At 40.0% G+C, this 57671-nt stretch carries 48 protein-coding genes and 2 pseudogenes (2 of these 50 running past the window's edge); 26 read left to right on the top strand and 24 right to left on the bottom strand.

The annotated features are described in order from the left end of the window. The 4 genes from leuA to P255_RS15430 form a co-directional block, all read right to left on the bottom strand. Positions 1-222 carry the 5' portion of a 2-isopropylmalate synthase gene (gene leuA / locus P255_RS02400; protein ID WP_004903259.1) on the bottom strand. 1476 nt of this gene lie to the left of the window's left edge, so 222 of the gene's 1698 nt are visible here — the first part of the coding sequence; its start codon is at positions 220-222; its stop codon lies beyond the left edge, outside the window. Positions 223-593: 371 nt separating this feature from the next. Next, on the bottom strand, positions 594-1277 hold the full coding sequence (locus tag P255_RS02405; protein ID WP_004903260.1) for a Fe2+-dependent dioxygenase: 684 nt from the start codon (positions 1275-1277) through the stop codon (positions 594-596). Positions 1278-1357: 80 nt separating this feature from the next. Next, entirely contained in the window at positions 1358-3580 is a 2223-nt protein-coding gene (locus tag P255_RS02410) for a TonB-dependent receptor (protein WP_004903262.1), read from the bottom strand. A 490-nt stretch (positions 3581-4070) separates the two neighbouring features. Then, positions 4071-4241: a hypothetical protein gene (locus P255_RS15430; protein WP_004903263.1), complete on the bottom strand. Its 171-nt coding sequence runs from the start codon at positions 4239-4241 to the stop codon at positions 4071-4073. A gap of 319 nt (positions 4242-4560) precedes the next feature. Here P255_RS15430 and tig point away from each other — a divergent pair, with 319 nt between their 5' ends. The 3 genes from tig (at position 4561) to clpX (ending at position 8030) form a co-directional block, all read left to right on the top strand. Further along, the gene (gene tig, locus P255_RS02415) at positions 4561-5895 is read left to right on the top strand and encodes a trigger factor (RefSeq protein ID WP_004903265.1); all 1335 of its coding nucleotides are present in this window, start codon (positions 4561-4563) and stop codon (positions 5893-5895) included. A gap of 194 nt (positions 5896-6089) precedes the next feature. Beyond that, on the top strand, positions 6090-6695 hold the full coding sequence (gene clpP / locus P255_RS02420; protein ID WP_004753838.1) for an ATP-dependent Clp endopeptidase proteolytic subunit ClpP: 606 nt from the start codon (positions 6090-6092) through the stop codon (positions 6693-6695). Between the two features lie 27 nt (positions 6696-6722). After that, entirely contained in the window at positions 6723-8030 is a 1308-nt protein-coding gene (clpX, locus tag P255_RS02425; protein WP_004903267.1) for an ATP-dependent protease ATP-binding subunit ClpX, read from the top strand. A 47-nt stretch (positions 8031-8077) separates the two neighbouring features. On the opposite strand, the gene P255_RS02430 is transcribed toward clpX, so the two are convergent. The 3 genes from P255_RS02430 to P255_RS02440 form a co-directional block, all read right to left on the bottom strand. Next, positions 8078-8632, bottom strand: a complete 555-nt coding sequence (locus tag P255_RS02430; protein WP_004903268.1) for a DUF2059 domain-containing protein — start codon at positions 8630-8632, stop codon at positions 8078-8080. Between the two features lie 149 nt (positions 8633-8781). Next, positions 8782-9198: a DUF2059 domain-containing protein gene (locus tag P255_RS02435; protein ID WP_004903270.1), complete on the bottom strand. Its 417-nt coding sequence runs from the start codon at positions 9196-9198 to the stop codon at positions 8782-8784. Positions 9199-9323: 125 nt separating this feature from the next. After that, positions 9324-10850: a fumarate hydratase gene (locus P255_RS02440; RefSeq protein ID WP_004903272.1), complete on the bottom strand. Its 1527-nt coding sequence runs from the start codon at positions 10848-10850 to the stop codon at positions 9324-9326. Between the two features lie 255 nt (positions 10851-11105). On the opposite strand from P255_RS02440, the pseudogene P255_RS02445 reads away from it, so the two are divergent. Beyond that, positions 11106-11264: pseudogene (locus tag P255_RS02445) on the top strand (SAM-dependent methyltransferase); the annotation flags it as partial. A gap of 48 nt (positions 11265-11312) precedes the next feature. On the opposite strand, the gene pta reads toward P255_RS02445, so the two are convergent. The 4 genes from pta to nagZ form a co-directional block, all read right to left on the bottom strand. Continuing rightward, positions 11313-13472 (bottom strand): phosphate acetyltransferase, encoded by a 2160-nt coding sequence (gene pta, locus P255_RS02450; protein WP_004903275.1) that lies wholly within the window; start codon positions 13470-13472, stop codon positions 11313-11315. Between the two features lie 27 nt (positions 13473-13499). Then, positions 13500-14702, bottom strand: a complete 1203-nt coding sequence (locus P255_RS02455; RefSeq protein WP_034426352.1) for an acetate/propionate family kinase — start codon at positions 14700-14702, stop codon at positions 13500-13502. Between the two features lie 310 nt (positions 14703-15012). Beyond that, positions 15013-16278 (bottom strand): glutamate-5-semialdehyde dehydrogenase, encoded by a 1266-nt coding sequence (locus P255_RS02460; RefSeq protein ID WP_004903278.1) that lies wholly within the window; start codon positions 16276-16278, stop codon positions 15013-15015. Between the two features lie 90 nt (positions 16279-16368). Continuing rightward, on the bottom strand, positions 16369-17397 hold the full coding sequence (nagZ, locus tag P255_RS02465; RefSeq protein ID WP_004903279.1) for a beta-N-acetylhexosaminidase: 1029 nt from the start codon (positions 17395-17397) through the stop codon (positions 16369-16371). Positions 17398-17592: 195 nt separating this feature from the next. Between nagZ and P255_RS02470 the strand changes: the two genes are divergently transcribed. Both P255_RS02470 and P255_RS02475 read left to right on the top strand, forming a co-directional pair. Beyond that, positions 17593-19785 (top strand): carboxy terminal-processing peptidase, encoded by a 2193-nt coding sequence (locus P255_RS02470; protein ID WP_004903282.1) that lies wholly within the window; start codon positions 17593-17595, stop codon positions 19783-19785. A gap of 631 nt (positions 19786-20416) precedes the next feature. Further along, positions 20417-22480 carry a bifunctional diguanylate cyclase/phosphodiesterase gene (locus tag P255_RS02475; RefSeq protein WP_004903284.1) on the top strand — a complete coding sequence of 688 codons (2064 nt, stop codon included), beginning with the start codon at positions 20417-20419 and terminating at the stop codon, positions 22478-22480. Positions 22481-22686: 206 nt separating this feature from the next. Here the strand turns inward: P255_RS02475 and P255_RS02480 are convergent, their stop codons facing one another. The 5 genes from P255_RS02480 to P255_RS02500 form a co-directional block, all read right to left on the bottom strand. Beyond that, positions 22687-23817 carry a DegT/DnrJ/EryC1/StrS family aminotransferase gene (locus tag P255_RS02480; protein ID WP_228130661.1) on the bottom strand — a complete coding sequence of 377 codons (1131 nt, stop codon included), beginning with the start codon at positions 23815-23817 and terminating at the stop codon, positions 22687-22689. Positions 23818-23897: 80 nt separating this feature from the next. Then, on the bottom strand, positions 23898-24302 hold the full coding sequence (locus tag P255_RS02485) for a DMT family transporter (protein ID WP_004903287.1): 405 nt from the start codon (positions 24300-24302) through the stop codon (positions 23898-23900). Beyond that, positions 24299-24658 (bottom strand): EamA family transporter, encoded by a 360-nt coding sequence (locus tag P255_RS02490; RefSeq protein WP_004903290.1) that lies wholly within the window; start codon positions 24656-24658, stop codon positions 24299-24301. The genes P255_RS02485 and P255_RS02490 overlap by 4 nt, the downstream gene beginning before the upstream one ends. After that, complete coding sequence (locus P255_RS02495; protein ID WP_004903292.1) at positions 24655-25536, bottom strand: alpha/beta hydrolase; 882 nt, start codon at positions 25534-25536, stop codon at positions 24655-24657. The genes P255_RS02490 and P255_RS02495 overlap by 4 nt, the downstream gene beginning before the upstream one ends. Beyond that, a complete protein-coding gene (locus P255_RS02500) occupies positions 25533-26246 on the bottom strand; it encodes an MtnX-like HAD-IB family phosphatase (protein ID WP_004903293.1) in 714 nt (237 codons plus the stop codon). Before P255_RS02500 ends, P255_RS02495 begins: the two co-directional genes overlap by 4 nt. Before the next feature lie 319 nt (positions 26247-26565). Here P255_RS02500 and P255_RS02505 point away from each other — a divergent pair, with 319 nt between their 5' ends. From P255_RS02505 to P255_RS02555, 11 genes are all read left to right on the top strand, one after another. Next, positions 26566-27324: a MipA/OmpV family protein gene (locus P255_RS02505; protein ID WP_004903295.1), complete on the top strand. Its 759-nt coding sequence runs from the start codon at positions 26566-26568 to the stop codon at positions 27322-27324. Between the two features lie 142 nt (positions 27325-27466). Further along, positions 27467-28846: an aspartate aminotransferase family protein gene (locus P255_RS02510; RefSeq protein WP_004903297.1), complete on the top strand. Its 1380-nt coding sequence runs from the start codon at positions 27467-27469 to the stop codon at positions 28844-28846. Between the two features lie 250 nt (positions 28847-29096). After that, the gene (locus P255_RS02515) at positions 29097-30173 is read left to right on the top strand and encodes a GNAT family N-acetyltransferase (RefSeq protein WP_004903299.1); all 1077 of its coding nucleotides are present in this window, start codon (positions 29097-29099) and stop codon (positions 30171-30173) included. Next, positions 30170-31069: a hypothetical protein gene (locus P255_RS02520; protein WP_004903301.1), complete on the top strand. Its 900-nt coding sequence runs from the start codon at positions 30170-30172 to the stop codon at positions 31067-31069. The genes P255_RS02515 and P255_RS02520 overlap by 4 nt, the downstream gene beginning before the upstream one ends. Before the next feature lie 193 nt (positions 31070-31262). Next, complete coding sequence (locus P255_RS02525) at positions 31263-33113, top strand: potassium transporter Kup (protein WP_004903303.1); 1851 nt, start codon at positions 31263-31265, stop codon at positions 33111-33113. Positions 33114-33748: 635 nt separating this feature from the next. Next, positions 33749-35338, top strand: a complete 1590-nt coding sequence (locus tag P255_RS02530) for a peptide chain release factor 3 (protein WP_004903305.1) — start codon at positions 33749-33751, stop codon at positions 35336-35338. A gap of 70 nt (positions 35339-35408) precedes the next feature. Then, positions 35409-36221: a hypothetical protein gene (locus tag P255_RS02535; RefSeq protein WP_004903307.1), complete on the top strand. Its 813-nt coding sequence runs from the start codon at positions 35409-35411 to the stop codon at positions 36219-36221. A 69-nt stretch (positions 36222-36290) separates the two neighbouring features. Then, a complete protein-coding gene (locus P255_RS02540) occupies positions 36291-37220 on the top strand; it encodes a DUF3298 and DUF4163 domain-containing protein (protein WP_004903308.1) in 930 nt (309 codons plus the stop codon). 2 nt (positions 37221-37222) lie between these two features. Next, positions 37223-38050 (top strand): TatD family hydrolase, encoded by an 828-nt coding sequence (locus P255_RS02545; RefSeq protein ID WP_228127534.1) that lies wholly within the window; start codon positions 37223-37225, stop codon positions 38048-38050. 89 nt (positions 38051-38139) lie between these two features. Further along, complete coding sequence (gene acnA, locus P255_RS02550; RefSeq protein WP_004903311.1) at positions 38140-40905, top strand: aconitate hydratase AcnA; 2766 nt, start codon at positions 38140-38142, stop codon at positions 40903-40905. A gap of 161 nt (positions 40906-41066) precedes the next feature. Next, positions 41067-41837 (top strand): tRNA threonylcarbamoyladenosine dehydratase, encoded by a 771-nt coding sequence (locus tag P255_RS02555; RefSeq protein ID WP_004903314.1) that lies wholly within the window; start codon positions 41067-41069, stop codon positions 41835-41837. A 154-nt stretch (positions 41838-41991) separates the two neighbouring features. On the opposite strand, the gene dusA is transcribed toward P255_RS02555, so the two are convergent. After that, positions 41992-43008: a tRNA dihydrouridine(20/20a) synthase DusA gene (gene dusA, locus P255_RS02560; protein WP_004903315.1), complete on the bottom strand. Its 1017-nt coding sequence runs from the start codon at positions 43006-43008 to the stop codon at positions 41992-41994. Positions 43009-43141: 133 nt separating this feature from the next. Between dusA and P255_RS02565 the strand changes: the two genes are divergently transcribed. Beyond that, entirely contained in the window at positions 43142-44290 is a 1149-nt protein-coding gene (locus tag P255_RS02565; protein ID WP_004903318.1) for a site-specific integrase, read from the top strand. Here the strand turns inward: P255_RS02565 and P255_RS02570 are convergent. Beyond that, complete coding sequence (locus P255_RS02570; RefSeq protein WP_004903321.1) at positions 44274-44546, bottom strand: pyocin activator PrtN family protein; 273 nt, start codon at positions 44544-44546, stop codon at positions 44274-44276. The genes P255_RS02565 and P255_RS02570 overlap by 17 nt on opposite strands. Before the next feature lie 75 nt (positions 44547-44621). Beyond that, complete coding sequence (locus P255_RS02575) at positions 44622-44909, bottom strand: pyocin activator PrtN family protein (RefSeq protein WP_004903323.1); 288 nt, start codon at positions 44907-44909, stop codon at positions 44622-44624. A 164-nt stretch (positions 44910-45073) separates the two neighbouring features. On the opposite strand from P255_RS02575, the gene P255_RS02580 reads away from it, so the two are divergent. Continuing rightward, the gene (locus P255_RS02580) at positions 45074-46288 is read left to right on the top strand and encodes a hypothetical protein (protein ID WP_004903324.1); all 1215 of its coding nucleotides are present in this window, start codon (positions 45074-45076) and stop codon (positions 46286-46288) included. Positions 46289-46367: 79 nt separating this feature from the next. On the opposite strand, the gene P255_RS02585 is transcribed toward P255_RS02580, so the two are convergent. Further along, positions 46368-47294: a hypothetical protein gene (locus P255_RS02585; protein WP_004903325.1), complete on the bottom strand. Its 927-nt coding sequence runs from the start codon at positions 47292-47294 to the stop codon at positions 46368-46370. A 555-nt stretch (positions 47295-47849) separates the two neighbouring features. Here P255_RS02585 and P255_RS02590 point away from each other — a divergent pair. Next, positions 47850-48764 (top strand): YagK/YfjJ domain-containing protein, encoded by a 915-nt coding sequence (locus P255_RS02590; RefSeq protein WP_004903326.1) that lies wholly within the window; start codon positions 47850-47852, stop codon positions 48762-48764. Positions 48765-49107: 343 nt separating this feature from the next. On the opposite strand, the gene P255_RS15050 is transcribed toward P255_RS02590, so the two are convergent. From P255_RS15050 to P255_RS02605, 3 genes are read right to left on the bottom strand one after another with little or no spacing between them, the layout of a single operon-like run. Next, the gene (locus tag P255_RS15050; protein WP_004903327.1) at positions 49108-49599 is read right to left on the bottom strand and encodes a hypothetical protein; all 492 of its coding nucleotides are present in this window, start codon (positions 49597-49599) and stop codon (positions 49108-49110) included. A gap of 27 nt (positions 49600-49626) precedes the next feature. Further along, positions 49627-50373 carry a hypothetical protein gene (locus P255_RS02600; RefSeq protein ID WP_004903328.1) on the bottom strand — a complete coding sequence of 249 codons (747 nt, stop codon included), beginning with the start codon at positions 50371-50373 and terminating at the stop codon, positions 49627-49629. Between the two features lie 30 nt (positions 50374-50403). Further along, positions 50404-51033 carry a DUF805 domain-containing protein gene (locus P255_RS02605; RefSeq protein ID WP_004903330.1) on the bottom strand — a complete coding sequence of 210 codons (630 nt, stop codon included), beginning with the start codon at positions 51031-51033 and terminating at the stop codon, positions 50404-50406. 725 nt (positions 51034-51758) lie between these two features. Between P255_RS02605 and P255_RS02610 the strand changes: the two genes are divergently transcribed. The 6 genes and pseudogenes from P255_RS02610 to P255_RS02640 all read left to right on the top strand — a co-directional run bounded on the left by P255_RS02610 (position 51759) and on the right by P255_RS02640 (position 56966). Next, positions 51759-52043, top strand: a complete 285-nt coding sequence (locus P255_RS02610; protein WP_004903332.1) for a hypothetical protein — start codon at positions 51759-51761, stop codon at positions 52041-52043. 20 nt (positions 52044-52063) lie between these two features. Continuing rightward, the gene (locus tag P255_RS02615; protein WP_004903333.1) at positions 52064-53116 is read left to right on the top strand and encodes a DUF932 domain-containing protein; all 1053 of its coding nucleotides are present in this window, start codon (positions 52064-52066) and stop codon (positions 53114-53116) included. A 120-nt stretch (positions 53117-53236) separates the two neighbouring features. Continuing rightward, a complete protein-coding gene (locus P255_RS02620; protein ID WP_004903335.1) occupies positions 53237-54283 on the top strand; it encodes a YqaJ viral recombinase family nuclease in 1047 nt (348 codons plus the stop codon). 111 nt (positions 54284-54394) lie between these two features. Then, positions 54395-55303 (top strand): recombination directionality factor, encoded by a 909-nt coding sequence (locus P255_RS02625; protein WP_004903337.1) that lies wholly within the window; start codon positions 54395-54397, stop codon positions 55301-55303. A 96-nt stretch (positions 55304-55399) separates the two neighbouring features. Further along, a pseudogene (locus P255_RS15605) lies at positions 55400-55630 on the top strand (helix-turn-helix transcriptional regulator). Between the two features lie 583 nt (positions 55631-56213). Beyond that, positions 56214-56966 (top strand): hypothetical protein, encoded by a 753-nt coding sequence (locus P255_RS02640; RefSeq protein ID WP_004903341.1) that lies wholly within the window; start codon positions 56214-56216, stop codon positions 56964-56966. A gap of 43 nt (positions 56967-57009) precedes the next feature. Here P255_RS02640 and P255_RS02645 read toward each other — a convergent pair whose 3' ends face one another. Continuing rightward, positions 57010-57671: the 3' portion of a response regulator gene (locus P255_RS02645; protein ID WP_004903344.1), read on the bottom strand. 448 nt of this gene lie beyond the right edge of the window; 662 of the gene's 1110 nt are visible here — the last part of the coding sequence; its start codon lies off the right edge, out of view; its stop codon occupies positions 57010-57012.

Consider the following 57671-nt stretch of genomic DNA (forward strand, 5'->3'; position numbering starts at 1 on the left):
GCCAATTTCAATATGCTTAAAACCAATTTTCACCAACATCTGGAACATTTTGAATTTCTGATCCATATTCATCGGTTCAAAAATGGCTTGGTTACCATCACGAAGGTCAGTACTCATCCAGATAGGGGCTTGGGTAATTTCCTTGTTTGGCCATTGGCGATCGGGTAAATCGACGCGTTGGTACATACGACGGTATTTTTTGCTTGGGTCAGCCAACATCATGGGGGTAGCTCCTTGCATAGCAGCATATGCCGAGGGGTAATTGGGCAATCTACTATATTATTTTGTGTCTAAACGAAGTGAATTCAACTATATTTCAGTTTTTTACACTGAATGAGCAAATAAAATTATATGCGCGTGTAACGCAGTTCAAACCACAGGGCAGATGCTATCGCAAATAACATTGGCATAATACCTCGGGTACATTACTCAATATAATCATTATAAGTCTGCTGTATAAAAAATATTTTTCGTTTTTTGCACTTTTTACACAATGCCTGAAATTTTTTTCTATTTATTGGGTTAAAAATGCAAATAAAATCTAATTTCCCAAAGTGATCCGAAGATATTTTCGGGAAATTAGCGAGATTGCTTTAGAGTTCTGCCCACATGCGAATCAGGTTGTGATAAATATTGGTGAGTTTCATCACTTCAGCATGAGTATCGCCATGTGCAGCGCGCAGATTGCGGATACTTTCGTCCAAGTTGAACAATAAATGCCGTTTGCTGTCTTCACGAATCAGGCTTTGTACCCAAAAGAATGAGGCAAAACGTGTACCACGGTGAATGGTACTGACTTCGTGCAGACTGGTCGATGGGTATAACACCACATCACCTGCAGGTAGTTTGACTTCATGATAACCGTAAGTATCTTCAATCACCAGATCACCACCATCATATTCATCGGGTTCACTTAAAAACAGCGTACAGGACAAATCGGTGCGGATCTGGTGGCTGGTGCCGCGAATCAGGCGAATCGAGTTGTCGACATGAAAGCCAAAGGTTTCACTTTCATCGTAACGGTTAAATAAAGGCGGAATAATATGATGGGGGAGTGCAGCTGCTTGGAAAATCGGGTTTTTCCAAATGGCTTGGATCACTCGCTCACTTAAGGCATGAGTCAGTGGATCTTGTTCAGAGAGCTGCTGATTGCGTTTGACTGAGGCTGATAATGTGCCTGCGGTCACTTTGCCGCCGACCCAGTTGGCAGCTTCCATCAGACGACGAAATTCTGCGACTTCTTCTTTTGATAATACGTTTGGAATATGATGAATCATAATAACTCGATACGTTGTTCAAAAATAAAAAAGACCATTTCCAGTGTATACAAGAAATGGTCAGAGATTACAGTGCTAAATTAGTATTTGAAGTTGATTGCAAGTACAGCATTACGTCCATCACCTTCAATCGCATAGTGAGCTGCCTGAGCTGAAGTGAAGTAGCGTTTATTACTGATATTGTTGACATTCAACTGAATATTTACATTCTTGTTTACATCGTATTTTGCCATGGCGTTATAGATAGTATAAGCAGGTAAGTACTTGTTACTTGAAGTATTTGCATAAACCTGATCTTTATATTGAGCGCCAGCACCAATGGTCAGTTTTGGTAACACTTTATAGGTTGTCCAAAGTGTCGCGCTGTTTTTCGCAACAAATGGTAATGGCTTGCCTACTGTTGCCGCTGCATTATATGCAGCTTTTGTCAGCTCACTGTCCAAATAGCTATATCCGGCAGACATATCCCATTTATCGGTGATCTGACCTTTGAGGTCGATTTCAAAACCATTGACACGGCTGCTACCAACATTGGAATAGGTGTTTGCATCGGTCAAGACACGGGTATTTTGCTTTTCGGTACGGAACACGGCAGCCGTCAGGTTGGCACGGTTGTTAAATAAATCCCATTTGGTGCCCAGTTCAACCGTACGTGCTTCTTCTGGTTTGAGATCGTCATAACTTGCTGAAACTGAATCTGCACCATCGCCTTGGTCAATACCGACAGGGTTTGCAGAGGTTGCAAAACTTGCATAGATACTGCCATTTTCTGCTGGTTTAAAGACCAGACCCACTTGGTAAGAAAAGTAATTTGAATCACTTTGGAGAACTGTGCCAGCAGGAATTGTGGTGCTTCCACTGGTTGTATTTTTATAATATTTACGCTCTGTATCGAATTGATCCCAACGCACGCCAAGGTTGAGTAGCCATTGTGGATTAAATTCAATACTGTCCAGTGCATAGACTGCTGCAGTTGTACTACGTGTGGTGTACTGGTTTTTGATGCTTCCGAGAGTATCGGTATATAACCCATTGGTTGGGTTGTTCACAGAGGTACACCAGCCACCGATATTGGTCGTTGTTGGTGAACAGTCAGTGCTGTGTACGGTTGAGGTGGTGCCTAAGCTGTTGGTAAAGGTGTGTACACCTTGTTCAGATGACTGATAACTCCATTCTGTACCGATGTTAAACGAGTGTTGTAAGCTACCTGTATTAAATTTACCTGTTAATGCCAATTGATCGCTCACAGCATCGGTGTCGACAATACGGCTGAGTGCCCGACGGGAAATTGTACCGTATGCTGCAATGTTACCTTTGGAATCATCAGGGTTGGTATAGACGTAGTCAGATTTTGATTTGGTATATGATGCGGTATTGGATAACGTCAAATTATCATTGAAATCATGTTCAAGTTTGAAGGTTCCAATGTGGTTTTCACGTTTGTCAAAATCACGATTTTTCCAGCCATAGTATGTGCCTTGTTTCACATAAATTGGCTTGCCACCTGTCGTTAAAAATGGAATACCTGAATCGGGTTCGTCGTAGCTTTGCAGATAATAATAACTTAGAGTTCCACGCGTTGCTGTACCCAATCCCCATGCAAGGCTTGGGGCAATTCCGACACGGTTATATTCTGCGCCATCGATTGCGCCTGGTTTATCATTTTGATGACCCATAACCACAACACGACCTGCAACGCCGTTGCCAAAATCTTTGTTGGCATCCAGCATAATATGACGATAGTTGTCTGTGCCACCCTGAATCGAACCTTGGTATTTGTCACCTTGATGAGCCACTTTGCTAATCAGGTTAATGCTGCCACCAACACCGCCACCACCAGAAATTGCAGAGCTTGAACCTTTTGTGACTTCAACTTGTTCAATCGCAAACATATCTCGGTTTTGTGAAGTCGTGTTACGAATACCGTCTACATAAATTGAACTTTGGCTGCTGTAACCACGAATATAAGGCATATCGGTAAATGGCGTACCACCTTCACCTGCACCTAAAGTAATTCCAGGTTCATTGGCAAGTGCTTGGAGAAGGGTATTGGAGTTGGTGTCTTTTAATAATTTTTGTGAAATAACCGCAACAGATTTTGGGGTGTCGAGTAAAGGCGCAACATATTTTTTATTTGCAGATTGCTTGACTTTTAAACCATCTTTTGTAGCCACCGCATGACTATAAATGGTTGGTAATTCTGCTGTTTCATCTGCTGCAATGGTCGTTGTAGTTGCCATAAGTGAAAGTGATGAGACAATTGCAGAAGAAACAATCTTCTTACGGGTTCGGATAAACGACATAATGAAAGGCTCTATAATTTTAGATGGTAACAATTCGCTAAATGTTAATAATTCTTGTTTAGAATAACACTATTTTACAATAGAAAAAAACGATTAAAAATGTGAATTAATCGTGGATTTTTGAGGTAAGAGTTTATATATTGAAGTTAAGTATTTGAATTTAATTGTAAATTGAAAATATAAATTAGAATGTTAAAATTAAGTGTAAATAATAATGATTGTCATTTATTTTAATCTAAATGCTGTATTGAAATGAAATAAGACTTATTCGCCTAACTGAAGTGAAAGCATTACAAGAGGTGATGTTTCGGTAGACTACAGCCGCGCTGTAAAATAGCAATTTTAGTTTTTTCATGATGGGGGAGTTGATGGCTTTGTATTAAAAACCGATCAACTCTAAAGTTAACAACTGAACTGATGGCACCTGTTCTCAGAAATTTGATTCAAAATAGTCGCTAATAAAAAATCAAGATTGATCGTCTGAAGGTTGTTATTCATCCTCAGGATTTTCTAATTTGTTCTCGGCAATTTTTGCCGCTTCATAACCAGCAATTGCGCTTGCAGCCTTTTCAAGAAGATTAGCGTCTGGGTCAAGCTGATCAACACCTTGTTCCGCGATGATCGCACCCGCAATTTTTCCCACTTCATCTAAAATACTCATAGCCTTTCTTCTCCAGAAGGATTTCTCAAGATTGCAGTCTAATCAGATGAATTGTAAGTTGTGCTGTGAAAGTGTTGCACTTTAAAAGATTTATATGATGCATCAGAAGAAAATTGCTACTTTTTTATGAGTTTTAAGTTCAGGTTAATTTTTCTCATCGTGAGATTTGCTGATACTTGTCATCAAATCGGCATAAAAAAGCCAAAAATAGAAGATGACGTTAAAATAATCTCGAACCAAATTTTGTATATCGTGTCATGATGGCTTATAATAGGCGACTTTAAAAATTTGCTACTACTAACTAGATATTGAGGAAGCCATGCAAGTAACGACTGAAGCGGTTTCGGGCGTTGCCCGTCGTTTAAATGTATCTGTACCGACGAGCCGTGTTAACGAGCAATTTGAAGCTCGCTTAAAACGCACTGCCAAAACTGCGAAAATCAACGGCTTCCGTCCAGGTAAAGTACCTGTAAATGTTGTACGCCGTGAATATGGCGCAGGCATTTATCAAGAAGTTGTAAATGACATCATTCGCGATACAGTATTTGAAGCAATTCAACAAGAAAAAATCAATGCTGTAGGTATGCCTAACATTGAGAAAGTTGAAAACAAAGATGATGCTTTAGTTTTTGAAGCGACTGTTGAAGTTTATCCAGAAATTCAAGTTAACGCGTTTGATACTTTAGAAGTTGAACGTAAGCAAACTGAAATCAACGATAAAGACGTTGATGTCATGATCGAAAACTTGCAAAAACAACGTCAAACTTGGGCTGTGACCAAAGGTATGGCGAAAAAAGACATGCAAGTAACTTTCGATTTTGAAGGTTCTATTGACGGTGAAACTTTTGAAGGCGGTTCTGCACAAGACTTTAAACTTGTTTTAGGTTCTGGTCGCATGATCCCTGGTTTTGAAGATGGCATCGTTGGCATGAAAGCTGGTGAAGAGAAAGTCATCGACGTTACTTTCCCAGAAGATTACCAAGCTGAAAACCTTGCAGGTAAACAAGCTCAGTTCAAAATCACTGTTAAACAAGTTGAAAAGCCAAAGCTTCCAGAAATTGATGCTGAATTCTTAAAAATCTTCGGTCTTACTGAAGAAGAAGGCGTTGAAAAACTAAAAGCTGACGTTCGCAAAAATATGGAACGTGAAGTGAAAAATGGTCTTCGTAACCAAGTTAAAGCAGCTGCATTTGATGCATTGGTTGCTGCAAACGAAATCGAAGTTCCAAATGCTATGGTTGCTCAGGAAATTGACCGTCAACGTCAACAAATGATTCAGCAATTCACTCAACAGTTTGGTGCACAAGGTGCGAAAGCGTTTGATTCTAGCTTGCTTCCAGATGACTTGTTCAAAGAACAAGCTGAAAAGTCAGTTAAACTTGGCGTATTAGTAAGCAAAGTATTGGCTGATGCTAAACTTGAAGTTGATCAAGCTCGCGTTGATGCTTACATCGAAGACATGGCTTCTTCTTATGAAGATCCAACTGAAGTGATTGAATACTTCAAAAACGATGCAAAACAACGTCAGCAAATCGAAGCTGTTGTGTTGGAAGACCAAGTTGTAGATTTCATCTTGGCTTCTGCTAAAGTAACTGACAAAGCGGTAAGCTATGAAGAGTTACTGAAAGAGCAACAAGCTCGTCAACAAGGTTAATCCTTTGACATAAAAAAAGGCGCGCTTGTTGCGCCTTTTTTTATGCTGTAGAAAAATTGTTAATACAGTGGATAATACGTGTAATCCGATTATTTATCTGTTATTTAGATAAGGAATAGTTTTGCAATTTTGACTTTTATCGCGCATATTGTTGTCATGGTTTAAGTCATAAAAATTTAGGAATAAATAAACGTATGTATGTTCCAAACATAGAAAATGCTTTAGTTCCAGTTGTTGTTGAACAATCCTCACGTGGTGAACGCTCATTTGATATTTTTTCACGTCTGTTACGCGAACGTGTTATTTTTCTTACGGGTGAAGTTGAAGACAACATGGCAAATTTAATTGTCGCGCAGATGTTGTTTTTAGAAGCAGAGAACCCAGATAAAGATATACACCTTTATATTAATTCACCAGGTGGTTCAGTAACGGCAGGTATGGCAATTTACGATACCATGCAGTTTATCAAGCCTGATGTCTCAACGATCTGTATGGGTCAGGCTGCATCTATGGGTGCATTCTTGCTTAATGCAGGCGCAAAAGGTAAGCGCTATTGTTTGGAAAATGCGCGTGTCATGATTCACCAGCCACTCGGTGGTTTCCGTGGACAGGCATCTGACATTGAGATCCATGCACGTGAAATCCTGTTTATTAAAGAGCGTTTAAATCGCTTGATGGCAGAACACAGCGGTCAAGACTATGAAACAGTTGCACGAGATACAGATCGTGATAACTTCATGACCGCGCAGGCTGCGAAAGAGTATGGCTTAGTTGATGCTGTATTAACTAAACGTCCATAATGTAAAAGATTATTTATTGGAGAAAATATGTCCAACCATCCTCAAGGACAAAAACATTGTTCATTTTGCGGTAAAACGCAGTCTGAAGTCGGGAAACTGATTGCAGGCGAGGACGCATACATTTGTAACGAGTGTGTGGACGTATGTCTTGACTTGGTACAAACCAGTCAACAAGTCGACTCAGGTGACTGGGCAAGCCGTCCTTTGCCAAAGCCACATGAAATTCGCGCAGCGCTTGACCAGTATGTTATTGGTCAGGATATTGCGAAGAAAACCTTATCAGTGGCAGTTTATAACCACTATAAACGCTTAAAAGTGTCACAAACAGGGCACAAGCATGACGATATTGAGATTGCGAAAAGCAATATCTTGCTGATTGGTCCTACAGGTTCAGGTAAAACTTTACTGGCTCAAACTTTGGCACGCTTGCTTGACGTACCATTTGCTATGGCAGATGCAACAACACTGACCGAAGCTGGTTATGTTGGCGAAGATGTTGAAAACATTGTACAAAAGCTATTGCAAAAAGCGGATTACGATGTCGAGAAAGCACAAAAAGGGATTATCTATATTGACGAAATCGACAAGATTACGCGCAAATCAGAAAATCCTTCCATCACTCGCGATGTATCGGGTGAAGGTGTGCAGCAAGCCTTGCTGAAAATGATTGAAGGTACTGTGGCATCGATTCCACCACAAGGTGGGCGTAAGCATCCGCAGCAAGAATTCATTCAGATTGATACCTCAAATATTTTGTTTATTTGTGGTGGTGCATTCTCTGGATTGGAAAAAATTGTTCAGCAACGTCAGGAAAAAGGCGGGATTGGTTTCAATGCTGAAGTGAAGAATAAAGATGACAATAAAAAAGTCTCTGAATTGTTCCGTCAGGTTGAAGCGACCGACTTGGTCCGCTTTGGTTTGATCCCTGAATTTATTGGTCGTTTACCTGTGATTGCTACGCTAGATGAGCTAGATGAGCAGGCATTGATTCAGATTTTGACTGAACCGAAAAATGCATTAACCCGTCAGTATCAACATTTGTTTGATATGGAAAATGTGGACTTGGTATTTGAAGAATCTGCGTTGCATGCAGTTGCGAAAAAAGCACTGGAACGTAATACAGGTGCGCGTGGTTTGCGTTCAATTCTGGAAAATGTTTTGCTCGATACCATGTATGACTTACCAAGCCGTACTGACGTAGGCACAATCATTATCAATGAAGCTGTGATTAATGATAAGGCTGAACCAGAAGTTAAAGCTGAGCGTGTACACAAAGCTCAACAACCATTGGCTGAGAAAACTGATTTAAAGATTATTGATTCGAAATCAGCTTAATTTGCTATATAAAAAAACGCGCATCATGCGCGTTTTTTTATGCTTGATTATTTGCTAGGGGCTTTTTTCGGTAACGGTTTAAGGACATCGGCAATTTGCTGAGTCATCTGCTGTTGAAATTTTTTATCTTGAGTGAGTTTTTCAGTAGCTTGGTTAATTTGCTGGACGGTCTGTTGCAAAATAATCGGCATTTTTTTGTTAATAGACTGTCCTTCAGGAGATTTTAGGAAGCGAATATAGGCTTGAACCTCTTCTTCAGATAATTGCTTTGTATAAATATTTTGGATTATTTCAATAGGTTTTGCTTGCTGCAAAAATACTTCTACCGTGTTTACAAAAATCTTGGAAATTTTTTGTGCTGCCACTTGATCTTGTTCGGTGAGAGTTTGATGTCCTGTGTAGTCTTTAATGACTTGTTCTGAATGTTTTTGGAAATACGGTGCGTAGTTTTTCACCGCCTCTTTTACCAATTGTTCGGCATTGGAGAGTCGTATTAATTCCTGAACAGAAGCGGGTTGTGCAGGCGTTGCAAGCGCAGTTTGGCTGAAACTGTAGCAGCAAACACAAGCCAAGATAAAGTGAGTAATAGTTTTTTTAAACATGATGATTATCCTAAATATTTGAATGATTTTTAGAATGAGTGACCTATCGTAATCGAAGAATATTTAAGTCTAAACTATTTTTATTGAGATTGGGATGTGAGGGAGGCGCAAGCATAGAGATTACAGCTGAGAACTGAGTTTAATTAGAATTACTCACTGTCGATACCTAAGACTTTAAATAGACCATGATTTACAGCGCTATTGTTCATCATGTTGTGAACTACGACGTTGTAGGTTTCCTGACTTAGGTTTGGCATTTTGGCTGCTGCAGACTGCCCTTCAGGAGTGCGATAAAAACGGTTCAGTGCCTGAACTTCTTCTTCGGAGAGGTTTTTTTGATAAAGCTGTTTCAATTGTGGTTCAACATCTTGCCAGAACTGCTCTTTATTTAGACCGAGCATTTGTAGTTGCTGTGGCTTGACCATGGATTGAGTATTTTGTTTTATTTTTAAGATATCAAAGAGTTGATCAATCGAGTTGGGAGATGCGGGCTGTGCATGGCTCAAGTCAAAGAAAAACATTCCTCCAAGTAAAGTTAAAATCTGACTAATACTTTTGAGTTGCATGAGAAACGACCTTATGGCATTCGGTATAAATAGGGCTTTGTAATGTTACATTTGTAAGTGTTAACAGGTCCTAATAATCTAAATAAAAAAACACGCCCTGAGGCGTGTTTTTTGATGTATTTCGGTTAACCCGCTGTTGCATCTACAACAGGAATCTTACCGATTTTCTCTTGCCAGATTTTTGGTGCAATCGCATGGATAGATGTACCATTCACATCGACAGCAACAGATACAGGCATATCTTCAACGACAAACTTGTAGATTGCTTCCATACCCAAGTCAGCAAATGCAACCACTTCAGCTTGACGAACCGCTTTAGATACGAGGTATGCAGCGCCACCAACAGCCATCAAATAAGTTGCTTTGTTGTCTTTGATTGCTTCAACAGCAGCAGGGCCACGGTCTGCCTTGCCAATCATACCGAACATGCCAGTCGCTTCGAGGACTTGACGAGTGAACTTGTCCATACGCGTTGCAGTTGTAGGACCAGCAGGGCCAACCACTTCATCACGTACAGGATCGACAGGGCCTACGTAGTAAATAAATTTACCTTTAAGGTCTACAGGAAGTTCTTCACCGTTATTTAACATGTCAACCATACGTTTGTGCGCAGCGTCACGACCTGTATAGATTGTACCGTTAAGAAGTAGCGTATCACCTGGTTTCCAAGAGTTCATTTCTTCTTGAGTGATGGTGTCTAGATTGACACGTTTAGATTTAGAAGCATCCCAAGCGACTTGTGGGTAGTCCTCAAGTTTAGGCGCTTGAATATGTGCAGGACCTGAACCATCAAGTTGGAAATGCGCATGGCGAGTTGCCGCACAGTTTGGAATCATACCGACTGGTTTGCCTGCAGCGTGGCAAGGGTAGTCTTTGATTTTGATATCAAGGACAGTGGTTAAACCGCCAAGACCTTGCGCACCAATACCCAAAGCATTTACTTTTTCGAAGATTTCAATACGAAGCTCTTCCATTTTGCTTTGAGGACCACGACGAAGCAATTCGTCCATGTTGATTTCTTCCATAAGTGCTTCTTTTGCAAGCATCATGGCTTTTTCAGCAGTACCACCGATCCCGATCCCGAGCATACCTGGTGGACACCAGCCTGCACCCATGGTTGGAACAGTTTTAAGTACCCAATCCACAATTGAGTCAGATGGATTTAGCATTGCAAGTTTTGATTTGTTTTCTGAACCGCCACCTTTGGCTGCAACAGTAATATCAACTTTGTTGCCAGGTACGAGTTTGTAGTGAATCACTGCTGGCGTATTGTCTTTGGTGTTTTTACGACCAAATGCAGGATCTGCTAAAACTGATGCGCGAAGTACGTTGGTATTTTCTAAGTAACCTTGGCGTACACCTTCGTTGATTGCATCATCAAGACTCATGGTTAAATCAAATTTAACGTCTAAGCCCACATCAACAAACACGTTGACAATCCCGGTATCTTGACAGATAGGGCGATGACCTTCTGCACACATACGCGAGTTAATTAAAATTTGTGCGATTGCATCCTTAGCGGCTTGGTTTTCTTCACGATCATACGCACGGCTCATCGCCTGAATAAAATCTTGTGGATGATAGTATGAAATAAACTGTAAGGCATCCTTGACCGAAGTGATCAAGTCATCTTGTTTGATAATGGTCGTCATATCAAAAGTCTCTTGAGCGGGCTGTTAGCTAGCGGGCTAAATTATATGACAAAATGAGCAGTCTGTGGGCAGTTTTGCCGAGATTTTGATCCAAGGTCGAATACAAGTAGAAATATAAAAATGAGCTGAAACTTTAACAACAGGAATATCGCTTCGTGACTCAAGAAAACCTCGCAGAAAATATTATCGAAATTTATCGTCAGTATGGTCGTTAATGAATAGATTTACGCGGTACATATTTATATGCAAGAGTGTGGTGAAATGTTTGGAAAGGCACTTTATCATGCCTGTTTAGCGAGCGATGAATACCAAAGATTGTGGCAGCAGTATGGTTTTGAGGTCGTAGAAATGATTGCTGAAGATGGTGATTGTACAGGGCGTACCGTTTGGCTGGCACAAAAGCAGCCGCAATAAAAAAGCCACTCAAGATGCTTGAATGGCTTTTTTAATTTTAACTGGAGCTTAAGAAGCTTTTGCTGTTTTTGCTTCAGCTTGTTGTTCCGCCTGAATCGCAGTTAATGCAATCGTAAACACGATGTCATCAACCAAAGCGCCACGTGACAAGTCATTTACAGGTTTATTCAAACCTTGCAGCATTGGGCCGACACTCACTACATTGGCAGAACGTTGTACTGCTTTGTAGGTGGTGTTGCCTGTGTTAAGGTCAGGGAAAATAAACACATTGGCACGACCTGCTACCTGTGAATTCGGTGCTTTAGAGCGCCCGACACTTTCAACCGAAGCAGCATCGTACTGTAATGGACCATCAATCAATAAGTCTGGACGGCGTTGTTGTGCAATGGTAGTTGCCTGAGCGACTTTTTCCACGTCAGCACCGGCACCTGATGTACCTGTTGAGTAGCTGATCATGGCAATACGTGGTTCAATACCAAAAGCTTTGGCAGAATCGGCAGATTGAATGGCGATTTCAGCCAATTGCTCGGCAGTTGGATCTGGGTTAATCGCACAGTCGCCATAGACATAGACTTCATCTGGCAACAACATGAAGAACACAGAAGAAACCAGAGAGTACTCAGGGGCTGTTTTAATCAGCTGGAAGGCTGGGCGAACTGTATTTGCGGTGGTATGTACTGCACCAGAAACCAGACCATCAACCTGATCGAGTGCCAGCATCATCGTGCCGAGAACAACGGTATCTTGCAGTTGTTCTTCCGCTTGAGCAGCATTGAGTTTGCCTTTACGCAGTTGTACCATCGGCTCGACATATTGCGCACGAATGCTGTCAGGATCAACGATTTCCAGATCACTTGGCAGTTCAATATTGCGTGCTTTCGCCACTTCAAGAACCTGTTCTGGTTTTGCGAGCAAAATACAGTGTGCCAAACCACGTGACTGACAGATTGCTGCAGCTTCAACGGTACGTGGTTCATCACCTTCAGGAAGAACAATACGCTTTTTCGCTGCAATTGATTTTTGTACCAACTCGTAACGGAAAGCCGAAGGAGACAAGCGTGGCTGGGTTGCAGCTTCACTGTGTTGAGTTAACCATTTTGGATCAAGATGGCTTGAAACAAAACGAGTCACTTGCTCTGCACGTTCTAAATCATTGATTGGAACTTCATTGCTCAGGCTTGCAAGGCACTGCGCAGTTTCTAACGTATTGAGTGAGGTATGTAAAATCGGTAAGCCTTGTTGAGTGGCCGATTTACAAAATTCTAAAACCTGTGCATTTGGCGCTTCACGTTCAGTCAGAATTAAACCTGCAATTGGCACGCCATTTTGTGTTGCAAGGCTAGCTGCCAAAATTACATCAATGCGTTCAGAGGCACTAATAATTAGTTCGCCAGCGACAAATTTATTCAGTTCATGTTCAATACTAGATGCAATTAGACTCGTGTGCAGCACGCGACGTTGAGCAGCATTTCCTAGGTTAATCCATGTCGCCTTGATGCTGCTTGAAATATCAAGAGTACGAGGCACACTGAGCGTATTGCTAAATGGAACCAGACCTACCACAGGGAGTGCTGCTGTTCCAATATAACGATTGAATTTTTGTAGTTGAGTAGTGAACTCGGTAATTTCTTTTTCAAGACGTAGAGATGTGTCGAGTGCCACTGGAATTTGTGCTGCACTTTCAGCCAAGCCTTTGGTGCGCATAAACAACACGCCTGCAGCACGTTTGCTTTCTACACCGCCAAAGTGACGTAAGCTAGCTTCAATTTTCTCTGCAGTTTGTCGTGGCTGATTTAAATCAGCTTTGCTCACCAAAACTACTTTGGCATCGAGCGCTTTTGCGAGCTGAGCATTAAGTTCATTGGCAAAATAATCTTCTGTAGTTGCCAGTAAGCCTTCAACAATAATAACTTTATGATGTTTTGCTACTTCACGATGCAGCCGAACCGCATCTTCCAGTAATTCATCAATTTCACCTGAGTTGATCGCATTTAAGATCTGCCGATGCGTAATCGATGGTGTGGCTTGTGTTTTAAAAAGCTGTGCGTATAAAGCAGCTGTGCGGTTATGGTGCTGGTCTTGTTCCTGACAAAAAGGTTTGACGAAGCCTGCTTTAATGCCGCTACAGTCCAGTGCATAAATCATGCCGAGGCAAGCGGAGGTTAAACCCACGCTTTCCTCGGTTGGAATAAGAAGAAGGGTATTCATAAAAACACCTGATTGTAATTTTATTGATTAAGCAATCGCTGCGTTTGCCTCACGGCTAAGCTGTTCTACGACGTGCTCGGTTTCTTTTGCGATACGGCCTTCCTCATCCGTTGGAATAACCCAGATTTGAGGACCTGCACCTGCATCGATACGGCCTTCAGTACCACGTTTTAGCGTATTGTTTTTCTCTTTGTCGAGATTGAAACCAAAGTGCGGCAAATATGCCATGGTTTTTTCACGGATGTAGGCTGAGTTTTCACCAATACCACCTGTGAAGAATAAACCATCAATACGTGGTAGGCCACAGCTCAGTGCTGCTAAAGATTTTGCCAAACGGTAGCAGAACACTTCAATCGCTAAAGTAGCATCTTCATTGCCTTGTTCAGAAGCTTCAATCAAGGTGCGCATGTCATTTGACAAGTTGTTCGATAGGCCAAGTAAGCCGCTTTCCTTGTTGAGCATTTTATCAATTTTGAAAATGTCCCAACCAAGGTTGCTTGCCAAGAAGCTATGAATACTTGGGTCAACATCGCCACTACGTGTACCCATAACCACACCTTCAAGTGGAGTGAGTCCCATAGAAGTATCAACGCTTTGACCATTCCAGATTGCGCAGGTCGAGCTACCATTGCCTAGGTGTGCTGTTAACCAGCCACCTTGTTTCAGGCTACCAGCAAGCTCAGAACCACGCTCTGAAACATAGGCATGGCTAGTACCGTGGAAACCATAGCGACGCACGTTATGATCGGTAAATAAGAATTTTGGTACAGCATAGCGGTAGGCATGTGCTGGCATGGTTTGGTGGAATGCAGTATCAAATACGGCAACTTGTGGTAGTTCAGGGAACAAACGCATAGTTGCTTCAATCCCTACCAAGTGGGCAGGGTTATGTAATGGCGCAAGCGGAGTTGCTTCACGAATACGCTGAATAATATCTGGTGTTAATAAATGAGCTTTGGTTAAAGTCCCGCCGTGTACGACACGGTGACCAATCGCTTGTGGATTATAATGAGAAAGACGTTCTAGCAAGGTTTCTAGCGCTTGTTCATGGTTGGCATTTGGAATAGCCAGTTCAAGGGGTTGACCACCCGCAGTAATTCCTTTGATGCGCGCGTTTTCTGAGCCAAGATTCTCTGCTAGCCCGTAGATACGATCTTCACGGCGTTCTGATACCAATGCATATTTAATGGAAGAAGAACCGCAATTAATCACTAAAACAGATGTAGACACGTCATTATTCCCAATTTTAATTGAAATCATATTCCTGTTCATGATCCGTGCTAGGAAAGAACCTGACTGATCGAATACATTATTTTTAACATGGGTTATTTTTTAGTCCAAGCTAGACTTTAGCCGATACGACTTTAGAATTATGATGATATTTTTATTGATTAAACCTAGCTTTATCAATAATTTATCTAAATATTCTTTAAAATTACCCATATTCTTTTTAAAAATCACCAATATTTTTTTTTAAAATATTTAATTCTCAAAGCAAGTTTTCTCACTTTGAGAATCTATCGCTATCTATTTCGGGTGCTTACTGGCGAATTTGACCATCCCCAAGCACAATCCATTTTTGAGAAGTCAGGCCTTCTAGACCGACAGGGCCTCGAGTATGGATTTTGTCGGTAGAAATGCCAATTTCTGCACCTAAACCATATTCAAAACCATCGGCAAAGCGGGTTGAGGCATTAATCATCACCGAGCTTGAGTCAACCCGAGCCAGGAATTGGCGAGCCAAGGTATAGTTTTCAGTGACAATCGCATCGGTATGGTGTGAACCGTATTTGTTGATGTGAGCAATCGCATCATCCATATTGGCAATCACTTTTACCGCAAGAATTGGTGCAAGGTATTCGGTGTACCAGTCTTCTTCGGTTGCAGCAATCACTTGCTGACCCAAAATTTTCTGAGTCTGTTCACAGCCGCGAAGCTCAACTTGTTTTTCAGCATATTTTGCGGCAATCGCAGGTAAGAACTGCTCGGCAACAGCTTGGTGTACCAGCAGGCTTTCCATGGCATTACACACGCCATAACGGTGAGTTTTGGCATTGAAGGCAATTGCAAGGGCTTTGTCGAGATCCGCCTGTGAATCGACATAAACGTGGCAGTTACCATCTAAATGCTTAATTACAGGAATGCGCGCTTCACGACTAATACGTTCAATCAACCCTTTACCGCCACGTGGCACGATCACATCGACAAATTCAGTCATGGTAATGAGGTGACCCACGGCTGCACGGTCTGCAGTTTCGATGACTTGTACTGATGTTTCAGGTAAACCTGATTGTTGTAAACCAAGCTGAATGGCATGTGCGATGGCTTTGTTGGACTGGAGTGCTTCAGAGCCACCCCGTAAAATAATCGCATTACCTGATTTGAGTGCCAAAGATGCAGCTTCCAAGGTCACGTTCGGGCGTGATTCGTAAATCATGCCCACGACACCTAAAGGCACGCGCATTTTACCAATCTGAATCCCGGAAGGGCGATAAGCCAAATCGGTAATCTCTCCAATCGGATCGGTGAGCTGAGCGACATCTTTTAGACCTTGTAACATTGCTGCAAAGCGTGCGGGGGTAAGCTCTAGACGGTCAAGTAAAGCGCTGTCAAGTTGATTGGCACGACCATTTTGCATATCAATTTGGTTGGCTGCCAAAACTTCAGCTTGTTGTTGTTCCAATGCATCATGGATGGCCATAAGTGCTTGGTTTTTGGTTTTCGTCGAAGCGCTCGCTAATGTTTGCGAGGCTTGGCGAGCCTGTTGACCGACGGTCTGCATGTACTCCGCAATAGACTGTTGCATAATATTAAGATCACTTAAAAAATCATCACTGATAGTAACAGTGTTATTTAAAAAATAAAACGCCTGATGATGCAGGCGTTTTGAGGAAATTTAGGTATGAATTGTACTGTTTTTGAATTCTTCAATGCGGTGTTTGACCTGTAACCACTCTTCACCAAGTGCTAGATTGTCGGTGAGATGTAGTGCTGGGATCTTGCCACGCATACGTTCCAGACGTTGCTGGTTAGGTAAGGCAAAATCTTGAATGCTGTCGAGAGCAACAATGGCGGCTGCACGGTCATTACACACCAGTCCCATATCGCAGCCTGCATTTAATGCCGCCTGAATTCGGGCATCTGCACCACCTGCAACACAGGCAGCTTGCATACTTAAGTCATCTGAGAACAAGACGCCATCAAACTGAAGCTGGTGGCGTAACACGGTTTGAATCCAATGCTGAGAAAAGCCCGCAGGATTGGCGTCGACTTGCGGGTAAATCACATGCGCAGGCATGAGCGCATTGAGGTCAGGCATGAGTTGAATAAAGCTTTGCATGTCATGTGCATAGATTTCATCATAACTGCGCGAGTCAATCGCGGCGGCAACATGCGAATCGGCTTTGACTGAGCCATGTCCAGGAAAATGCTTGCCTGTGGTTGCCATACCTGCTGCGTGCATACCCTGCATAAAAGCGCGTGCTAGTGGCACAATATCTGCCATGTTTTTAGCGAAGGCGCGGTCGCCAATCACATCGCTAATGTCATTTAAGTCCAGTACGGGGGCAAAACTAAAGTCTATACCGACTGCCAAAACTTCAGTTGCCATCAGCCAGCCACATTGCTCTGCTAAGTTTAGGGCATGTTCAGGTTGCTCAAGATACAGTTCACCAAAGCGGCCCATTGCAGGCAATAATGTAAAACCTTGTTTCAGGCGTTGAACGCGGCCACCTTCCTGATCAACGGCAATCAGGATTTCAGGGCGGACACTGCGAATATGATCGGTCAAGGCACGAACTTGTTGTGGTGACTCAATATTACGTGCAAACAGGATTAAACCGCCCACTTGAGGGTTTTTCAGTAATTCAATATCTTCTGGAGTCAGGGTGGTTCCTGCGATATCGAGCATCAACGCGCCAATCATAAGAGCTTCCGTTACTGGGTGAATTGCAAATAGAGATTGAATTTTGCAATGATTTGCTACATTTTGTCAGCACAGAATATGATAAAACTACACGACATGGTACAAAGACTTTGATTAATATCCTGAATATTCAAGTCCAATTAAATATTATTGCTATGTAATTTTTGGTGAAACCCAAGGAAGTCCGATTAATATATGAAACTTCAAACAATCGCTTGCGCAGTTGCATTCGCAACGGGTGGTCTATTCTTTACTCATGTTATTAATGAGGCAACAGCCGCGACCAATGCAGAGTCTGTTGTACAGTCAGTGCAGCCAACACAAGCGCAAAAATTGGTGACACGTCAACTTGCGACCTTGGTAGACCGCCAACATTATTTGAATATGCGTTTGGATGCCAATACTTCCAATCGTATTTTAGACATGTATCTGGATAGCCTAGACCCAGACCATACGGTTTTCTTGGCATCTGATGTTGCCTCGTATAAACAAAAATATGGTGCAACCTTGGGAGCAGCGCTCAAAGCGGGTGATTTAACCGCGCCTTATGCGATTCATGCGCAGTATCGTCAGCGTTTAAAAGATTTTTATAGCTATATGCTGGCCGAGCTGAAAAAACCACAAAATCTAGAACAGAAAAATAACTATATCGATACGGATCGCGAAAAAGCGCCGTATTTTAAAACAGAAATCGAGCAGCGTGATTACTGGCATAAAATGCTGCTATCGCAGCTGATCAACCTGACGATTAGCAAGCAGGAAGATCTGGCGAAACAAAAAGTTCTTAAAGCAGACCCTGCTTTGGCGCAGGGACAAGATTTAAGTTCTGAAGATTTAACGCCTGAGCAAACGCTAACCAAGCGTTATACTCGCCAATTAGAACGTATTGGCCGTACCAAGAGTGATGATGTTCTGGATAAAATCCTGAACTCCATGACACTGACTTACGATCCACACAGTAATTATTTCCCACCTACTGATGCAATGGAATTGAATCGTCAAACCACCTTGCAGCTAGAAGGGATTGGGGTCTCGATTCGCCCTGAACGCGGTAATGAAGACTATACCAAAATTGAAACCATTGTAGATGGCGGGCCGGCGAGCAAGTCTGGTCAGGTCAAAGCAGGCGACCGTATTATCGGTGTTGCCCAAGGCGGTGACAAAATGGTCGATGTGGTCGGCTGGTCGAGTCAGGAAATTGTCGGGTTGATTCGTGGTAAGCGTGGCACCAATGTCACCTTAAAACTATTGGGTGCAGGTGCACCAATGAGTCAGGCACGTACAGTGACTTTGTCGCGTGATGTGATTAAAGAAGATGATCAGGGTGTGCAATCACGTGTTGTGAAAGTTAACCGTAATGGTCAACAGCATACTTTTGGTGTCATTGAAATCCCATCGTTTTATCTCAACTATCGTGCGCGCCGTGATGGTGCTGACTATCGTTCCGTATCCAAAGATACCAATGATGCTCTAAAAGCACTTTCAGCACAGAATGTTGAAGGGATTATTATTGATTTGCGTAATAACCCAGGTGGTTCACTTGAAGAAGTGTCACGTATGATTGGCCAAGTGATTAAGTCTGGTCCAGTTGTACAAATCCGCGATGGTAATGGTAACGTCAACGTCTTTGAAGATAATGACGCGGGTCAACAGACCTATGCAGGGCCTTTGGCCGTGTTGGTGAACTTGGCATCGGCTTCGGCAAGTGAAATTTATTCTGCTGCAATTCAGGATTATGGCCGTGGCATTATTATTGGTAGTACAACGACAGGTAAAGGTACTGCACAAGTTCAGCTAGACTCTTTGGCTTATGGTCAGGCAACGTTGACTCAGCGTAAATTTTATCGAATTACTGGCGGCAGCACACAAAACAAAGGTGTGATTCCAGATATTAAACTGGTTGATATCTGGAATGATGAGTTCGGTGAACGTAAAGCCAAAAATGCCTTGAAATGGGACACGATTCCAACAGCACCATTTAAGCGTGAAGGTGTAATCAAGCCGTATTTACCTGAACTAGAAAAACTGTCAGCACAGCGTGTGAATCAAGATCCTCAGTTTAGTTATTTGGAAGCGCGTCGTGTGCTTGCCAAGAAAACGGATGATGAGAAACGCCTGCCTCTGAATTTGGATCAGCGTAAAGTTGAACTTGATACTTTAGAAAAGCAGACTTTGGATGCTGAGAACTTACGCCGTCAGCAAACAGGACTTAAACCGTATAAAGACTGGAGTAGTTATCAGGCCTCTCTTGATGCGCTTAGTGAAACACGCGCTAAATTGAAAGCCAATGTCCGCCCAGCATTACCAGAGGAAGAAGCTTTTGTGACTGAAGCAGCCAATGTATTGCTTGATTACGCAAAATTGCAGCAACAAAAATCAGGTAATTAATTAACCAATAATATGAAAAGGCTCGGGCATTAACCGAGCCTTTTTTATGAATATACTGAGTTGAGTTTGTATAAATATGATGAATTAATTTAAATAAATTTCAAAATAAAGAGTAATCTTTAGTTTTTCTAAAAAACAAAAATAAGTCATTTAATGCCTAAATAAAAATAAGCTGTGTGTCGATTAATAATAAAAATTGTAAGTAAACCTATAGGCTTCTTTTATAAGCTAATTTAATTTTTCTTATACATCATGGGGATATGTTTTAGTTTTACCGAGCAATTAAAACAAAAATATTATAAATCAAAATATTATAAATAAAGGATTGCATAATTATAGGTTTTAAATGTTGATTTGAGATCTTATAAAAATTGTTTTTTGATACTGTCACCAATATGCAGCAAAGTAAATTTTTAAGATATTTTTAAATAACCCGACTTAAACGTATTTTTTTGAACTAAAACAGATTACTATAAAATATAAATTCGATTTTGAAATAACCATGATATCTACTTTGTATTTGCGTTAAAAATGATTCTGTTAACATCTAATCATATTTTTTTCTGGTTTTTATGAATAGGCTTTTGAAAAAGAAGCAGGTCAATTACAAAAACAAATTTGGGTATATGAAATGACAGAACTCAATGATCACGTCAATTTGGTTGTGGGTGCTATGATTGTAGCCATATTGATCTGCTATGCCATGATTGCATTACAAGGGGTACTGTTTAAATTTTTTTTGTATCAGCAGCATAAGAAAACGATCATTTTAATGAATGTTATTTTTTCTGCATTCATTGTGTGGTCTTTACAGTTTTTTGGTATGTGGATGATACAACAGCCAGATGGCGTTCTTCTGCAGAAATGGCTGTTACTCCCGTCATATTTAAGTATCTTAGTTGCTGCACTAGGTGCTACCTGGTTACTGATGCAGCCTAAGCTTGAGCGTTATGCTTTAGGTTTGGGGGCTATTGGTATTGGAAGTGCTGTTTTTTTGATGCATTATTTTACCATGATGACATTCATTCCTCTAAAACAGACACTTCAATATGATGTCTTGTGGACTGGAATTTTAGTCATGATTGCGGTTTTTGGATCTGGAGCGAGCTTATGGTTAGCCTTTAGGTTAAAAAATGTTCAAAATAATGCCTTTATCTTAAAAATAGCTGTCGCTTTTATCGTAGCTTTTAGTATTGTAGCAATGCACTACGCGGGCATATGGGCGGCGCATTTTAATATAAAAAGTAGCCATGTACTTCAAACAACAACATCTGGTCATATTGTGATACTAGGTATAGTAATTGTTGCCTGCCTAATTCTGATTGCTGCATTTTTTGTGGCATTACTAGAATTAAGGCTGGAAGAACGAAATCGTCAACTGACAGAGGTTCATAAAGAGTTAACGCACTTAACAACGCATGACACTTTAACTCAGTTACCGAACCGTTTGTATTTAAATGATTATGTCAAAATGATTCTGGCTGAACATCGTTTGCATCGTCAGCAAATAGCAGTCATCTACATTGACTTGGATCGTTTTAAATCCATTAATGATGCATTTGGTCATCATGTGGGGGATCAGTTGTTGGTGCAATTTGCCAATCGCATCACTGAGCAAATCGCAGAGCGCCAAACTTTATTACGCATCAGCGGTGATGAATTTTTGCTGATCGCAGAACATTCTTCTGTTGGGCAGGCAGAAGAATTAGCACAAAAAATTCTGACAGATATTCAGCAGGGTTTTAGTATTTCAGGACGTAATATTAATATTACGGCAAGTATCGGTATTGCCATGTATCCTGAACATGGTGAGCATCTGCAAGAATTATTAATGCATGCAGATATTGCGATGCAGGCATCTAAAGAGCAGGGGCGTAATACCTATAGTGTTTTTAATTATAATATTGAGGAATATGAAGAACGCCATCAATCCAAACTGATTAATGATCTCTTTAAGGCTATTGAAGAAGATCAGTTTGTTTTATTTTATCAGCCGAAATTTAATAAATACCGTAAAATTTGTGGTGTTGAAGCATTAATTCGCTGGCAGCATCCTAAAATGGGATTGCTTGGCCCAAATATGTTTATCCCCTTGGCAGAAAAAACAGGGTTAATCATTCCTTTGGGGTATTGGGTCATGGAGCAGGCCTGTAAACAGATTCAATTGTGGGAACAACAAGAGCAAAACTTTTATCCAATTTCGATTAACTTGTCGGCAGTGCAGGTTGAGCATAAATCACTGATACAAACTTTAAAGCAGTATATTGAAGAATATCAGATTGATACAAACCATCTGATTATCGAAATTACCGAAAGTACTGCCATGCATCATATTGACTCAAGTATCGAAATTTTCCAGAAAATCCGTAAATTAGGTGTGAAACTCTCGATTGATGACTTTGGTACAGGTCACTCAAGTTTCTTATATTTGAAAGATTTGCCAGTCAATGAATTGAAGATTGACCGAGCTTTTATTAAAGATTTACATCGCGGTTCAAAAGATGAACTGATTTTAGCCAGCCTGATTCAGCTCACCCGAAATTTGGGTTTAACCATTACGGCTGAAGGCATTGAAACTGAAGAACAACTGGAAATTCTCAACCGTTTAGGCTGCCAGCAATTTCAGGGCTTTTTATTAGGAAAACCATTTCCTAAAGAAGTGTTAGAACACAAATTTGCTATATATACCAGTTAAGAAATGCCAAGGCAGTTAGATCGTTTATGGACGGACTGACCTTATTTCTTCGGCTGGTTTTACATGGTTAAAAGTGAGTTGAGCCAAGATTGGGTATCGTATTGCAGGGAAGACATGAGATTGATGATGTGTGCCCTAAATATTCATGAACCCATTTAATGGCAGTATTCAATAGTCTGAATTAAAAAATGATGTATGAAGTCTATTCATTTATAAGAATGAATCGTGTTTTCAATGATGCTATAAATCTTTTCAAATTCACCATCATTTAACCAAGTCGAATTAGAAATACTAAAACATCTTTGTGCAAAACTTTCTGCTTGTGGCAAAGATGTATTTAAATGGGCGAGATTAGGATATTGATGTATTGCTCGTACAAATAATTTGGTTACACCCAAGCCTTGAGTCCATAGCTTGGCCAAAATAGCTTGTGCTAACTCAGGTCGATCTGCAAGCAATAAAATAAATGGAAAGTTAGAACTACTGTCAGTTTGTTCTTCAAAAACCTGAATATGAGGTAATTGTTTGAGTCTTTTAATTCTAGATCTTGCCTGATGCTGTGCATTTTGCCAGTGCTCAGGTAATCGGGATATCGCAGAAGCTGCAACCTGACTTCTCCATTGTCCTAGGCGATGAACAGGAATGTCATTTTGATCGAAATCATCTCCTACAGCCGTAATTTCATCATTATTTTTTAAAGCACGACGTAAACTATTTCCATAAATCAGAGCAAGTGTTGAAGGTCGATACAAAAAAGTATAACCGACTAACTCGATCATCCTTTTCAATTCCCAGTTGTTGAGTACAGGCAAATCTTGACATGCGGCATGCAATTTTTGCTGCAATTCTGGGTGTTTGCTAAATAATATCCCACCTTCGGCACTGGTGAGTCCCTTGCCAAAAGCGAGGCTAAAAAAGCCGATGTCGCTAAATAACCCAACACTTTGATGGTGATACTGAGCACCCATGGCTTGTGCCGCATCTTCAATCATATAAGTTTGATGTTGATCTGCGATGTGTTGAATACCTGCTAAATCACAGACTAAACCTGCTGTATGGGTGGCAATAATTGCGAGTGTGTTCGCGTTTGTTTTTAATTCGAGTTCGTTCAGATCATAATCAAAATGATCTTTTTTCAGGTCGCATAAAATAGGCGTTAAGCCCAGCTTTTCTATAGCTAATGGAACTAATGGGCATGTCCAAGCGGGAATAATGACTTGGTTTTTTTTGGGATGTATAGATTGTAGCGTCTTTAAGGCAACCATCAAGGCAACGGTTCCCGAGCAAGTCAGCGCTGGAGTCGGTACCTGTAAAAGGTTGGCGATTGAACTCGCCAAATCATATTTATGTCCAAAAGAAAGAAGATCCCTAAATAAAATAGGCAAACCATTTGTAGGGGGGATCTCTGTATTCATAGTTAAGAATGGATGTTATAAGGGACGTTTTCTACATCGGCTTTAGATTCATCTCTAGCTAAAAAGAAGACACCAGCAATAATAAATAGTGCGCCAATGATTTTGATGAATGTTAGAGGTTCGTTAAATAACCATATAGATAGTAGAGTGACACTAATCAGCTCAAGGTGCGATGCTGCAAAAGCGGGGCCGACTGGTGCATATTTTAATAGCGTCATCCAGGTAAAAAATGCCCCGATATACCCGACAAATGCACCATAAATCCATGGATGTGCAAATACTCGAATTAGCCAAGGAAGGTCAAATGAAAGTGGCATGGCATGCACAGATGCAAATTTGAAGCTGATCTGTGCCAGAGTATCAAACATCATAAGTACTAAAAAGCCAATAATATAAAAAGATTTCATGCGCCTAACCCTACAATAGTGACGCCAATCGAAATTAGAATGACACCTATTAATCTATTTCTGGATAATTTTTCTTTAAAAAAGAGTCGTCCCGCCAGCATAATCACCACAATATTGATGCTGCCTAGCATGATGCCATCAGATAATGGCACAAGAGATAAAAAGGCAAGCCAAGCAATAAACTCAAAAACGTAACAAAAAATACCAATCCAAAGCCATGGTCGCTGCAACATGGCTTTCCAGTGTTGTAAGCCTGCGTGTTCCGCACTTTCTGAAGCCGCTGCTTTAAAGGCGAGCTGCCCAACAGTATCAATTAAAATAGTGATAATCCATGCGCCAATAACCAGTGGGCTCATGCAATATTCTCTAATTCATGATCCAGTTGTGATGACGGGATGGATGCTTTGGGCTGATTCTTGATGGATTGACTATCAATATTTCGTATAAATTTTAACGACTCTTCAATCACCTGTTTACGATCATTATCAATCGTAATCATGTGGTAACTATTTTTAAGCCAGATGATTTGTTTTAATCCTGATACACGATCATAGATGATCTGGCTATTGCGACGATGTGAAATATCATCATTATAGGCGTGTAAGCAAAGAGAGGGCGCTGTAATGTTGCGCAAATTTTTTCTGACATTGCGTGATAAGCGCTGCAACTGATACAAAGAATGCCAAGGATTACCTGGTAATCCAGCTTCACTACTATCACCGCTATTCATTGCGTTGACGATACGAGCGCGTAGAGACTCATTACAAATGCCGTAAGGTTCAGCTTCATCAAATGTATTATGACGACCGATGTTTAAATGATAAACAATTGGCAGTGCAATCGGCGCAGCAATTTTGGACCAAAGCGGAATACTCCAGCCATCATACTGAAATGTGGGGCTGTAACAAATCACGCCACTGACAGGATGTTCAGAGGCATATTTTAAAGCCAGTAGTGCGCCCATAGACAAACCACTGACATAAATTTGGTCAACGTGCTGTTTAAGTTTCTCTGCACCGTCACATACGCTGGCATACCAGTCCTCCCAACGAGTTTGAACCAGATCTTCGATATCACCACAGTGACCTGCCAGTTGAACACCGTAAACACTGTAACCCGCCTGATGAAATGAACGGGCAATCCCACGCATTTCATTGGGTGTGCCTGTTAAACCATGAATCAGTAAAATACCAGTACGATTACCAGAAAGAAAAAATGAATTATCTGAAATCATACAGTCACCACAGCTAAACGCCCATGCTCTTCATCGCTATGAATCAGTTGCACCAATTGCTCCTGAATTTCAATAAACGATTTAAATGCTGCATGTTCAATATTTTTTTCAACACAATGATGAATCAGGGATTTTTTTGCAAAAACATAATCTGCTGTTTCCGAAAGGCAAAAGTCCGAACGACCATCACCAATCAAAATAATCTGTTCCTGAAAATGTTGTTCAGCCACTTTACATTTACATGTTCCACTTTGACTGATACAGCGTGGATTCGTATTTGGAAATTCAAGTTTCCAGTTGCGTTCGCTTACTTGAACCAAGTGATTTGCAATAATAGGTAAATCTGCAAGATCATACTTTTTTAAAATATATTTAATCACGACATCCATGCCATCACTCACAATGGTTAATGGAATCTTGTGTGCGGTTGTCATGTGTACAAAATCAATAAAACCTGTATCAATTTCAATATGATCTAAGCATTGATAGAGTTCATTTTTAGACATGTCGAGTAATTCAATCTGACGTTGCATACAGATCTTGGAGCCAATCTTTCCTTGTTCCCACTCTTGTTCTATTTCTACCCAGCCAGGTTTTGCAAAAGTTTCTAATAATGTGTCTGTTGTATCATTTAAACTAATCGTCCCGTCAAAATCACATAGAATATGCCATTGAGCCGAAGAAGGGAGATTGTGACGGATAAGCAACATATATGCCTCACAGCGTTTAATTATTTTTTTCTTCAGCACATTGAAGAAAATTTGATTTGCAACATATCGCTTAAACCTTAAATATTCCTTATTATCTCGGACCAAAGCCTAAAAACTCTGGGTGGAATTTATTTTGGTAACCAATGTACTAGAAGCTAAATATTTGAAAAATTAATATATATTTTGGAATTGTGCTAAATAATAAAATATATAGAATATTTGAATGAATTTTTTACTTTTGTATCTGATTTGTGTCAAATGATTGATAAAAAGAATAATCGATATATTTTGAGCGTCAATCAAAATTTGATCTAATTTTATGATTCATTTATTTGTTAGAAACAATAAGATATATTTTTTTATCTTAATAGCACTCAATTCTTGGGGTAATTATAGCTATGCAGAAGAGCCTGTTGCCCTGAGTGTAGGACTGAATACTTCTCTGGATTTTCAGGCCTATAAAGGGAAAACGGCTTGGATGAGTGTTTTACCTACTGTTTTCTATGACAATAAAAAAATTTACGTGGAAGGTGATGAACTCGGAGTCTATCTTTTAAATAATGATCAGAATCAATTTAGATTAAACGCCTATTATGATGACAGTTATTTTAGTCCTTCTGGAAAATTAAATGCTTTAAGAACAAGAAAATGGTCTGTCATGTCTGGTGCAAGCTATATGCGAATTACACCATTTGGTGGATTTAAAGCACAAATAGGTACAGATATTTTATCTCGAAGCAAAGGAACCGTAGCGACGCTTTCTTATTTGGCTGAACTGAATACTGGGAAATGGTCTTTTTACCCAGAGATTGGTTATCAGTGGAGCAATAGTCAATACAATGATTATTACTATGGTGTAACTGCATCTGAAGCACGTAATAGTGGGGTAACCGAATATCATCCTCAGGATAGTATTCAGCCCTATATGGATTTGAACTTTAATTATAATTTAAATAAAAAATGGAATGTTTTTGGTGGGGTGAATATAAATTATTTATCAAATCAACAATATAGAAGTCCTATCGTTAGAAACCGTATAGATTTTTCACCTTCTTTAGGGATAGTTTTTAAATTTTAAGCTTCAATTCAGAAAACTGCTTTTAAATTTTATGCCGTGGAAATGAACAAATGTGCTTCTATTTCGGTTGGAAAGACCAGTGGAATGCATCGAATAATTGAACAGTAAACATACGGTATAACTACCCAAAAGGATAGGTCTCATGACAATTAATGAAGCTCAACTATTAGCAGATGAGGCAAAATATTGCTCTCATGGAGATACTGTTCATTATGTAAATCCCCCAAAAATTTTTACAGATTGTCAGGGTAGTTATGTCTTTGATGATCATGGGACACCATACCTTGATCTACAAATGTGGTATTCAGCAGTTAATTTTGGTTATAAAAACCCACGCCTAGATCAAGCATTGATTAATCAAATTAATACATTGCCACAAATTGCAAGCCAATATTTACACCCTACAAAAATTGAACTCAGTAAAGTACTTGTTGAAGATATCTTGAAAAAAACAGGGGTGCAGGGCCGTATCCATTATAACGTGGGTGGTTCTCAGTCAATTGAGGATTCTCTTAAGTTAGTCCGTAATTTCTGCAAAGGCAAAAGCAGAATGTTTGCGTTTGAAGGTGGTTATCATGGACGTACATTAGGTGCGTCATCAATCACTTCTAGCTATCGTTATCGCCGCCGTTATGGTCATTTTGGTGAACGTGCTCAATTCATTCCTTTCCCATATCCATTCCGTCGTCCAAAAGGAATGACACCAGAAGAATATGCAGTCAAACTCGTTGCAGAATTCCGCCGATTATTTGAAAACGAATATCATGGTGTTTGGGATCCGAAAGTTCGTGAAAGTGAATTTGCGGCGTTCTATATCGAAACCATTCAGGGAACTGGCGGTTATGTCATTCCACCAATGAATTTCTACCCAGAACTGAAAAAAGTGCTGGACGATCATGGCATTTTACTTGTGGTTGATGAAATTCAGATGGGCTTCTACCGTACTGGTAAGCTATGGTCATTTGAACATTTTGATATCACACCTGACGTCGTTGTCTTTGGTAAAGCACTGACAAATGGTTTAAATCCATTGGCAGGTGTTTGGGCAAAAGAAGAAATGATCAACCCTGTCACTTTCCCAGTAGGCTCTACGCACTCAACATTTGCTTCAAACCCGCTAGGTACAGCGGTTGGTCTTGAAGTCATGAAAATGCTTGCTGAAAAAGATTATGAAAAACAGATCATGGAAAGTGGTGCTTACTTCCTTGAAGGTCTGAAAGATCTTCAAACACGCCATCCAGAAATTGGTGATGTTGATGGTCTAGGTTTGGCGCTTCGTGCTGAAATTTGTCAGACTGATGGCTTTACTCCGAATAAAGAGTTGCTCGACAAAATGGTCGATATCGGCTTATCTGGTACGCTTGAGTATGAAGGCAAACAATGTGGTCTAGTACTGGATGTTGGCGGATACTATAAAAACGTCATTACATTTGCACCAAACCTTGAAATTTCTAGAGCTGAAATTGATCAGGCAATGGTATTGCTAGAGCAATTATTAGTTCGTGCAAAAAAAGAGCTTTAATCTAAAAAATTAAGCTAGGCAGCATGCATAATCTATTTTATGTATGCTGCCGAACATATTTTTGAGATTAAAAAAAGAATAGTTGAATGATCATTTGGCTATTCTTTTTAATATTATAAATATACTTCTTAAATCTTATAGTTATGGTGAATTTAAGTATATTTTAGCACTGATATTTTTTACACTTATTGGGTTGAAATGAATAAGTTAAAAATCATATCAACTTTGGGTTAAAACTTATTTAATAAATATGAGTGTAGAAATTAATCTTAATCAATTAGAGCCACAAGCGTTAATTGACGCTTTTTTAAAATATCCACCAGAAACTTTTGAGGTGCAAAGCTCAAAAGAGGGTTTGCCATATTTTACGACGCAGTTTAATTTGCTAACGACATTAGATATCCCTGTTCGACAAAAAGTTGAATCTATATTTGGATATCAGTTTTGGGGAAAGCTACTTTATCTCTCCACGTGTTTTATTGGGACTACAGTCACAGAATACACACTTTTACCAAAAGATTATCAGATCGATGAAATTGTAGAAAATCTGAAAAAAAATTCAAAAAACAATACGTTAACGATTATTAAAGATTTACCATTAAACTCACCATTATTAACAGACTTCGAAAATCAATACAGTCAAAAGTTAATCAGCGCTGCTGAAAAACGAGGTTTTTTATCTTTAGAAGGGCAAGCTTTAGCTTATGTTGCAATTGATTTTCAGGATCGTGAAGATTATTTATCTCGATTTTCTAAAAGTCGGCGAAAAAATTTAAAAAGAAAACTAAAAAGTTTGGATGAGCTAAGATTAGAAATTGTAGATACAGGGTCTGATATTTTTAAAAAACACGATTTTCGGGCACATTTATATCAACTTTATTTGGCTGTTTACCATCAGAGTGAAATTCATTTTGATTTGTTGCGTTCAGAGTTTTTCGATGAAATTTTGCAAGACCCGAATAGTGGTGGAAAAGTTTTTCTCTATTGGAAAGATGATATTTTAGTGGGTTATAATATTTGTTATGAATATAAAAATAATCTCATCGATAAATATATTGGTCTCAATTATGCATTAGCGACCGATTATAATTTGTATTTTATTAGCTGGTTTGTCAATTTAGACTATGCAAAAAAACATAATTTAAACTTTTATATTGCGGGTTGGACTGACCCAGAGGTGAAATCAAAACTTGGGGCAAGTTTTACCTTTACACGGCACTTGGTTTGGATTCGTCAACCTGTACTCCGTTTTATTTTAAGAAAGATGCGCCATTTATTTGAGTCGGATACGCATTGGTATGAGCAATCTCAGGAGTCAAAATCATGAACAATCAGCATATGCGACAGCCCATTGTTCTCAATTTTGATGATTCGACAGGGATTCCCGAAAATGCATTTAATCTCAACCTGAATCCTTGGCAAGAGATGATTCGCTTTGGTTGTAAGTGGAGTCAGTTTAATCAGCTCTCTGCTTATTTAACGGATCAGTTACCTCAAAATACAGCGCTCGGTTGTACATTAATTGGGAGCGGAGACTATCATCATATTACGCAATATCTGCTTAATAGATTGAAAGATGTTGAACCATTTCATTTAATTGTTTGTGATAATCATCCAGATAATATGCGTTACCCATTTGGTATTCATTGTGGATCTTGGGTGTATTGGGCGAGTTTATTACCTCAGGTTGCCCGTATTGATGTGATTGGTATCGGTTCAAGTGATATTGGTTGGAAACATGCTTGGGAAAATCACTGGTCACCACTTCGCCATGGGAAGCTGCATTATTGGAGTATTCAGCAAAATGCCAGCTGGACCCGATGGATTGGAGCTTCAGATGCCTGGTTTAACTTCCAAAACCCAGATGATTTAATGCAAGAATTTTTATCACAAATATCATCGTTAAATTTAAAAACCTATCTTTCAATTGATAAAGATGTTTTATCAAAAGATGTGGTAATGACCAATTGGGATCAAGGATTTTTCTTAGAGCATCATTTAAAAGATTTAATTACACAGCTTAAAGGAAAGCTCATTGGCGCAGATATTACAGGTGATATCTCTGAATATCGTTATCAAAGTTTTTTTAAGCGCTTTTTAAGTGCATCTGATGGTCAGGGTGAAGAATTATTAGAAGAAAATATTAAATTGTTTCAAATTAATCAAAAGAAATTAAATAAAGCGTTAATTGAAATGATTAATCAAAGTTGGGTGAATGATTGATTTTGTTAAAATATAAAATGGAGTAAAATAACTCGATATCAGAAATGTGAAGGATATTTAATTTTACTTATTTGATTTACTTATTGAACTGTAAAATATATAAAAACATTGATATTGATCGAATTTGTCAAGTCTTTAGCTGTTAGAAAAATAAGAATATAATCTTGAATAATCCAAGTTGGATAGTAAGAGTATGTCAAATAAAAAAATAAGTAGCCTTGCACTGGCTGCTCTAGGGGTCGTGTATGGAGACATTGGTACTAGCCCGCTCTACTCATTTAAAGAAGCCTTTTTACATGGTCTTGCTTTAAATGAACTGAATATATTATCAGTTTTATCGGCATTCATTTGGTCGGTTCTTCTGATTGTTACTGTTAAATATATTAGCGTGGTGATGCAATATAATAATAATGGTGAAGGGGGAGTTTTATCATTATTAGCATTAGTTCTGAAAAAAATAAAACCAGGTTCTAAACAAGCGCGTGTTGTTCTATTACTTGGGTTGTTTGCGGCAGGGTTATTTTATGCAGATGCTTTTATTACACCTGCAATCTCTGTGCTTTCAGCAATTGAAGGGACAGAGCTGATTACCATACAGTTCAAATCATGGATTATTCCTATCACCATTAGCGTATTGATTATGCTTTTTTTGTTTCAACGTTATGGAACTCAAAAGATTGGAGGATTATTATTTGGGCCAATCATGATTATTTGGTTTTTAACGCTTGGTATATTGGGTTTAAAAGAAATATTTATAAACCCTGCTGTACTATATGCTTTTAATCCATTTTATGCAGTACAGTTCTTTTTTAATCAACCCAAAGAAGGTATATTTTTACTATCAGCAGTATTTTTAGCATTAACTGGTGGTGAAGCGCTATACGCCGATATGGGGCATTTTGGTGCACGTGCGATTCGTGTCGCATGGTATGGTTTAGTTTGGCCAAGTTTAACTTTGAACTATCTGGGGCAAGGTGCTTTATTAATGCATGAACCTACTGCAATTAATAACCCATTTTTCCTGCTTATGCCTTCATCAGGTTTAATCTTTTTAGTTATTCTTGCAACTTTTGCAACGGTTATCGCATCACAAGCGACTATCTCAGGAACATTTTCACTGACATTAGAAGCATCTCGCTTAAGTCTTTTGCCCCGAATTAATTTTTTACACACATCTGATCAAGAAAAAGGTCAGGTTTATATTCCCTTTATTAACTGGTTAATGTTGCTAGGGGTTCTGTTTCTTGTTGTTGCATTTAAATCATCAGGGGCATTGGCATCAGCCTATGGTCTTGCTGTATCGGGAACGATGTTAATTACAACGATTCTATTGATTTATATGCAACTGTTATACAGAGCATCTTATTTTAAATTATGTTTACTTGGGCTGTTCCTGATTATTGAAATTGGTTTTGTTCTTTCAAACTTGACCAAAATTGCAACAGGCGCCTGGTTGCCAATTTTAATTGGATGCGTAGTATTTTCGATTCTCTTTATTTGGCAAAAAGGAATGCATTATTTAAAAGAAGAGCGTCGGAACCAAAGTTTGAATTTGGATATATTGCCGAATATATTAAATCAGGGAATTCATAAAGTTAGCGGAACTGCTATTTATTTAACTTCGGATAAAGATTTGATACCAAATGCTTTATTGCATAATTTAAAGCATTATCAAGTGATTCATGAATATAATATTTCTCTAACGGTTGAAACCTTGAATTCACCTTATGTTGCTCAAGAGGATAAGGTGAAAGTAAATGAAGTTTTTGACAATTTCTATCAAGTCACAGTTTATTTTGGTTTTAGGGAATATCCTTATTTAGTTCCATTGATTGAAGGATTAAAGTTGCATGACTGGAAATTTGATTTAATGTCAACAACCTTCTTTGTTTCAGATACCATTATTATTAATAATGGGAACTTTTTAAATCATGTCGAATTTAATGTATTTAATATATTGTTTAGACAGGCGGGTGAAATTCATCAATATTTTGGATTACCGCCAAATAGGACAGTTCAATTAGGAACACAGGTTGCGTTGTAAGATTAAATACTTTTATTAACGATCAGTGTTTAATAACTCAATAAAAGAGGTGCTTCAAATATTGGGGCACCTTTTTTATTTATGGAGTCTTTTTTTATTCATCTATTAGATTTCTTTCATAAGTCATTTTTTATTTCTCTTGCGCTGCATTGAGATATATTTAAATTTTGCTCAGGGAGAAAAATAAAGAGGGTGTAAACGATTATGAAAGAAGTTTATTTTTCTGTTTATAGAATATAAAAAATAGTATAAATCATGATGAAAGGTATTTAATTAATGCAGCCATTTGCTTGGTTTAAAGCCGTTTGCGCCAAACTCAGCTGAATCGAAGTGACAGACAATGATGACGGGTCTCGTATTTCAGGTGATCTGCGAATTTTTAATTCTATCGGAGACAAAATTTACATCTGTTTAATTTTCAGATTATTTTGAAATGCTTAGGCGAGTGAACGCCGAAAAACAGGCAATATGCTTTCAAAATTTAATTCAATATGAACAGTTTAGGCAAATCAACAATCCATCAACAGAAATTCTTAAATCTGCTACAATGGCGCCAATTTTGAATCCCTATATTTTCTGTTTTGTACTCATGTTTAAATAGGTACAAAACTGCGTACATATTGAAGATTGCTCTCATGTTTAAAGATGAATTGGTGGCTCAGGTCGCCCAACGCCGTACATTTGCTATCATTTCCCACCCCGATGCGGGTAAAACCACGATGACAGAAAAATTGCTGTTATGGGGGAAAGCCATTCAGGTTGCAGGAATGGTGAAAAGCCGTAAGTCCGACCGTGCAGCAACTTCTGACTGGATGGAAATGGAAAAAGAACGCGGGATTTCCATTACCACCTCCGTGATGCAGTTTCCTTATAAAAATCATGTTATTAACTTACTTGATACCCCGGGGCATGAAGACTTCTCAGAAGATACTTACCGTACTTTGACCGCGGTTGACTCTGCGTTGATGGTGATTGATGGTGCAAAAGGGGTCGAGGATCGAACCATCAAATTGATGGAAGTCTGTCGTATGCGTGATACGCCGATCATTTCTTTCGTCAACAAAATGGACCGCGAAATTCGCGAGCCTTTAGAGTTGCTTGATGAAATTGAAAACGTGCTGAAAATTCAATGTGTGCCGATTACTTGGCCATTGGGGATGGGGCGTGATTTCGCAGGTGTATACAACTTATTAGAAAATAAACTTTACGTATATAAAGCTGGTTTTGGTTCAACCATTACCGATATTGAAGTGCGTGATGGTTATGATCATCCCGATATTCGTGAAAAAGTCGGTGAATTGGCGTTTGCTGCATTTGAAGAATCACTCGAACTGGTGCAAATGGCAAATGAACCGCTAGATCGTGAATTGTTCTTGCAAGGCAAACAAACCCCTGTGCTGTTTGGTACGGCGTTGGGTAACTTTGCTGTGGATCATGTCTTGGATGCGTTTATTCAGTGGGCGCCAGAACCAAAAGCGCATCCAACGCAAGAACGTCCTGTTGAAGCAAGCGAAGAAGGTTTCTCTGGGTTTGTCTTTAAAATTCAAGCCAATATGGATCCGAAACACCGTGACCGTATTGCTTTTATGCGTATTTGCTCAGGGAAATACGAAAAAGGCTTAAAAATGAACCATGTTCGCCTTGGTAAAGAGGTGCGTATTTCAGATGCCTTGACCTTCTTGGCAGGTGAACGTGAGCATTTAGAAGAAGCGTGGCCAGGCGACATTATTGGTTTACATAACCATGGTACGATTCAGATTGGTGATACTTTTACCAGTGGTGAAAACCTGCATTTCACGGGGATTCCACACTTTGCGCCAGAAATGTTCCGTCGCGTACGTTTGAGAGACCCATTGAAGTCGAAACAACTGCAAAAAGGTCTCAAAGAGTTGTCTGAAGAAGGCGCAACACAAGTGTTTATGCCACAAAACAGCAATGACCTGATTGTGGGCGCAGTCGGTGTACTTCAGTTTGACGTGGTTGCTTACCGCCTGAAAGAAGAATACAAAGTGGACTGTATTTATGAGCCAGTCAACATCAACACGGTACGTTGGGTTTCTTGTGATGATGAAAAGAAATTCAATGAATTTAAGAAAAAAGCGCATGACCAATTGTCTGTCGATGGCGGTGGGCATTTAACTTATCTTGCACCGAGCCGTGTGAATTTACAGATCATGCAAGAGCGCTATCCTGATATTCAGTTCCGTAATACGCGCGAACACTAAGTTGGGTAATATGAAAAACAGCTTCTTTTAAGAGGCTGTTTTTCCCCAAATGGATCAATGGACTAAACACATGAAACAACAGCAAACACTCATCATGACAATATTGTCGAGCGTATTGTTACTGAGTGCATGTCATAAAGAACCTGCCAAACAACAAGAACAAGCAGCCAGCAGCACACAAAATAGCAATCCCGATGTGTTGCCTTATCTCGATATTCAGACCAAGCGTGCTGAATATGCATTGCCATTTTGCGAAAAGAAAAACTGCATTGATATTGATATTCAGAGTTTAGTCACGAAAGATCCGTGGCTGAATCATTGGATTACGACAAATCAGAGCAAAGTGGTACAAGCCCAGATTGACTTAAAACAAAACTTGAGCTTGCAACAGGCGATTAACGCTTACGTGAAAAAGTCGGATGATTGGCAACATGAATTTTCAGCCAATCAGCCATATCGGTTACATATACAGACCCGCGTGGCTTCCCAGCGTAACCAGTATGTTTTGCTCCAGATGCAGGTGAGCAGTCGGCAGGCAGATGTCGAAATTAAAGAACGCCAATATTTCTTTGTTGCAGACCGTAAACTGCAAAAAGACCTGAAAATTTTAGATGTGATCGAGCTCAAGCAACAGGTGGCATTTGATGGGATTGTTCAAAGTGCTTACCAGCAATGGCTGAAAAAGCAGACCAAGAATGTACAGCTCGCGGCTCCCAAAAAATTGCATTGGGGACAAGCTGACTGGTTTTTCGATGGTGAAGGTGTAGGGTTACATTACCGTGCCAATGAAATTGTGAAAGATGCCAAGCAATTGGAAATTTTCCTGAACAAGTCGCAAACCCAGCAAATGCTCAAAGCGGATGTTTTTCACAAAATGTTTTAAAAAACAATACAACACTGTGAGCTAAATAGCGTTATTTTAATTAAAAGCATGACAATAAAGGCGGCATTGATGTTGCATAAAAATTCCTCGATCCTATTCTCTGTATCGGTGCTTAGTGCGAGTTTATGCTTGAGTGCCTGCCAGAAACAAAATGATGATGCCGAGCAGTCTGTCTCGACTCCGAAAGTGGCTCAGGTGAAACCAAAACCTGTACCATTTGAGTTTACGGCCAATGTAGACAATATCCCAGTACAGCTTCCTGCCTGTGAAGGTAACAATTGCCCTGAGTTTCAAGTACAGCGTTTAAAAAGCAATTATGCCTTTATTGATCAACAGGTGGATGCAGCAATTATTGCGACCTTACGGGATAATCTGGATTTAACCATGACTAACCCAGCAGCTTCGGAACTTGTGGCATCAGAGCCTCAAACGACCGATCTGCGTCAGCAAGTGCAGCAATATGCCAAAGCTTTTTTAGCACTCGATCAGGAACTGAAAAAGATGAATGCCAATCCGCAAATCAGTTTTCATGTTCAGCCTAAAATTTTGCGCAAACAGGATCATTTGGTTACGGTACAGCTCAATTCAGATAGTTTCTTGGGCGGGGCACATGGTGCTGCTGCACAACAATATTTAATGTTTGATTTAAAACATCAGCAGCAGCTTCATTTGAATGACATTCTATTGCCAGATCGTAGAAATGCTTTGTTAAAACAGCTGCATCAGCAGTTTGCACAGTGGGTCGAGGCGCAAAAACTGGCAGACAATGTTCAAGAATATGAAGATGCTTGGCCATTTAAACTCACGAATAATTTTTATCTCAGCTCGCAAGGTTTGGTGCTGCAATATGCCGAGTATGAAATCGGACCTTATGTGGTTGGAATGCCAAGTTTTACCATTCCATACGCACAGTTAAAAGGTATTCTTAAACCTGAATATTTACCAAAACCAGAGATAACGCAGACCAAAACTGCCAGCAAAGTCCAGCATTCAACATGAGTTTGGCTTTATTTGATACCCATACCCATTTCGATGTTCCTGAGTTTGATCCAGATCGGGAAATACTGGCGTACGCTGCGAAACAGGTTGGGGTGAAGGCTTTGGTGTTGATTGGGTTTGTACAGTCACGGTTTGATGATTTACTGGCGATACATCAACAACTTCAGCAGTGGAGTCATGTGCCGAAAAGCTATCTGGCACCTGGGTTACATCCATTTTATATTGAGGAACATCAGCCAGAACATTTACAGCATTTAGAGCATATGCTGAGACAGCAAACCTGTGTGGCGGTGGGAGAGATTGGTTTAGATACCTTTTTGAAACAGCATAAACAGCCTGAATTATTACAAAAACAAAAACAGTATTTTACAGCGCAACTGGAACTGGCACAGCAGTTTGATTTGCCTGTGTTATTGCATATTCGAAAAAGCCATGCCGAGGTTTTGGCACTGTTAAAGAAACAGCGTTTTCAGCAAGGCGGGATTGCCCATGCTTTTAGCGGTGGCATTGAAGAAGCCAAAGCCTTTATTCACATGGGTTTTAAACTGGGTGTTACAGGACAGATTACCAACCCGAATGCCAAAAAACTGCATCAGGTGGTACAGGCTGTGGGAGCTGAACATCTGGTTTTAGAAACCGACTGTCCCGATATGACGCCGCTTTGTTGTCAGGTCTTAAGTGAGCAGCGCACACGCAATACGCCCGTGAATTTACCTTTTGTACTCGAAGGTCTGGCGCAGAGCCTGAATCTGCCTGTTGAGCCTTTAGCTGAAAAACTTTGGCAAAATACCTTAGATGTTTTGCCGCTTGCAAAGACCAACATGCTCTAACCAAAACAGAACACTTCTCCAGTTAAATCGGCATAAAGTAAAGAAGAAAGGACGCCTAAAAATAAAATGCCGAATCGGAGGATTCCCGTATGGCTCATGCTAAATCTAAATACAGTCATATTAACAGTTTTCATGCATTACAAACCTTGCAGGTGGGTACGCACAACTACCAGTATTTTAGTTTGCCCAAAGCCGCTGAACGGCTTGGTGATTTAAGCAAATTGCCAAAATCATTGAAGGTGTTACTGGAAAACCTCCTGAGATTTGAAGATAACCATACGGTTACCAGTGCTCATATTCATGCGATTGCGGATTGGTTAAAACAAAAAACCAGTGAACAGGAAATTCAGTATCGCCCTGCACGGGTATTGATGCAGGATTTTACAGGTGTGCCTGCGGTGGTTGATCTGGCTGCAATGCGTGCAGCAGTTGCCAAAGCAGGTCAGAACCCTGACAAGATTAATCCGCTGTCACCTGTGGATCTGGTGATCGATCACTCGGTGATGGTCGATCATTTCGCCAGTAGCCATGCGTTTCATGACAATGTTGAAATCGAAATGCAGCGCAATGCCGAGCGTTACCAGTTCTTACGCTGGGGGCAGTCGGCATTTAACAATTTTAGTGTGGTGCCGCCAGGCACAGGGATTTGCCATCAGGTCAATCTGGAATATTTGGCGCAAGCGGTTTGGACAGCCGAAGATGACGGGCAAACTTTTGCCTTTCCTGATACCTTGGTGGGGACAGACTCACATACCACAATGATCAATGGCTTGGGGGTGTTGGGTTGGGGTGTTGGTGGGATTGAAGCCGAAGCAGCGATGCTCGGACAACCGATTTCTATGCTGATTCCCGAAGTGATCGGTTTTAAACTCACAGGAAAATTGCCTGAAGGGATTACCGCGACTGATTTGGTGCTAACCATTACCCAAATGCTGCGTAAAAAAGGTGTGGTGGGTAAGTTTGTAGAATTTTATGGTGATGGATTGGCAGATTTGCCACTGGCTGACCGCGCGACGATTGCCAATATGGCACCTGAATATGGCGCAACCTGCGGCTTCTTCCCGATTGATGAAGTGACCTTGGGATATTTACGTTTAACAGGTCGCCAGCCTGAACGGATTGCACTGGTTGAAGCCTATAGTCAGGCGCAAGGTTTATGGCGTAACGCAGGCGATGAACCTGAATTTACTGACAGCTTAAGTCTGGATATGTCCAGTGTTCAAGCCTGTTTGGCAGGGCCGAAACGCCCGCAAGATCGAGTGCTACTGTCGAATGTTGCTAAAACTTTTGATGAAGTCTTAGAACTCAGTATTAAGCCCGCCAAACAGGATAAAGAAAAACTTGAAAATGAAGGTGGCGGTACAGCCGTGGCTGCACAAACCGCCAGTGTGCAAAATGATGCGCCAAGCTGTACGCTCAATGGTGAACACTTTGAGCTCAAGCATGGCGATGTAGTTATTTCGGCAATTACGTCATGTACCAATACCTCCAACCCAAGCGTTATGCTGGCAGCAGGTTTGCTAGCGAAAAAAGCCATCGAAAAAGGTTTGCAGCGTAAACCGTGGGTAAAAAGTTCTTTAGCCCCTGGTTCTAAAGTGGTGACAGACTACCTTGATGCAGCAGGATTAACGCCATATTTAAATCAGTTAGGTTATCAGTTGGTGGGGTATGGTTGTACCACCTGTATTGGTAACTCTGGGCCTTTACCTGAAGTCATTGAAGAAGCGATTCAATGTCATGATTTAAATGTCGCTTCGGTACTTTCAGGTAACCGTAACTTCGAAGGTCGCGTGCATCCACTGGTCAAAACTAACTGGTTGGCTTCACCGCCATTGGTGATTGCTTTTGGGTTGGCAGGGACGATTCGTATCGATTTAACCACAGAGCCACTGGCGACCAACGATCAGGGTGAAGCAATTTACCTCAAAGATATTTGGCCGACTACAGAAGAAATTACAACCGCCTTACGGCAAGTCAATACGGCAATGTTCCACCGCGAATATGCACAGGTGTTTGAGGGAGATGCCAGTTGGAAAGCCATTCAGATTCCTGAAAGCCAAACTTATGCGTGGGATGACACCTCGACGTATATTCAGCATCCGCCATTTTTTGCAGGGATTGATCAGCCTCCTGCACCAATTGACAACATTGTCGATGCCCGAATTTTGGCGGTCCTCGGTGATTCGGTCACCACAGACCACATTTCACCTGCGGGAAATATCAAAAAAGACAGTCCTGCGGGACGTTACTTGCAAGCTCATGGAGTTGAGCCGAAAGATTTTAACTCCTATGGTTCACGCCGTGGCAACCATGAAGTGATGATGCGCGGCACATTTGCCAATATCCGTATTAAAAACGAAATGCTAGGAGGCGAAGAAGGTGGCAATACGATTCATATTCCGAGCGGTGAGAAACTGGCAATTTATGATGCGGCAATGCGCTATCAGCAAGAACATACACCACTGCTGATTATTGCAGGTAAAGAATATGGAACAGGTTCGTCGCGTGACTGGGCTGCCAAAGGCACGAATTTACTTGGTGTAAAAGCCGTGATTGCGGAAAGTTTTGAACGGATTCACCGTTCGAATCTGGTGGGCATGGGCGTGTTACCGCTACAGTTTGTTGATGGTCAAACCCGTCAAAGCCTGAATCTGACAGGTCGAGAGATTATTTCGATTTCAGGGCTTTCTGATCATTTACAGCCACATCAAAGCTTACAGGTACATGTCAAACGTGATGATGGTTCGCGTGATCAGTTTGAAGTGTTGTGTCGCATTGATACCCTGAATGAAGTGGAATATTTTAAAGCAGGCGGGATCTTGCATTATGTGTTACGTCATCTGATCGCATCCTGATTTTTCTCTTATAGGGGAAACACAAGGGACTGATGAAAGAAGTCTATTGATGTTCTAGAGAAAAAGCGCTGAGTTATTCTTGGCGCTTTTTTCATTCCCTCTAAGTTGCAAAAAGCAGTAAAATAGCCGCCCTGTCTTTTAATTCCTGAAATGTTAGTGCTATGACCGATCTTGCTCATGATGAATATGACCGCCGTTTTGCAGGTGTTGCCAAAATTTATGGTGAGCCGAATTTCAACCAGTTTGAACAAAGTCATGTCATGGTGATCGGCATTGGTGGTGTGGGGAGTTGGGCTGTAGAAGCCTTGGCGCGTACAGGGATTGGGCGTTTAACACTGGTCGATATGGACGTGATTGCATCATCCAATATTAACCGCCAGTTACCTGCTATCAGTTCGACACTGGGGCATGACAAAGTTGCGGTGATGGCAGAGCGTTGTCGTCAGATTAACCCGCGCATGCAGGTCGACGTCATTGATGATTATCTTAGCCCTGAAAATGTCAAAGAACTTTTGCTTGATGTGCCTGATGTGATTCTGGATTGTATTGATGATGTCAAAGCAAAACTTGCCTTGATGTTGCACTGCCGTTTTAACAAGATTCCATTGATTGTGTCAGGTGGTGCAGGCGGCAAACTTGATCCGCTGAAAATCCGTGTGGCGGATTTATCTAAAACAGAGCAAGACCCGATGCTGGCAAAACTGCGTGCCCAGTTACGTAGTAAAGGCATTTGTAAAAAGCCTAAAGACAAGTTTGGAATAACCTGTGTTTACTCGATTGATAATCCGTTTTCCAGTGCTGATGTTTGCCCAAGTGCGGGCTTGCGCTGTGGTGGCTATGGCTCGGCGGTAGTGGTGACGTCAAGTTTTGCCATGATTGCGGTGGCTGAAGTGCTGAAAAAGCTCGAAGCGCTTCGTAAAAAATCAGCTTGATGCCTGATGGGTGCATACATTCGCCGTAGAATTGTATGCATATCTTTTGATTATATTGAAACGCGTCTTTTTAAATGTACAGAGCACTATATTTACAAAAATGAAGAACAAATGGTCAGCAGTATCAACATGCTCGATACTGCTAACAAAATATTTAAAGCTGTGCTTCTCGTAGATAATCTTCTGTGCGTTTCATCGCCGCCTGAATGTTATCAATTGCCTGTTCAACATCGGCAAAGGTTTTGGCATTGCCACCACTCAGCGCCTGACGCCATTTGCGTGCGCCTGGTAAGTTCTGGAATAAACCTAAAATGTGTCGAGTAATAATGGACAATGGTGCACCTTCGGCAAGGCGTTGCTGAATGTAAGGCAACATCTGCTGCATGATCTCAAAACGGTCAGGCATGTCCAGATTCCACAGCTCACCAAGTTCTGCCAGCAAATATGGATTGTGATAGGCTTCACGCCCGATCATTACACCATCAACATGTTCCAGATGTGTTTTGGTTTCAGCAACGGTTTTTATCCCGCCATTAATTTCAATAAACAGGTGAGGGCGATCTTGTTTTAAGCGGTAAACATCTTCATAGCGTAAAGGGGGAACTTCACGGTTTTCTTTTGGCGATAAGCCTTTGAGTAATGCAATACGGGCATGTACCACAAAATGCGTACAGCCTGTTTGAGCAACCGTATCGACAAAATGCAGCATTTCCTCATAAGACTGCATGTCATCAATTCCGATGCGGTGTTTGACATGTACAGGAATTTGTACGGCATTTTGCATAGATGCAATACATTCAGCCACCAGTTCAGGTTCTGCCATGAGGCATGCACCAATTTTATTGTTCTGTACGCGATCGCTTGGGCAGCCAACATTCAGGTTGATTTCATCGTAACCCCAGTCTTGCGCCATTTTGCTACAGGTTGCAAGTTCTTTTGGATCTGAGCCGCCCAGTTGCAGCACAATCGGGTGTTCTTGCTGATTGAAGTTTAAATGACGTGGCGCATCACCATGAATAATTGCGCCTGTGGTCACCATTTCGGTATAAAGCACGACATTGGGGTTAAACAGGCGAGCAAAATATCGATAGTCTTTGGTGGTCCAATCCATCATCGGGGCGACACTGATTCGTGGAGATTTAGTGGTTTCAATGTTTTTGATATTAGTCATTAAAAATCATACCTTTAATCAATATTTCACAACCTGCGTGAATCTGTGTAAACCCATATTTAGATGGGGGAATCGGTTTGCATTTACACCAAATTTTACACCATAATAGAAAAAATGGTTTGTGGTGTAAATTATGGGGTCAATTACAGCTAGGAAGAGTGCGGATGGAAGTGTTAACTATCGTGCAGCCATTCGAGTTAATCGAAAAGGCTTTCCTACCTATTCTGAAAGCAAAACATTTCATTCAAAGAAGTTAGCTGAGATTTGGCTTAAGAAAAGAGAAGTCGAAATTCAAGAAAATCCAGATATTTTGCTCGGTAAGGAACAGTTAATTGATCTGACTTTATCAGATGCTATAGATAAATATTTGGATGAAGTCGGGAGCGAGTACGGAAGAACGAAACGCTATTCTCTGCTCTTAATCAAGAAGCTGCCAATCGCGCGCAATATTATCACAAAAATAAAATCAGTACATTTGGCTGAGCATGTTGCTTTAAGGAAGGGGGGTATTCCTCATCTTGGCTTAGAGCCGATTGCTACGAGCACTCAGCAACATGAGTTATTGCATATTCGAGGAGTCTTATCACATGCTGCTGTAATGTGGGAGATGGATATCGATCTGAACGGATTTGATAAGGCAACAGCTCAGTTAAGAAAAACTCGCCAAATTTCATCAAGTACCAAACGTGATCGACTGCCAACAAGAGATGAGCTAGTAGCTGTGACGAGGTATTTCGCTGAACGCTGGAAATCAAATAGATACGGGTCAAAGTACCCGATGCATTTAATTATGTGGTTTGCGATTTTTTCATGTAGACGTGAAGCAGAATTAACACGATTGTTTCTTCAAGATTATGATTTACACCACTCAACATGGAAGGTACATGATCTTAAGAATCCAAATGGTTCAAAGGGTAATCATAAATTTTTTGATGTTTTGGAGCCATGTGAAGTAATTATTAAGCGATTGATGCATCCAGATATTCGAGAGCGAATGTTAAAGCTTGGGCATGATGAAAATTTGTTATTACCCCTGAATCCAAGAAGTTTGGGTAAAGAATTTAGAGAAGCATGTCGAATGCTGGGAATTGAAGATTTATGGTTTCATGACTTGAGGCATGAGGGTTGTACCCGATTGGCTGAACAGAGCTTTACTATTCCTGAAATTCAGAAAGTGAGTTTGCACGATTCTTGGAGTAGCTTGCAGCGATATGTATCAGTTAAAAGAAGAAGGAATATTATTCAGTTAGAGGAAGTGCTACGTCTCATCGATGAAACGTAGCAAAATCTTTGGAAGCTTCTGAATACTTTTTGTCTAAAATATCTGCTAAGTCTTTAACGTGCACCAGAAAAGGTGCACGTTTACTTTGATCTATCTTAAAAACAGAGAACGGAAATTCTTGATTATTCGCCTTTCTCAATGCTTCTGCTTTACTCAGATGAGGGTAATAATCAGCAACTACAGCCATCAATTCAACAGTCATAGAGCGATATTTAATAAACAGGTATTCATTGGTGCTCATTTGGAATGCGCCCATTTATAATAGACCTCCCGTTAATTACTTTTAGTTTCTAGCTAAGTATTTGATTTAGCTTTTATTCATGGTTGTATATCAAGTTACTGATTGAATTGCTTTTTGTGTTGTATTTTGGAAGATAGAATGGCTCTTACGGTAAATTTCATCAAAAGCATTAGCAAGCTCATTTAAGTGTACAAAAAGTGGACCTTTCTGGCTATCATCCAAGCGAATACACGAGAATGGGAATTTATGCTGACGTGCTTTTTCCAAAATTTTCTCTTTGCATAAATTAGGATAAAAATCTTTGGTAATATCCTCTAACTTGATGAGATGTGTTCGGTATTTTAAAAATAAGTAATCGGCTGTATTTAGTTCGTACACTGTGAGGCTCCTATTTAAAGTGCAATTAAGTAAAGTAGGGCTTTGGAAAAATATTATTCAAGTAAAAATAATTTTCAGAAGACCTTATGGGAGCCATTGTAAAAAATCGAAATAGTGGTGAAAATTGCTAAATCGGGACTCCTTTTTTTGACACTAGATTGTTTATGCCTAAGCTTAATGATGTTCAGAATACAGCTCTTGAGATTATAGATTTTATATATTTCTTTGATTTTGTTTCACTTTCAACTATAACTGCTCGGAAAGTAGACATTTATGAAAGGCTAAATGATTTAGTCGAAAGTTTGATTGTAAACAAGAACTTGAAAGGTCAAGAAGCTGAGACATATAAGCATTATCTGTTATGTGGGGTAGAGATTCTTGCTACTTATAATGCAGTTCAAGAATTGAATTATACAGACCCTAATTTAACGGAAAGGCAGAAACAAGAAGTTAATAAACAAGTTAATCACCATAGATTGAACTTAGTATGGAATGCTTTATTAGAAGAAATGAGGGAAAGTAAAGTATCTGAGAAAAGTTTTGCTAAAGATGTCGTTATGCTTACTATAAAATCAGGTATAGGACGGGCTTCCCATTCTGTTAGCTTCAGGTTGGTTGCTCAGATGTTAGCATTTGAGCAAGGTGGCAATATTTCATGTCATGTCTATCGTAGGCTTATCAAGTTAAAAATACTAAATAGTAGCAAAGAAACGCTACAAGACCATTATGATGAAATTGATAACAAGCATATATTCTTGAGAGCATTATTGTTTGTAGAATTTGAAATGTTACGGAAGCGATTATTCTGTGAGTATGGTGACCAGCCGTTAATCATGGAAGTAGCGCCTAATGATATTCTTGAAAGCATTAGGTCAAGGAGAGAAGCTTATTATCAAAAATATCAAAGTCTTTTAAACACTAGTAATAATTTTATTCGCATTAATAACAATGTGGATGTAATGGATAGCGAACAAGTACAAAGATATATTAAATCGATTAGTAAAAACCTATGCCATAATCGTATATTTTCAGAATTTAAAGGTACGTGGATTAGTCTGTTTGGAACGTGGCATTTGATTTGTGAGAAAGGATTTGAGCTTGATAATCCAATTTATGCAGCTATGAAGAATGATGATAGCTGTAGTGCTAGGGCTGAAGAAACCATGCGTAACCAATATGGTTTTGTAATTTCTGCTAGGAGTTTGAAAGACTGTTATAACAGGGTTAAAAATTTATACTTTTTCATTAGAGATTGTGTGAACGATATTGTAGAGGAGCCAAAGCATGGTTTTATTGCTCCTGATTTAGCAACTCATTTCTATTATCATCCAAATATGTCGAAGAATCTACTAGAGGTGCTTGAAGAAATCAAAGGATAAATATTATCTAAATCATTTATATTGTTTAGCTTATAATGGATGGGGTATCCCCATCCATTATAAGCTATGCACTGAGATGCTAAATTGTGTAAAGATGACTTCCATCTTGGCTCATACACTCTTTGGTGTAGCGTTCATTGATGAGTTCGTTAATCATTTTTTCTTTGGTCATTTTATGCTTCTTCGCCAATATTTCTAAGCATTGAAGTGTTTTATCAGTCAGATGATAATGGTGCTTTCGCCCTTTGTTTTTTTCCCTAAAGGCTTTTTGATGCCAAGCATTTGATATCTTATCTTTTATAGCTTTGTAGATATTGGTATCTTTATCCAACAGATCATCAAAGATAGCATTGATGACAATACGGTACTCTTCAGGATTCATGGGGTTGTAGTTTTTACTTTTGTGTACTCTAGCATTTTCCCTATCTTGATCCATATAGCTTTTAGCCCATAAATAAAAATCATCACTATCGAAGTTTTTAAAGTGTAATGGCTTCTTGCTTAGTATAGTGCTAAAATTAGATTCTATATTATCAAGAGAGCAGTTAGACTTATAATAACTAGGTAACATGAATATAGTATAGAGGAACCTAAAATATTCATTATGTATGTCTTTGAAAGCCTTATATTGGCGATCATTGGTGGAAATATAATTAAGTGCAAAATATAATAAACGCTTATTGTTCTTGTATTCATTCAGGCTTCTTCCACGTATTAATAATGTGTCTTGGAAATTTTTTAATTTATCGATTAAATAGTAAGTATCTCTTTCATTAATATCTTTGTAAATGCCTGTGACTTTGTTTCTTATCTCATCAGTATTATTTATAGTGTTTAATTTTTGAATATCTAATTGGACTAAATCAGTGTCCCTGTCATTGATATCTCTTCTGGCATGTTGCTCCTCATGTTCTTTATTCATTACATGAAGAACCCAGATCATATCTTCATCGCGAAGTTGTTTAATGAACAAATTAAAATCTTTGTGAGTCGTGCTTGAGTACATGGCTGATCTCCTTACTAGTAAGCTTTACGTGAAGTTTAGCCAAATGTAGAAGGAGTTTTAGGGGAGTTTTGAGGGGTATTTCGGTTGATTTCGCATGATTTTCTTATAAGCTTCTAGTTAAGCATATTATTGCAATGTTTTATACATTAGTATAGAACATTGAATATCCACTAGAGAGTAGGATCAGTTTTAATTTTTTTAGCCTTTCTGTTCAGTTTAGAGATAGCATTCATCTATGATGAGGTATTTTAGCATCGGATAACTTGACATTAATTAAATAACCCATCATTGAAGTAAATATACCAGTACATCATATATAGATATATTAAAATATCGATCAGATAAAGAAAATTACATTACTAGAATATAGTGTTAACTAGGTGTAATGACATAGTTATTAATACTAATATAGCGCTTTAATAATCATATTATCTATCTACTTAAAATATATTAACCTAGAACATATATCTACATCACTTAACCATGATGTTAAATCTAAACGTAATTAATTACAGATCAACCACTTCATGTAGTCCTAACTACAGAGAAGTGAACATGGTATCAATCCTCAATCAAAATAAAATTAATGAAGCAACCTTGTTGATAGAAATAGAAAGGTTCATTCAATCCAGCTTAAATTCGGCGAGACAACCAAGATCTTTCTATCAAAACTTTGCTGATCTACTCCTGGATTTTCATCAAGTCTATGACCCTGACTTTAGCTATTCATGCTTAATAGAGCCTTTTTGTCGTTTGTTATATGACTACGATTTGGAATATGAGTCACCAGAATCTCTTTGCAAGCTATTAAAACAAACACCATTTAGACAGTGGCAAAGTGATTTCGATCTCAATTGGACAGATCATCTTGATGAAATGCGTCAGCACCGCTTTAGTGAAAAACAGAATGCACAGAAGATTGACTCACGCTTGAATCTATTGATAGATGAGTATTCTGCACTGTTAGTCGTTCGAGTGGATTTAAGCTATGTTGCGAATATCAGCATTGAACAAGTTGACGATGACTTAGAAATACTTCGAAGAAAGATTAATCGTTCTCAATATGGGGATGATGTATTACTTTTGATTTGGGCATTAGAGCAAGGCGAAAGCACAGGTTACCATTGTCATGTTGCACTTGTGTTTGATGAGCGAAAACGTCATGGTGCATGGCGTATTGCGAAAGCAGTGGGTGATTGGTGGAAAGAGATCACCGATGATCAAGGTAAATACTTTAATTGCCATGATCGGCGTTATTTAAAGAAATATGAAGAGCGAGATGTTGTTGGTATTGGCGTGATTTATAGCAATGTGCCTTATCAAGTCAATAAGATGCGTTCAACGCTTTCTTATTTAGCTCGACCTGATAAAGCGCAATATTTAAGAGTAAAAACCTCAACCAAGATGCGTAGCTTTGGGATGTCTCAAGTGAAAGCGAAGATCAATCGAAGAAACTGTTATAAGCGGTGAGTGATTGCATAATGAGGTAAACCATTTACCTCATTATTTTTAAAAACTGAATGAATTAGCATGATCAATGCATACTGTCACATGAGATTTTTTCTGGATCACTGATGTATGCTTCAAAAGCAAGATGATGTTGACCTTGTGACTTTGCAAGATCTCGTGCTCTGAAGTGAATACATTCCCCAACACTGAGATTCTCTAGCAGCATATTCTGTGCAACCGATGTAGCTTGCATATCAAAGCTGACTGTACCCTGATTGGTCGTGATGACTTCCTTGTAGTCAATCTCAGTGGTGGGTCTGGTAATTAAAAATGCATACTCATGTTTGTAATCAGCACTGGCAAGTCAATAGGCTGGTTCAGATGTGGATGCAGATGCCGTTTGCACCGTTTCTCCATCTTGAATGATAGGGGCTTGAGTGGATGTAGGTGCTCGTGGGCGTTGTTCTGATTTTGAGTGATTAATGATTCGCTCAATCTCAACATCGATGCTTTCGCCAAAGTCTACTTCCTTGTCATAGCGGGCATCGCCTTGGAACCATCTTAAATAAAAGTTTGGGCGTTGCTGCTCTAAAAATTTAATCTTGTGATCCACCAGTTGTAGCAGTTGCTGATAGCCTGCTTCTCCAACTTCATCTTTCACTTTGTCAGGTTCATCGCTGATCCGATCCCGAAATAGCTGTAGTCCTGCAATCGTCTGTCGGATACGAATATCGTTACAATGGACTGAATTATCTGCAATACAGTCCTTGGCTTGAAGACTCAGTTTGCCATAGTTGAGTTCACTACAACCCGATAATAGCCCAATCATACCGATCAGAATCGCTATTTTATTCATCGCTTGATGTTTCCTGTTGCAGGGCTGCTATGGGTTAAATGTCCAATTGCCTTGATCTGTGGTGACTGTCAGTTCAATAATTTTGTCTCGACGGCAACGAGCACCCAATTTTAGGACACTGCCAAAGTGTAAGATCTTATATGTGTTGGGTTTAAAGTCGGACATGACTTGGCAATTACCACGATTGACAGAGAGACCATAAAAATTAAGCTGATCAACCGTTGATTGAATATTGACATTGGTGTAGTAGTCAGGCTGACCCACATCAGGTTCGAGTGAGATACGTATAGGTGAGGTTTGTGCTGCACCTGCGGATGTATTTTGTGCTGTATTGGATGGGGCGTTCTGAGCTTCTTCGAGCACATTCATACACTCATTTTTCAGACTTGCACCGACTTCATTCTTGTCGGAATCCCAGAGAATGTCAGTATGATCACAACCAAGGGTGTTCTGAGTAGCATTCTCTTTAAAGCGAATATTCCACGTATAGTTATATAAGCCTTTGTTATTCTGATCTTGATTGATGAACTTGACATTATTGACTGAAGTGACGGTATAGGTGTTTGGCGATTCCTGATCCAAGAGCTGTTGTAGTGCAGCTTTACCGTTGCTTTCAATTGCCATTTTTCCAACCTCAGACAATGGAATGCCTGAAGGTGGTGTTGCTTCGGTCTGTGCTTGGCTGGCAGCCGCTGTTGTGGCATGTTCGGTTTTGGAACAGGCTTGTAGAGATAAACCACAGATAAGAAGAAGTGCGAACGTTGTTTTATGCATTTGATATATCCAGATTCAGTTTTTTATTTTTTAGTTGGTTGATTGAGTCGCTAGGCCGTACTGGTTGGTTTCAGGATCACTGTCTTGGATTGCCCAAAACAAGAATAAGAACAGACCGACAATTGGAATGGCAACAATGCACACCCACCAACCTGAACGCCCAATATCATGCATACGACGCACACTGACTGCGAGGTTGGGGAGCATGACGATCAGCATGGCAAGCGAAGCAAGGTTTTGACTGATGAAATGCAAGAAGATACTGAGCAGCAAGCAGAAGAGTTGAAAGTACCAGAACTCACTGCGTGCTGAGCGTCCTTTAAAGTCCGCAAATTTCTTAAAGCAATTCAGAATAGCTGTTTGATAGCTATTTTCAGCGAGGTCTAATTTGTTAAAGATCTGTTGAGCTGAAGTTGTAGCGGTTGAAATAGATTCTGTTGGTGCTTTATTCAGTATGCTGGCTTGTGCTGGGATAGGTACATCGATATAGATGGCAATTGCTTGCTGATCTGCGCTGACCTCAAAATCAACAACAGTGCCACGGATAGGATTAATCTGTTCTTTCCATTGTTGCCCTGTAAATGGATAACGTGATCCATTGTCCCCTAAGATAATGCCGGTATTGCCTTGAATCGAGAAATCAAGAACTTTGCCTTTCATGATATATAGGTATCCTTATTCTTGGTATGTGCTTAGAAATAAACCCACAGCCTGTCATGCTTTTATTGATTGATGGAATGAATGACATGGGGCTGAATGGGAATGCCCATTGCGTACTGGGTAAGATAAAGATGAGTTAATCCAAGCGTAATCCATGACCACCATCACGATGGCTGGCGACCAACAATGCATAAGGATTTATCCCTGCAATCAGCAATGCAGAGTTTGTCTGGTTTTACTCAAGCTATTTTCTACCAAGCCGAATGGATGGTTGCTTTATTGTGCTCAATTAGTCTGTAACAGGGGGGACTACAGCCTGATCGGTAGAAATTGGGATACGGATTTGAGATTGAAGCATAGTCATGGTGACTCCTTAGGTAATAAGAAGTTCTACCGAATCACTGTCAATTGATTATGGTGGCAGAACGAGAAGGGGTTGACAGACTGAACCTAAGAATCAGCACACTCGAAAGTGTCCCCCTCCCGTTCCGCCGCAGAGGGGTGCACGAGATTACGCACTAAAAGTAGGAAACTTTTAGTGTTCTTAGGAAACGGTCTGTCAAAACCGACTGACGATGTAGGTCAGCCAACAAATCATAATCGGAGTTATCCGTAACGTCAATTTAAAAAGAATTCAGATATATATCATCTAGATGAGAATCATCTTTCTTTATTCGGGTTTGCCTCAACGGTAAGCCCTTTTTTATTTCTAGAGGTAAATCATTATGCGTTCTTGTCCTTATTGTTATTCAAATCATGTTACCCGTGTCATCCAAAGCCAAACACAGGCGGGTTCATCCAATGGCAGTACCTTCTCATCATCCGCATCTTTTGCCACGATTGGGGCATCCTTATCCAAATCATTGCCTGTGCCAATTTCGCCTTTGATTGGAGGAATTGCCGGTGCCGTGGTTGGTGGTCTATTGGGGAGTCTGTTTGATGATGCACCAAAGCAAACTCCAAGCTATCAGTATTTCTACTGTGAAGATTGTGGTCGTAACTTTCAGTAATTGAATCAGGAGAATACCCAATGGCACATCTGATTGAAAACATGGCCTATGTGGGTGCAACCCCTTGGCATGGTCTGGGCAATGTACTCACCCCGAACCAGCCGATTGAAGTCTGGGCACAACAAGCGGGTATGGACTGGCAGATTGAATCCTCCAATGTCAGCTATATGGCACAGAATCAACGTGGGCAGAGCATTATCCTGCCGTACGAAGAACAACGGGTGCTGTACCGCTCGGATACCCATGCACCGCTCTCCGTCGTCAGTCAGCGTTATCAGGAAGTCCAGCCTTTAGAAATTCTCAATTTCTATCGTGACTTAACTGAACAAGCTGGCTTTGAACTGGAAACAGCAGGGGTGCTCAAAGGAGGGAAGAAGTTCTGGGCGCTAGCGAAAACAGGACAAACTTCATCGTTAAAAGGCAAGGATGTCAGTAATGGCTATATCTTGCTGGCTACCGCATGTGATGGCACTTTAGCCACCACCGCGCAATTTACCTCAATTCGGGTGGTGTGTAACAACACTTTGGCGATTGCCTTAAAAGGACAAAGCAGTAGTGCAGGTGTGGTTAAAGTGCCACACAGTACCCGTTTTGATGCAGAGAAGGTTAAACAGCAACTGGGCATTTCGGTACGGGCATGGGATGAGCATATGTACGAAATGAAACAGCTTAGCCAACGCAAGGTCAGCCAAACCGAAGCCGCAGCTTATTTCGATGCGGTGTTTAACAACACCAGTCTGAGTATTACCGATCAGGATGACAGCATTATTCAGTTCTATCGTAATGTGGCGACCCAAGCCCAAAGTCACTCGACCAGCAAAGCCGAGAATAAAACCGAACCGAACGGACGGGCTTTATCCAAAGTCATGAGCATGTTTAATGGTCAGGGACGCGGGGCAGAACTCAGCTCAGCCAAAGATACGGCTTATGGCTTGCTGTGCGCCATGACTGAGTTCGCCGACCATGAGCGTCGTGCCATGAGTCAGGATCATCGTCTGGATTCAGCATGGTTTGGCGCAGGGGCTGCCCTGAAACAACGTGGACTGGAACAGGCGCTACGTTTGGTAGCTTAAGGACATACTTGTCTTAGCCTAAGCCATTTAGAAAGCTATCTCATACATCAAGCCCTCGCTGACGCAAGTCAGCGAGGGCTTGTTTTTTATGCTCAACATTACATTCTCTAGGAATCACTTATGAATACAGCACTTCCCATTTCAACCTCATCTCCACCCACTACACATTCATTGAATAACAATCGTCCCAAACTGTTTAGCGCCAAACGCTTTGTCGATACCAAAAAACTCAGCCAAGCCGAATGGCTGGAAGTACGTCGGAAGGGCATTGGTAGCAGTGATTGTGCCGCAGCCTGTGGACTGAATCCCTATATGTCGATGCTGGAACTGTGGATGATTAAAACTGGACGGATTCAGCAAAACCTCGAAGATGATCATCAAGGGCATGCACCTTTGTACTGGGGTAAACAGCTAGAGCCACTGGTGGCTGAATACTACAGCCTGCATACCCAGCATAAAGTCAGACGCGTGAATGCGATATTACAGCACCCTGATCCAGATAAGCACTTTATGCTGGCGAATCTGGACTATGCTGTGGTGGGCACTCCTGAAGTGCAGATTCTGGAATGTAAAACCGCAGGCGAACATGGGGCAAAACTTTGGCGGGATGGGGTTCCACTCTATGTTTTATGTCAGGTACAGCACCAACTGGCCGTGACCGGTAAACAGGCGGCACATGTTTGTGTGTTGCTGTGTGGGCATGAAACCAAAATCTTTAAAGTCACGCGTAGTGAATCAGTGATTCGTCACATCATTCAGGCGGAACGTCAGTTCTGGGACTGTGTGGAACAGGATATTCCGCCTTCGGTGGATGCAAGTAGCTCTGCAGGCAAAGCCCTGCAATTACTCTATCCCGAGCATATGCCACTCAGCACAACGGATCTGTCTGAAGATGCTGAGGCCAATCAACAGTTTGAACAGTTGATTCAACAGCGCAATTTGGTTGAACAGCACCAAGAGCAATTTGATCTGCTGAAACATCAGCTACAAGCCAAGATGCAAGAGGTAGAACGAGCAGTATTTCAGGGTGGCTCGGTGACATGGAAACGCGCCAAGGATTCAGTCAGTTTGGATACAAAAGCCTTACTCAAACAACATCCCGAATATCTAGAGCAGTTTCCACAAAGCAAGCAGGGCAGTCGACGCTTTCAGATTTACAACGATTGAACCGACCTGTTTACAAACTATCCCCATATTCCACAATCTCAATCCATCCCATGCTTATCCCATGGGATTTTTTATTACGTTTTTATTTAATTCCATGAAGAGGATATCAACATGATTAAAGGTTTAATTATTACCCCACCCGTACTCGGTCGTATCAGCATTGGCAAAATTGTGGAAAAGAATGGTAAACGTCTGCCAGAAAAAGATGATCAATTCACCATTACCAGCCAGATTCACAGTAAAGAGGGCTGGGTGAAACATCCTTTGGATGAGCAGCTCAGAGCCAAAGTCCCGAATCAGAAACTTCGAAGCATTCCAGTACGAATGCTATTTGATGACCCTGATCTTAATCTCCGTGCTGAATATACGTTGTTTGACCGTCAGACAGGACGACCTGTGTGTATTGGCGATGGTGAAACTTGTCAGCGTCGAACAGGTAAAGGGGTTGAACAACATCCTTGTCCATCCCCTGATTTGTGTCCACTGGCGCAAGGTGGACAGTGCAAGCCCTATGCCCGTTTATACGTCAATCTGGATGAGCAGGATGAACTCGGCAGCTTTGTGCTGCGAACCACAGGTTTTAACAGCATTCGCACCTTAGCGGCACGGTTGCGTTATTACCATGCTGCGGTGAATGGCTTGCTGTCCTGCCTGCCCTTACAACTGACTTTAAGAGGCAAAAGCACCAGTCAAAGCTATGGCACACCGATCTACTATGTCGATCTGACGCTTAGGGAGGGAATCAGTTTGCAACAAGCCATCCTTGAGGCCAAACAACTGCAACAGGAAGCCCAAGCCTGTGGCTTTCAACAGGAGTTACTGGATCAGGTGGCACGGCAAGGCTATGCTAATGCCGTGTTTGATAGGGATGAGGGCGAAGATGGAATGCAGGTTGTAGAGGAGTTTTATCCAGATGAAGCTGTTGTTTTTGAACAAATGCCATCTAAATCCAATCAAGGGGATGGTTTTGTTCAAGATATTCAGCAGGGTTTACAGAGGAGTGTAAGGGCAGTGAATTAGGAGGAAGTAGATAGCATGAGACTCCGTAAAATTTTATTGGATTTGCTTATCATTTGAGCGAATACCCGCTCGCATCAATGATCAGGAGTAAACATCATGAATGCGTTCACAGGTCAGACATTTCAGATGAATCAAATTATTAATATTAAAGAGGTAATTCAATTCACAAGTATTAGCCGAGCAAAGATCTATGAAATGATGGGTGAAAACTCACCATAATACAATCCAACTTTCCCTAAAAAAGTTAAAATTACACAGAATCATATCGGATGGTCTGCTTATGAAATTCATGAATGGATTGAAAATAAGTTAGCGAACCGTGCATAAAACTGGGAGCTTGGGCTCCCTTATTTTTTGGTTTTTAGTAGGCTGAGTTCAGTTTTTAACCTACGCATTAACCATGAGGACAATTGATTATTACAATTAATACGCTGATGAATTTACTCAAGCAACGTTTTATGTAGATAGGGAAAGCCTAGTTAGTTATTTTTATATCTCCAAAGTTAATGTTACGTTATCTTTAGAGGGACTATGTGTCCATTATTTTGTCTGCAATCAACCGCTATATTTAAAGAATGTAGATAAAGAACATCATTCTGAAATTTATAAAGAATTGGCACAGAAGTACTTTGGTAAAGAAATTGATCAAAGTTAAAATGATAAGATCGGGTACTTGCCTTAATCAACTGGCCGCTGCTACTGAGTTGATTAAGGCAAGTACCGAGTTGGTGAAAGCGAAGGAAAGTTTGCCACCAAAGTAAGATTGGGTTAAGAAAATTTATAGCTCTACTATGGAGGGCTTTTTTATTGAGTTCTTGTAGAGTAATTTTTCCCTTTTGGTACAATGATTTGGCTCATTATAGATAACGATATCGTTTTTTGTTGATTAAATAAATTCTAGAGGTGAAAAATGAACAAAGAGGCTACACACGAAAATGAATTATTATCGAAAATTTTAAGTGAAGAAATTAAAGCTACCGATATAGACACTTTTTTACAAAGAATTAGAACAGAGCTTCAATTATCTGAAGAAAGAACAGAGTTCTTAAAAAAAATACTTAATGGTACTTGTAAATTAAGTATTAATACGCGCAATGAGATTTTTAGATGTCTTGTGAAAAAAAATTATGAAAATAAAGGCGATATGTACTCTTATGATCAATTGGAATTAGCCGAGAATAACATTATCAGTAATGGTCCTTGTTGGGAGTATGATCCAGCAAAAAATGGACAAAATATTATTAAACACGGTATAGAGTTTGGTTCAGTTGCTAGTTATGGTGGTGGTGATTTTGGTCGATTAATTTCTTATACAGCTCCTGGACGTTGGATTAATGAAGATGGTGAAGAAGAAGAAGAAGAAAGACGTATAGTATTTTCTAAATATTATACTAATGGAGCAGACAAAAAATTTTTCTTAGATAGATTTAAGGATGATGATATTCTTTGTATTGCAAGTGTTGTAACAATGCATGATATGAAGTTCAGATTTATTTCATCTAGAGTCATTAAAGCTGATTCATTAGCCCAACTTACAAGAGAAATCAAGAATTTAATTAAAGATTTAGAGCTAGATGAGCAAGATAAAAATATTATTAATAATCTAAGGGAAAGTGCATTAAGTATTCTAGCTAAGTATTATGACTTTAGTTTGAATAATTAATAATATAGTTAATTAAGGCCTTAATTTTAAAGGCCTTAATTTTTTATTTGTATGATTCTAATATATTATTAATACTATTTTTTGAATTTATAACAGGTTGACCTTGTCGGGCATAGTAGGATGAAAAACGTGCGAGAATATCTTTTATAAATGGAGAGGAAACTTGAATTTTTAAGTTTTCATAATCCCGACTATATTCAGTTAATTCTATAGATTTGGCTCTTCTGAAATTAATAAATCCCCCATCAAAAATTTTTATCTTAGGTAGGTAGTGATAATAATTAGTAAAATTATTTCCATATAAGTTCTCTAGTTTATTTTTTACTTTTTTTCTAGTCTTTGCATCTTTAGCAAGTTGTGAGAACTCATGTAGTGCAATATCTTTAATATTATCATGATTGTTGATTTCAGCTATTAATAATCTATCAGTATTGCAGGTTCCATTTCTTCTAATAGCTAAATCACAAGCAGGGCTCAAACTAATGAAGTAATTTCCAGTTGTTATACATTTTAACAATGTTCCTGTTCTTAATATCTCATCTTTAATAGGATAAACATAGAATTCTTCTGGATAGGATGGTGTTTCTTCATCTTCTAGTAAATGATGAAGATGATTCACTACTAAACGTAATAGTGCTTTCTCAGTATTTTTTTTATCATCTTCATTAATGACATGTGTTTTCCATATATCTAATTCAGGCAAAA

The organism is Acinetobacter brisouii CIP 110357 (genome assembly GCF_000488275.1).
GTDB classification, from domain to species: Bacteria; Pseudomonadota; Gammaproteobacteria; order Pseudomonadales; family Moraxellaceae; genus Acinetobacter; species Acinetobacter brisouii.

Excerpts from the sequence above, each read along its gene's own strand:
- P255_RS02460 (WP_004903278.1), bottom strand. The coding sequence starts at position 16,278 with ATGCAACAGTCTATTGCGGAGTACATGCAGACCGTCGGTCAACAGGCT.
- P255_RS02570 (WP_004903321.1), bottom strand. The coding sequence starts at position 44,546 with ATGGGCGCATTCCAAATGAGCACCAATGAATACCTGTTTATTAAATAT.
- P255_RS02615 (WP_004903333.1), top strand. The coding sequence starts at position 52,064 with ATGGCACATCTGATTGAAAACATGGCCTATGTGGGTGCAACCCCTTGG.
- P255_RS02620 (WP_004903335.1), top strand. The coding sequence starts at position 53,237 with ATGAATACAGCACTTCCCATTTCAACCTCATCTCCACCCACTACACAT.
- P255_RS02590 (WP_004903326.1), top strand. The coding sequence starts at position 47,850 with ATGGTATCAATCCTCAATCAAAATAAAATTAATGAAGCAACCTTGTTG.
- P255_RS02610 (WP_004903332.1), top strand. The coding sequence starts at position 51,759 with ATGCGTTCTTGTCCTTATTGTTATTCAAATCATGTTACCCGTGTCATC.
- P255_RS02510 (WP_004903297.1), top strand. The coding sequence starts at position 27,467 with ATGACAATTAATGAAGCTCAACTATTAGCAGATGAGGCAAAATATTGC.
- P255_RS15430 (WP_004903263.1), bottom strand. The coding sequence starts at position 4,241 with ATGAGTATTTTAGATGAAGTGGGAAAAATTGCGGGTGCGATCATCGCG.
- P255_RS02405 (WP_004903260.1), bottom strand. The coding sequence starts at position 1,277 with ATGATTCATCATATTCCAAACGTATTATCAAAAGAAGAAGTCGCAGAA.
- P255_RS02535 (WP_004903307.1), top strand. The coding sequence starts at position 35,409 with ATGAAACAACAGCAAACACTCATCATGACAATATTGTCGAGCGTATTG.
- P255_RS02585 (WP_004903325.1), bottom strand. The coding sequence starts at position 47,294 with ATGTACTCAAGCACGACTCACAAAGATTTTAATTTGTTCATTAAACAA.
- P255_RS02500 (WP_004903293.1), bottom strand. The coding sequence starts at position 26,246 with ATGTTGCTTATCCGTCACAATCTCCCTTCTTCGGCTCAATGGCATATT.
- pta (WP_004903275.1), bottom strand. The coding sequence starts at position 13,472 with ATGAATACCCTTCTTCTTATTCCAACCGAGGAAAGCGTGGGTTTAACC.
- P255_RS02565 (WP_004903318.1), top strand. The coding sequence starts at position 43,142 with ATGGGGTCAATTACAGCTAGGAAGAGTGCGGATGGAAGTGTTAACTAT.
- tig (WP_004903265.1), top strand. The coding sequence starts at position 4,561 with ATGCAAGTAACGACTGAAGCGGTTTCGGGCGTTGCCCGTCGTTTAAAT.
- clpP (WP_004753838.1), top strand. The coding sequence starts at position 6,090 with ATGTATGTTCCAAACATAGAAAATGCTTTAGTTCCAGTTGTTGTTGAA.
- P255_RS02540 (WP_004903308.1), top strand. The coding sequence starts at position 36,291 with ATGTTGCATAAAAATTCCTCGATCCTATTCTCTGTATCGGTGCTTAGT.
- acnA (WP_004903311.1), top strand. The coding sequence starts at position 38,140 with ATGGCTCATGCTAAATCTAAATACAGTCATATTAACAGTTTTCATGCA.
- P255_RS02430 (WP_004903268.1), bottom strand. The coding sequence starts at position 8,632 with ATGTTTAAAAAAACTATTACTCACTTTATCTTGGCTTGTGTTTGCTGC.
- P255_RS02435 (WP_004903270.1), bottom strand. The coding sequence starts at position 9,198 with ATGCAACTCAAAAGTATTAGTCAGATTTTAACTTTACTTGGAGGAATG.
- P255_RS02515 (WP_004903299.1), top strand. The coding sequence starts at position 29,097 with ATGAGTGTAGAAATTAATCTTAATCAATTAGAGCCACAAGCGTTAATT.
- P255_RS02530 (WP_004903305.1), top strand. The coding sequence starts at position 33,749 with ATGTTTAAAGATGAATTGGTGGCTCAGGTCGCCCAACGCCGTACATTT.
- P255_RS02440 (WP_004903272.1), bottom strand. The coding sequence starts at position 10,850 with ATGACGACCATTATCAAACAAGATGACTTGATCACTTCGGTCAAGGAT.
- P255_RS02475 (WP_004903284.1), top strand. The coding sequence starts at position 20,417 with ATGACAGAACTCAATGATCACGTCAATTTGGTTGTGGGTGCTATGATT.
- P255_RS02505 (WP_004903295.1), top strand. The coding sequence starts at position 26,566 with ATGATTCATTTATTTGTTAGAAACAATAAGATATATTTTTTTATCTTA.
- P255_RS02555 (WP_004903314.1), top strand. The coding sequence starts at position 41,067 with ATGACCGATCTTGCTCATGATGAATATGACCGCCGTTTTGCAGGTGTT.
- P255_RS02485 (WP_004903287.1), bottom strand. The coding sequence starts at position 24,302 with ATGAAATCTTTTTATATTATTGGCTTTTTAGTACTTATGATGTTTGAT.
- P255_RS02580 (WP_004903324.1), top strand. The coding sequence starts at position 45,074 with ATGCCTAAGCTTAATGATGTTCAGAATACAGCTCTTGAGATTATAGAT.
- P255_RS02520 (WP_004903301.1), top strand. The coding sequence starts at position 30,170 with ATGAACAATCAGCATATGCGACAGCCCATTGTTCTCAATTTTGATGAT.
- P255_RS02640 (WP_004903341.1), top strand. The coding sequence starts at position 56,214 with ATGAACAAAGAGGCTACACACGAAAATGAATTATTATCGAAAATTTTA.
- nagZ (WP_004903279.1), bottom strand. The coding sequence starts at position 17,397 with ATGATTGGCGCGTTGATGCTCGATATCGCAGGAACCACCCTGACTCCA.
- clpX (WP_004903267.1), top strand. The coding sequence starts at position 6,723 with ATGTCCAACCATCCTCAAGGACAAAAACATTGTTCATTTTGCGGTAAA.
- P255_RS02625 (WP_004903337.1), top strand. The coding sequence starts at position 54,395 with ATGATTAAAGGTTTAATTATTACCCCACCCGTACTCGGTCGTATCAGC.
- P255_RS02470 (WP_004903282.1), top strand. The coding sequence starts at position 17,593 with ATGAAACTTCAAACAATCGCTTGCGCAGTTGCATTCGCAACGGGTGGT.
- P255_RS02410 (WP_004903262.1), bottom strand. The coding sequence starts at position 3,580 with ATGTCGTTTATCCGAACCCGTAAGAAGATTGTTTCTTCTGCAATTGTC.
- dusA (WP_004903315.1), bottom strand. The coding sequence starts at position 43,008 with ATGACTAATATCAAAAACATTGAAACCACTAAATCTCCACGAATCAGT.
- P255_RS02490 (WP_004903290.1), bottom strand. The coding sequence starts at position 24,658 with ATGAGCCCACTGGTTATTGGCGCATGGATTATCACTATTTTAATTGAT.
- P255_RS02605 (WP_004903330.1), bottom strand. The coding sequence starts at position 51,033 with ATGAAAGGCAAAGTTCTTGATTTCTCGATTCAAGGCAATACCGGCATT.
- P255_RS15050 (WP_004903327.1), bottom strand. The coding sequence starts at position 49,599 with ATGAATAAAATAGCGATTCTGATCGGTATGATTGGGCTATTATCGGGT.
- P255_RS02495 (WP_004903292.1), bottom strand. The coding sequence starts at position 25,536 with ATGATTTCAGATAATTCATTTTTTCTTTCTGGTAATCGTACTGGTATT.
- P255_RS02525 (WP_004903303.1), top strand. The coding sequence starts at position 31,263 with ATGTCAAATAAAAAAATAAGTAGCCTTGCACTGGCTGCTCTAGGGGTC.
- P255_RS02600 (WP_004903328.1), bottom strand. The coding sequence starts at position 50,373 with ATGCATAAAACAACGTTCGCACTTCTTCTTATCTGTGGTTTATCTCTA.